This is a genomic window from Endozoicomonas elysicola, assembly GCF_000710775.1.
Taxonomy (GTDB): domain Bacteria; phylum Pseudomonadota; class Gammaproteobacteria; order Pseudomonadales; family Endozoicomonadaceae; genus Endozoicomonas; species Endozoicomonas elysicola.
The window spans coordinates 1-57,671 of the sequence record NZ_JOJP01000001.1; the positions used below are offsets into that span (position 1 = coordinate 1).

At 46.9% G+C, this 57,671-nt stretch carries 50 protein-coding genes and 3 tRNA genes (1 of these 53 running past the window's edge); 22 read left to right on the plus strand and 31 right to left on the minus strand.

The window, feature by feature from the left end; translation table 11 throughout:
• A partial coding sequence (locus GV64_RS26050) for a beta strand repeat-containing protein (protein WP_034843827.1) occupies nucleotides 1-5,834 on the minus strand: 5,834 nt, incomplete at its 3' end.
• 270 nt (nucleotides 5,835-6,104) lie between these two features.
• On the opposite strand from GV64_RS26050, the gene GV64_RS00010 reads away from it, so the two are divergent.
• Nucleotides 6,105-7,220, plus strand: a complete 1,116-nt coding sequence (locus GV64_RS00010; RefSeq protein ID WP_020583218.1) for a 2OG-Fe(II) oxygenase family protein — start codon at nucleotides 6,105-6,107, stop codon at nucleotides 7,218-7,220.
• A 120-nt stretch (nucleotides 7,221-7,340) separates the two neighbouring features.
• On the opposite strand, the gene GV64_RS00015 is transcribed toward GV64_RS00010, so the two are convergent.
• The 4 genes from GV64_RS00015 to GV64_RS00030 form a co-directional block, all read right to left on the minus strand.
• Nucleotides 7,341-7,416: transfer RNA gene (locus GV64_RS00015), tRNA-Thr, on the minus strand.
• A 94-nt stretch (nucleotides 7,417-7,510) separates the two neighbouring features.
• On the minus strand, nucleotides 7,511-9,169 hold the full coding sequence (locus tag GV64_RS00020; protein ID WP_020583219.1) for a sulfatase-like hydrolase/transferase: 1,659 nt from the start codon (nucleotides 9,167-9,169) through the stop codon (nucleotides 7,511-7,513).
• Nucleotide 9,170: 1 nt separating this feature from the next.
• Nucleotides 9,171-10,685: an FAD-binding protein gene (locus tag GV64_RS00025; RefSeq protein ID WP_020583220.1), complete on the minus strand. Its 1,515-nt coding sequence runs from the start codon at nucleotides 10,683-10,685 to the stop codon at nucleotides 9,171-9,173.
• 9 nt (nucleotides 10,686-10,694) lie between these two features.
• Nucleotides 10,695-11,228 (minus strand): VOC family protein, encoded by a 534-nt coding sequence (locus GV64_RS00030; protein ID WP_020583221.1) that lies wholly within the window; start codon nucleotides 11,226-11,228, stop codon nucleotides 10,695-10,697.
• A 148-nt stretch (nucleotides 11,229-11,376) separates the two neighbouring features.
• On the opposite strand from GV64_RS00030, the gene GV64_RS23470 reads away from it, so the two are divergent.
• Nucleotides 11,377-11,961, plus strand: a complete 585-nt coding sequence (locus GV64_RS23470; RefSeq protein WP_020583222.1) for a TetR/AcrR family transcriptional regulator — start codon at nucleotides 11,377-11,379, stop codon at nucleotides 11,959-11,961.
• A 43-nt stretch (nucleotides 11,962-12,004) separates the two neighbouring features.
• On the opposite strand, the gene GV64_RS00040 is transcribed toward GV64_RS23470, so the two are convergent.
• The 6 genes from GV64_RS00040 to GV64_RS00065 all read right to left on the minus strand — a co-directional run bounded on the left by GV64_RS00040 (nucleotide 12,005) and on the right by GV64_RS00065 (nucleotide 14,899).
• A complete protein-coding gene (locus GV64_RS00040) occupies nucleotides 12,005-12,457 on the minus strand; it encodes a hypothetical protein (protein WP_020583223.1) in 453 nt (150 codons plus the stop codon).
• A gap of 752 nt (nucleotides 12,458-13,209) precedes the next feature.
• Nucleotides 13,210-13,296 (minus strand) — tRNA-Leu (locus tag GV64_RS00045).
• Between the two features lie 50 nt (nucleotides 13,297-13,346).
• Nucleotides 13,347-13,433: transfer RNA gene (locus tag GV64_RS00050), tRNA-Leu, on the minus strand.
• A gap of 242 nt (nucleotides 13,434-13,675) precedes the next feature.
• The gene (locus GV64_RS00055) at nucleotides 13,676-14,035 is read right to left on the minus strand and encodes a hypothetical protein (protein ID WP_026258263.1); all 360 of its coding nucleotides are present in this window, start codon (nucleotides 14,033-14,035) and stop codon (nucleotides 13,676-13,678) included.
• A gap of 221 nt (nucleotides 14,036-14,256) precedes the next feature.
• A complete protein-coding gene (locus GV64_RS00060) occupies nucleotides 14,257-14,529 on the minus strand; it encodes an HU family DNA-binding protein (RefSeq protein WP_020582599.1) in 273 nt (90 codons plus the stop codon).
• A gap of 202 nt (nucleotides 14,530-14,731) precedes the next feature.
• Nucleotides 14,732-14,899 carry a rubredoxin gene (locus GV64_RS00065; RefSeq protein ID WP_026258262.1) on the minus strand — a complete coding sequence of 56 codons (168 nt, stop codon included), beginning with the start codon at nucleotides 14,897-14,899 and terminating at the stop codon, nucleotides 14,732-14,734.
• A 380-nt stretch (nucleotides 14,900-15,279) separates the two neighbouring features.
• On the opposite strand from GV64_RS00065, the gene GV64_RS00070 reads away from it, so the two are divergent.
• The 5 genes from GV64_RS00070 to GV64_RS00090 all read left to right on the plus strand — a co-directional run bounded on the left by GV64_RS00070 (nucleotide 15,280) and on the right by GV64_RS00090 (nucleotide 20,782).
• Nucleotides 15,280-16,974, plus strand: a complete 1,695-nt coding sequence (locus tag GV64_RS00070; RefSeq protein WP_152553873.1) for an ABC transporter ATP-binding protein — start codon at nucleotides 15,280-15,282, stop codon at nucleotides 16,972-16,974.
• Nucleotides 16,974-18,080 (plus strand): ABC transporter permease, encoded by a 1,107-nt coding sequence (locus tag GV64_RS00075; RefSeq protein WP_020582596.1) that lies wholly within the window; start codon nucleotides 16,974-16,976, stop codon nucleotides 18,078-18,080. Before GV64_RS00070 ends, GV64_RS00075 begins: the two co-directional genes overlap by 1 nt.
• Nucleotides 18,080-19,006, plus strand: coding sequence for an ABC transporter permease (locus GV64_RS00080; RefSeq protein WP_020582595.1), 927 nt, complete (start codon nucleotides 18,080-18,082; stop codon nucleotides 19,004-19,006). Before GV64_RS00075 ends, GV64_RS00080 begins: the two co-directional genes overlap by 1 nt.
• A gap of 89 nt (nucleotides 19,007-19,095) precedes the next feature.
• Complete coding sequence (locus GV64_RS00085) at nucleotides 19,096-20,181, plus strand: BMP family ABC transporter substrate-binding protein (protein ID WP_020582594.1); 1,086 nt, start codon at nucleotides 19,096-19,098, stop codon at nucleotides 20,179-20,181.
• 61 nt (nucleotides 20,182-20,242) lie between these two features.
• A complete protein-coding gene (locus tag GV64_RS00090) occupies nucleotides 20,243-20,782 on the plus strand; it encodes a chorismate--pyruvate lyase family protein (protein ID WP_020582593.1) in 540 nt (179 codons plus the stop codon).
• Here the strand turns inward: GV64_RS00090 and GV64_RS00095 are convergent.
• Nucleotides 20,779-21,588 (minus strand): DUF3050 domain-containing protein, encoded by an 810-nt coding sequence (locus GV64_RS00095; protein WP_020582592.1) that lies wholly within the window; start codon nucleotides 21,586-21,588, stop codon nucleotides 20,779-20,781. The genes GV64_RS00090 and GV64_RS00095 overlap by 4 nt on opposite strands.
• A 164-nt stretch (nucleotides 21,589-21,752) precedes the next feature.
• Here GV64_RS00095 and ubiA point away from each other — a divergent pair, with 164 nt between their 5' ends.
• From ubiA to phoR, 5 genes are all read left to right on the plus strand, one after another.
• The gene (ubiA, locus tag GV64_RS00100; RefSeq protein WP_152553874.1) at nucleotides 21,753-22,658 is read left to right on the plus strand and encodes a 4-hydroxybenzoate octaprenyltransferase; all 906 of its coding nucleotides are present in this window, start codon (nucleotides 21,753-21,755) and stop codon (nucleotides 22,656-22,658) included.
• A gap of 345 nt (nucleotides 22,659-23,003) precedes the next feature.
• Nucleotides 23,004-23,276 (plus strand): hypothetical protein, encoded by a 273-nt coding sequence (locus tag GV64_RS00105; RefSeq protein WP_020582590.1) that lies wholly within the window; start codon nucleotides 23,004-23,006, stop codon nucleotides 23,274-23,276.
• Between the two features lie 294 nt (nucleotides 23,277-23,570).
• A complete protein-coding gene (locus tag GV64_RS00110) occupies nucleotides 23,571-24,149 on the plus strand; it encodes a hypothetical protein (RefSeq protein ID WP_020582589.1) in 579 nt (192 codons plus the stop codon).
• Between the two features lie 245 nt (nucleotides 24,150-24,394).
• Nucleotides 24,395-25,084, plus strand: coding sequence for a phosphate regulon transcriptional regulator PhoB (gene phoB, locus GV64_RS00115; protein ID WP_020582588.1), 690 nt, complete (start codon nucleotides 24,395-24,397; stop codon nucleotides 25,082-25,084).
• 200 nt (nucleotides 25,085-25,284) lie between these two features.
• A complete protein-coding gene (phoR, locus tag GV64_RS00120) occupies nucleotides 25,285-26,613 on the plus strand; it encodes a phosphate regulon sensor histidine kinase PhoR (RefSeq protein WP_236632899.1) in 1,329 nt (442 codons plus the stop codon).
• 164 nt (nucleotides 26,614-26,777) lie between these two features.
• Here the strand turns inward: phoR and GV64_RS00125 are convergent, their stop codons facing one another.
• The 8 genes from GV64_RS00125 to GV64_RS00160 form a co-directional block, all read right to left on the minus strand.
• On the minus strand, nucleotides 26,778-27,218 hold the full coding sequence (locus GV64_RS00125; RefSeq protein WP_034843840.1) for an H-NS family histone-like protein: 441 nt from the start codon (nucleotides 27,216-27,218) through the stop codon (nucleotides 26,778-26,780).
• 450 nt (nucleotides 27,219-27,668) lie between these two features.
• Nucleotides 27,669-29,171: a SpoVR family protein gene (locus GV64_RS00130; RefSeq protein WP_020582585.1), complete on the minus strand. Its 1,503-nt coding sequence runs from the start codon at nucleotides 29,169-29,171 to the stop codon at nucleotides 27,669-27,671.
• Nucleotides 29,168-30,445: a YeaH/YhbH family protein gene (locus tag GV64_RS00135; RefSeq protein WP_020582584.1), complete on the minus strand. Its 1,278-nt coding sequence runs from the start codon at nucleotides 30,443-30,445 to the stop codon at nucleotides 29,168-29,170. The genes GV64_RS00130 and GV64_RS00135 overlap by 4 nt, the downstream gene beginning before the upstream one ends.
• A gap of 102 nt (nucleotides 30,446-30,547) precedes the next feature.
• Nucleotides 30,548-32,470: a PrkA family serine protein kinase gene (locus tag GV64_RS00140; RefSeq protein ID WP_020582583.1), complete on the minus strand. Its 1,923-nt coding sequence runs from the start codon at nucleotides 32,468-32,470 to the stop codon at nucleotides 30,548-30,550.
• 500 nt (nucleotides 32,471-32,970) lie between these two features.
• The gene (locus GV64_RS00145; protein ID WP_020582582.1) at nucleotides 32,971-34,068 is read right to left on the minus strand and encodes a dihydrolipoamide acetyltransferase family protein; all 1,098 of its coding nucleotides are present in this window, start codon (nucleotides 34,066-34,068) and stop codon (nucleotides 32,971-32,973) included.
• A gap of 103 nt (nucleotides 34,069-34,171) precedes the next feature.
• A complete protein-coding gene (locus GV64_RS00150; protein ID WP_026258258.1) occupies nucleotides 34,172-35,155 on the minus strand; it encodes an alpha-ketoacid dehydrogenase subunit beta in 984 nt (327 codons plus the stop codon).
• The gene (pdhA, locus tag GV64_RS00155) at nucleotides 35,148-36,272 is read right to left on the minus strand and encodes a pyruvate dehydrogenase (acetyl-transferring) E1 component subunit alpha (RefSeq protein ID WP_020582580.1); all 1,125 of its coding nucleotides are present in this window, start codon (nucleotides 36,270-36,272) and stop codon (nucleotides 35,148-35,150) included. The genes GV64_RS00150 and pdhA overlap by 8 nt, the downstream gene beginning before the upstream one ends.
• Nucleotides 36,273-36,286: 14 nt before the next feature.
• Nucleotides 36,287-37,333 carry a Leu/Phe/Val dehydrogenase gene (locus GV64_RS00160; RefSeq protein WP_020582579.1) on the minus strand — a complete coding sequence of 349 codons (1,047 nt, stop codon included), beginning with the start codon at nucleotides 37,331-37,333 and terminating at the stop codon, nucleotides 36,287-36,289.
• Between the two features lie 413 nt (nucleotides 37,334-37,746).
• Between GV64_RS00160 and GV64_RS00165 the strand changes: the two genes are divergently transcribed.
• Entirely contained in the window at nucleotides 37,747-38,118 is a 372-nt protein-coding gene (locus GV64_RS00165) for a PilZ domain-containing protein (protein WP_020582578.1), read from the plus strand.
• A gap of 48 nt (nucleotides 38,119-38,166) precedes the next feature.
• On the opposite strand, the gene lrp is transcribed toward GV64_RS00165, so the two are convergent.
• Nucleotides 38,167-38,655 (minus strand): leucine-responsive transcriptional regulator Lrp, encoded by a 489-nt coding sequence (gene lrp / locus GV64_RS00170; protein ID WP_020582577.1) that lies wholly within the window; start codon nucleotides 38,653-38,655, stop codon nucleotides 38,167-38,169.
• 436 nt (nucleotides 38,656-39,091) lie between these two features.
• On the opposite strand from lrp, the gene potA reads away from it, so the two are divergent.
• The 3 genes from potA to GV64_RS00185 all read left to right on the plus strand — a co-directional run bounded on the left by potA (nucleotide 39,092) and on the right by GV64_RS00185 (nucleotide 42,251).
• Nucleotides 39,092-40,252: a polyamine ABC transporter ATP-binding protein gene (gene potA / locus GV64_RS00175; protein WP_020582576.1), complete on the plus strand. Its 1,161-nt coding sequence runs from the start codon at nucleotides 39,092-39,094 to the stop codon at nucleotides 40,250-40,252.
• A gap of 179 nt (nucleotides 40,253-40,431) precedes the next feature.
• Nucleotides 40,432-41,382, plus strand: coding sequence for an ABC transporter permease subunit (locus GV64_RS00180; RefSeq protein ID WP_020582575.1), 951 nt, complete (start codon nucleotides 40,432-40,434; stop codon nucleotides 41,380-41,382).
• A gap of 65 nt (nucleotides 41,383-41,447) precedes the next feature.
• The gene (locus GV64_RS00185) at nucleotides 41,448-42,251 is read left to right on the plus strand and encodes an ABC transporter permease subunit (protein ID WP_020582574.1); all 804 of its coding nucleotides are present in this window, start codon (nucleotides 41,448-41,450) and stop codon (nucleotides 42,249-42,251) included.
• 50 nt (nucleotides 42,252-42,301) lie between these two features.
• Here the strand turns inward: GV64_RS00185 and alr are convergent, their stop codons facing one another.
• From alr to GV64_RS00210, 5 genes are all read right to left on the minus strand, one after another.
• On the minus strand, nucleotides 42,302-43,420 hold the full coding sequence (gene alr / locus GV64_RS00190) for an alanine racemase (RefSeq protein WP_020582573.1): 1,119 nt from the start codon (nucleotides 43,418-43,420) through the stop codon (nucleotides 42,302-42,304).
• Nucleotides 43,421-43,829: 409 nt separating this feature from the next.
• A complete protein-coding gene (locus GV64_RS00195; protein WP_020582572.1) occupies nucleotides 43,830-44,825 on the minus strand; it encodes a TIGR01620 family protein in 996 nt (331 codons plus the stop codon).
• Complete coding sequence (locus GV64_RS00200) at nucleotides 44,822-46,270, minus strand: YcjX family protein (RefSeq protein WP_020582571.1); 1,449 nt, start codon at nucleotides 46,268-46,270, stop codon at nucleotides 44,822-44,824. The genes GV64_RS00195 and GV64_RS00200 overlap by 4 nt, the downstream gene beginning before the upstream one ends.
• A 21-nt stretch (nucleotides 46,271-46,291) precedes the next feature.
• The gene (pdxY, locus tag GV64_RS00205; protein WP_026258254.1) at nucleotides 46,292-47,140 is read right to left on the minus strand and encodes a pyridoxal kinase PdxY; all 849 of its coding nucleotides are present in this window, start codon (nucleotides 47,138-47,140) and stop codon (nucleotides 46,292-46,294) included.
• Between the two features lie 50 nt (nucleotides 47,141-47,190).
• Nucleotides 47,191-48,042 (minus strand): hypothetical protein, encoded by an 852-nt coding sequence (locus GV64_RS00210; protein ID WP_152553875.1) that lies wholly within the window; start codon nucleotides 48,040-48,042, stop codon nucleotides 47,191-47,193.
• A gap of 401 nt (nucleotides 48,043-48,443) precedes the next feature.
• On the opposite strand from GV64_RS00210, the gene GV64_RS00215 reads away from it, so the two are divergent.
• Nucleotides 48,444-49,196 carry an outer membrane protein OmpK gene (locus GV64_RS00215; RefSeq protein WP_020582568.1) on the plus strand — a complete coding sequence of 251 codons (753 nt, stop codon included), beginning with the start codon at nucleotides 48,444-48,446 and terminating at the stop codon, nucleotides 49,194-49,196.
• A 510-nt stretch (nucleotides 49,197-49,706) separates the two neighbouring features.
• Entirely contained in the window at nucleotides 49,707-50,156 is a 450-nt protein-coding gene (locus tag GV64_RS00220; RefSeq protein ID WP_152553876.1) for a hypothetical protein, read from the plus strand.
• 187 nt (nucleotides 50,157-50,343) lie between these two features.
• On the opposite strand, the gene GV64_RS00225 is transcribed toward GV64_RS00220, so the two are convergent.
• Together GV64_RS00225 and GV64_RS00230 are read right to left on the minus strand one after the other, a co-directional pair.
• Nucleotides 50,344-50,895, minus strand: coding sequence for a BPSL1445 family SYLF domain-containing lipoprotein (locus GV64_RS00225; protein WP_020582566.1), 552 nt, complete (start codon nucleotides 50,893-50,895; stop codon nucleotides 50,344-50,346).
• 79 nt (nucleotides 50,896-50,974) lie between these two features.
• Nucleotides 50,975-51,427 carry an Lrp/AsnC family transcriptional regulator gene (locus GV64_RS00230; RefSeq protein ID WP_020582565.1) on the minus strand — a complete coding sequence of 151 codons (453 nt, stop codon included), beginning with the start codon at nucleotides 51,425-51,427 and terminating at the stop codon, nucleotides 50,975-50,977.
• A 112-nt stretch (nucleotides 51,428-51,539) separates the two neighbouring features.
• Here GV64_RS00230 and GV64_RS00235 point away from each other — a divergent pair, with 112 nt between their 5' ends.
• Entirely contained in the window at nucleotides 51,540-52,118 is a 579-nt protein-coding gene (locus tag GV64_RS00235; RefSeq protein ID WP_020582564.1) for a hypothetical protein, read from the plus strand.
• 87 nt (nucleotides 52,119-52,205) lie between these two features.
• Here the strand turns inward: GV64_RS00235 and GV64_RS00240 are convergent, their stop codons facing one another.
• Nucleotides 52,206-53,141 carry an SIS domain-containing protein gene (locus GV64_RS00240; protein WP_020582563.1) on the minus strand — a complete coding sequence of 312 codons (936 nt, stop codon included), beginning with the start codon at nucleotides 53,139-53,141 and terminating at the stop codon, nucleotides 52,206-52,208.
• A gap of 108 nt (nucleotides 53,142-53,249) precedes the next feature.
• Complete coding sequence (locus GV64_RS00245) at nucleotides 53,250-53,564, minus strand: Rieske (2Fe-2S) protein (protein ID WP_020582562.1); 315 nt, start codon at nucleotides 53,562-53,564, stop codon at nucleotides 53,250-53,252.
• Between the two features lie 76 nt (nucleotides 53,565-53,640).
• On the opposite strand from GV64_RS00245, the gene GV64_RS00250 reads away from it, so the two are divergent.
• Nucleotides 53,641-54,348 carry a hypothetical protein gene (locus GV64_RS00250; RefSeq protein WP_020582561.1) on the plus strand — a complete coding sequence of 236 codons (708 nt, stop codon included), beginning with the start codon at nucleotides 53,641-53,643 and terminating at the stop codon, nucleotides 54,346-54,348.
• 2 nt (nucleotides 54,349-54,350) lie between these two features.
• Here the strand turns inward: GV64_RS00250 and GV64_RS00255 are convergent, their stop codons facing one another.
• Nucleotides 54,351-54,533: a type II toxin-antitoxin system RelB/DinJ family antitoxin gene (locus tag GV64_RS00255; protein ID WP_020582560.1), complete on the minus strand. Its 183-nt coding sequence runs from the start codon at nucleotides 54,531-54,533 to the stop codon at nucleotides 54,351-54,353.
• Nucleotides 54,534-54,977: 444 nt separating this feature from the next.
• On the opposite strand from GV64_RS00255, the gene GV64_RS00260 reads away from it, so the two are divergent.
• Together GV64_RS00260 and ispG are read left to right on the plus strand one after the other, a co-directional pair.
• A complete protein-coding gene (locus GV64_RS00260; RefSeq protein WP_169393520.1) occupies nucleotides 54,978-56,903 on the plus strand; it encodes a transglycosylase SLT domain-containing protein in 1,926 nt (641 codons plus the stop codon).
• An 89-nt stretch (nucleotides 56,904-56,992) separates the two neighbouring features.
• A protein-coding gene (gene ispG, locus GV64_RS00265) for a flavodoxin-dependent (E)-4-hydroxy-3-methylbut-2-enyl-diphosphate synthase (RefSeq protein ID WP_020582558.1) crosses the window boundary here: on the plus strand, nucleotides 56,993-57,671 show its 5' portion. The gene runs 557 nt beyond the window's last position; the window shows 679 of its 1,236 coding nt (coding positions 1-679); the start codon lies at nucleotides 56,993-56,995; its stop codon lies beyond the right edge, outside the window.

Below are 57,671 nucleotides of genomic sequence, written 5' to 3' on the forward strand. Positions count from 1 at the left end.
ATGTTCTGGAGAGTATCGGTTTCGCCGAACTGGTCGGTGGCAGTACCTGTGGACAAATCAATGACAAGGTCTTCGCCAACTGCAGCAGCACTGTAGTCCGCGGTATCACCATCGGTCTCACCGCCTTCACCACCGTTCAGAGTATCGGCACCGTCACCACCCACCAGGGTGTCATCACCGGCTTCACCCAGCAGTTCATTTATATTGGCATCACCGGTCAGGCTGTCATCACCCGTGGTCCCGGTCAGGTTCTCGATGTTCTGAAGGATGTCGCTGCCACCTTCACTGTCCGTTGCTGTTCCAGCGGACAGGTCGGCGGTTACACCATTGGTACCATCAATGAAGTCAACCGTATCACCACCAGGACCATGAGTTCCCCCGTCCAGAGTGTCATTACCCAAACCACCAATGAGAGTATCGTCACCGCCACCACCGGTGAGCTCATTGCCAATAGTGGTACTATCAGTTCCCGTTAAAGTGTCATCCCCGCTGCCACCAATAGCATTCTCGATACTGATGAGCGAGTCATTACCACCACTTCCATCATTTCCGGTGCCATTTTTCAGGTTCACCGTAACATCAAGGGAAACACCGTCATAAGTGACTGTGTCAATGTCAGCACCACCATTTATGGTATCGCTGCCAATTCCACCAGCAAGGATGTCGTTACCTGCATCCCCCTGTAGATTATCCGCCCCAGCACCACCGCTCAGCGTGTCATTACCACCATCCCCCGTCAGCACATTGTCAGCACTGTTACCGGTTAATGTGTCGCCATACCCTGAAGTACCGGTGAGATTTTCAATATTTCGAAGAGTATCGGTTTCAGTACCACCCGCATCCGTTGCGGTGCCATCACCTCCATCCACCAGTGTGGCAATCACACCTCGACCATAACCTAAATAGGTTGCAGTATCGGTATTGGCTCCCCCATCAAGAATGTCATCACCTGCAGCACCATAAAGCAGGTCATTCCCATCTCCGCCTTCCAATGTGTTGGCATCTGCAGAACCACGGATATCATCGTTACCCCGACTACCAGTGACATTTTCAATGCCAGTCAGGGTATCTTCACCACCATCACCATCATTTGAAGCACGACCTGCAGCCAGATCCACCGTAATCGCATTACTAGCATCACTGTAATCAGCATAATCACCAGTACCAGCGCCACCATCAAGGGTGTCGTCTCCTGCTCTGCCGGCAAGGATATCGTCGCCACCCTCCCCTCTGAGCTCGTTATCAAAAACATCACCGGTAATATCATCATTACCACTACCACCGGTAATATTTTCAATGCCATAGAGGAAGTCCCGATCCCCAAAACCATCATCACTGGCCAGCTGGCTCCCCAGGTCAACGGTTACATTGCCAGTGGCTTGAGAATATGTGACGGTATCACTACCTTGACTGGGAGGGTTGGTGCCTGCGGACTCGGTTTCACCATAGAAAGTATCATCACCAGCACCACCACTGATGGTGTCGTCACCGGTATTACCACTGAGAATATTGTTGTCCGCATTACCAATGAGAATATCGTTGTTACTACCACCGGTAGCGTTTTCAATGTCGATGAGTGTATCGATTCCAGAGTCGATACCATTTGTGTTTGTCAGTGAACCATCAAGAGCGACTGTAACAACACCAGTACTGCCAGAATAATCAACCGTATCTCCCCGGGTCTCGTTACCTTCTCCTCCATTGAGCGTGTTACTCCCGCCAAGTCCACGGAGGGTATCGTCACCAGACCCACCAAGCAGCTGGTTATCGGCACTGTTACCATAGAGAGTGTCATTACCACTGCCTGCGGTGACGTTCTCGATACTGGTTAATGTATCACTGCCACTGAGCAGGCTGCTTGCAGTCCCTGCAGCAAGGTCTGCAGCAAGGTCTGTAGAGTCGGAACTATAAATGGCCGTATCACCATTGGTTTCGCCGGTAGTTCCGCCATTTAAAGTATCGTTACCACTTCCCCCAGTCAGCTGGTCATCTCCTGATCCACCCAACAGTGAATCAGCACCATCTGCACCAATGAGGACATCATTACCATCATTACCGGTCAGGGTATTGTTGTCGGCATTACCCGTCAGCTGGTCTCCCGCAGAGCCACCAATAACATTCTCGATTCCGGAAATCGTGTCCTGCGTACCAAAACCATCATTGGCAACATTACCGCTGGTCAGATCGACCTGCAGTGAAATGGATGCGGAGCTGTAATCTGCAGTATCACCATTGGTTTCATCACCTTCCCCACCAAAAAGCTGATCTGCTCCAGCACCACCAATGAGAGTGTCGTCACCATCATCACCATACAGAGCATCAACACCACCACCACCGGACAGCTGATCATCTCCAGCATTGCCCCGTAAGACATTGCCTTCTGAACCGGTATCTGCGGCGGTAATCACATCATCACCGGAACCACCGGTTACATTCTCAATACTGGTCAGGGTATCGGTATTGTTAAACCCATCATTGGTTGCTGTGTCATTTTCAAGGTCAACAGCAATGGCTCCTGAAACTCCCGAATAATCGACGGTATCGCTTTCAGCGCCTGCTCCACCATTGATGATGTCACTGCCATCACCACCGATAAATGTGTCAGTTCCATCTCCACCCTGAAGGATGTTATTTGAAGCATTTCCTATCAGAACATCATTACCTGTAGAACCTGTTGCATGCTCAAGATTCTGAAGACTATCTGTGCCTCCCTCACCGTCCAGCGCGGTATTGGCACCAATACCGTAAGAAGCGGTGTAGTCTGTTCCAGAAAGGTTGACCTTTACATCAGAAGTCGCGTTGCTGTAATCAACTGTATCTCCAGAGGAACCATCATTACCGCCATCAAGGGTGTCATTCCCTCCACGCCCTTCAATAACATCATCACCATCCCCACCTCTGATGACATTGTCTGCCGCGGTACCCCGAAGTTCATCATTGCCGAAACCACCGGATACATTTTCAATGGAAACCAGTGTGTCCTGACCAGTTGCTGTGATTACAGGGTTAGAAGTGTCATTGAGATCAACTGTGATATCTCCGGTTTCACCGGCATAGCTCACAGTATCACTGCCCGTACCACCATCCAGGGTATTTGTACCGCCACCACCACCGAGGACATCATCACCATCAAGGCCGAAAATCTCGTTATCGGAAGCATCCCCCAGCAGAGTATCCCCCTGGGCAGAGAGGTTTGTACCTTCCAGGTTTTCTATAGAGCTGATGGTATCGGTTCCACCAAGGCCATCATTGGAAATACGCCCATCGCTTAGATCAACACTGACCGCATTACTCAGAGCAGCAAAGCTGACGGTATCAACTCCATCACCACCCCGGAGGTCATCATTACCGGCACCTCCATCGAGAGTATCGTCACCATCTCCGCCTTCAAGGATGTCGTTTCCGGCACCACCAGACAAAGTGTCATTTTCGGTTCCGCCCTGAAGTGTATCCTGCCCCTCACCACCACTGAGCGTGTCGTTACCTCGGCCACTGATCAGAACATTATTGAGGTCGTTACCGATCAAAGTATCATTGCCATGATCAGTAGTAATATTCTCAAAACCGGTAACCGTATCTGTACCAGTAAAAAGCCCCCCTCCGTAACTTTTATTGACTGTTACTGGGCCAGAGCCATCAGGAGAAGCACTCAAGTCAACAGTAATATCATCAGGCGTATCATTTGGACCGGTAACATTCCCTACCATGTCCAACGTATCAATACCGGCTCCACCATTCAGAGTATCATTACCAAAGCCACCGTGAATGGTGTCGTTATCTGCACCACCATTAATAACATCGTCGCCCTGATTACCATTAAGCTCATCGTTACCAGCACCGCCGTTGATGGTATCAATTCCATCTCCACCAAAGATGTCGTCATCGCCACCCAGACCATTTAAGACATTAGCGCCAAGGTCTCCAAAAATCTGGTCGTCACCCTCAGTTCCGGTTGCATTTTCGATGTTACTGAGAGTGTCTACATCACCAGTACTTGTGGTAGCGCTGCCAGTGGTAAGATTGAGGATGACAAAACCACTTTCATCACTGTAATCAATTGTGTCCGTATCAGCGCCACCATCAATATCGTCGGAGCCAGTCCCACCTTTCAGGGTATCTGTTCCAGCGCCACCAGATAGTGTATCCGCATCATCGCCACCATCCAGGAGGTCATTACCATCTCCTCCATTGAGCGTATCAAGGCCAACGCCCCCTAAAAGCTGATCATCACCACTCAACCCAGTCAGTGTGTCATCACCCGTTAAGCCTGTGAGTGTATTGGCACCAGTATCGCTTGTATCTACATATTCACTGCCGATGATAGTGTCGTCATGGGAAGTCCCTACAACATTCTCAAAATTACTGATCGTATCAGCAGTACCATAACCATCATTTGCAACAGTACCTGCTCTGAGATCAACGGAAACTCCACTGTCAGGGCTATAAGTAGTGCCTTGATACTCAAAGCTGTACTGAATGGTGTCTGAGCCAGCCCCACCATCAAGCTGATCGTTACCTGAACCACCGGAAACAAAGTCATCCCCTCCAGCAGCATTAACAATGTCATCACCGACACCTGCGTGGATAGTATCTCCCTGATCTCCGGTAATAATCTGATCATCCGTAGGGCTGGTGTCGAGAACCAGTGGATTCAGTCCTGTTGAGGTCAGTACAAGTTCATCAGGGGTATCAGCATCCCTACGAACAACTGGTATTCCATAGTCATTTGAGGTTCCATCGTTGAAAACAACTTTGAAAGAAAGGTCAACAATCTGACTGTCAGACTGTGAGGGAAAGGTAAGAACAAAATTGGTCAAACTGGGCAGTAACCAGCTGCCTTCGCCCTGATCAGCACCACCAGCTACGCTCCAGCCATCGGGTATATTTTCAACATAAATCGCTGCAATATCGGTGATATTGGCATCATTTTGAAGAACAAGTTCTTTACTGTTTAAAGAGTTACTGAAAAGTGCCGGATCATCCCCATATATCTCCAAGCCATTGTTTTTATTAAGAGAATTATCTGGATCTTCGCCGTTTTCACCTTCACCAGCACCACCAAAATATTCGGCACCCAAGTGAATTTCCGGATCAGCCTGAGTCACAGAGGGACTATTACCACCACCACCAACAACAAGCTGTCCAGCTACTTTAGAGCCTACATTGGTAACAGAAACGGAAAACGAAATATCAATATTAGAGTCAGCAAGAGAAGGTGCGACATCCTCTTCATTTGAAGAGGCTGATGAGGTGCTTGTCGATACTTGCACCTCTTCTGCATCACCATCTCTGGGCTCAACTTCTTCTACAGGCTTTTGCTTAAATTCTTCTTCGTTTTTCTTTATTTCTTTTGTGGACTTTGATTGTTTTTTGGAATCGCCTTCGCTGTAAGCCTGCTTTTGCTGCTCGGTTGAATCCTCTTCAGATTCTTCTGATTCTCCCTCCTCCCCTTTGAGCGTATTTACCGGAACCCCTTCAGACTCAGCAAAGTTAGCCTTTGCAATAAAATCATCACCACTAACAACGGTTCCATCAGCAAATTTAAACTCAATAGCTTTCTCTGTTGCAGTCATTACGCCTGCAAGTAGCAGCGTTACTTCAATTCCACCAGGAAAAACAAGGACAAAGTCAGGCCCTCTGACCTCCATTTGAATGTCATCTGGATTGACATCAAGCAGATACTGAGTATCACCTGAGGCAGTCTTAACTACCGATTTTGATAATGCGTCATAACTAACTTTTTCTACTTTTTTGTTATTATTTTCAGTACTTTCCTCTGAACTTCCAGCGGCTTGCGACTGCTGATCACCACTGGCGCCGTTCTCTTCGGCCATGGCAACTTCCCTGTATATTCTTTTTCACTAATTGCAAAGAAAAGGAATAACCTATCAATATTGATTAATTATTGATCTTTTAATTATCGATAATTCCCGCCGGCACTATTAAATAGAAAAACTCCCTTTTAAACTACAGGCATCTTAATAAGGTATAGTTATTCAAGGCCATTAATTCAAAGAATAAAAATAAGTGCATTCTCCAAAACATGATTCATAATTAAAAAATATTTTTAATAATTATTATTAATAAATTAGTGTAAAAAAATCATGCCCAATCGATCTCCTTCCTGGGGGGAGCCCGCTCCCTGGTTTCATGCTCACACGGTTTACAATCCTCGTTTTGCCTTTTCAAGTGTTGCGGGACGCTTTGTTGGACTAGTTTTTCTGGGTAACTGTTCAGCACCGCCGACTATAAAATTCCAAGAAGCAATTAAAAATTCAAAATTAATTACTAATGATAATAAAAGTGTCCGCTTTGCTGTTTCACTGAACGACAAAGATCTTAATAATTCGCTCACACTATCCGCATTTCCGAAACAGCGCATATTTCACGATAAAGATGGCAGTATTTCCAGAGAATACGGAGCACTGGGTTATGATCATGCCTCACAGAAAGAAACCTTCTCCCCATACTGGCTAATCCTCGACCCAACCTTACGCGTTTATGCTAAAGGCGGCATTGACCAACCTGAAGCGTTTATCAAAGTCATGCAGAGCTTACCTGAGCCTGCACGCCATGTTTCTCCAAGTATCGACCTCTGGGCTCCAGTGCTACTGGTACCACGAGTACTGGAAACCGAACTCTGCGAGACCCTTATCCACTATTACCAGGAAGGACAGGCAGAACCCTCAGGTTTTATGCGTACGGTAGATGGGAAAACGCTTGAACTCAGAGATAATAAGGTTAAACGTCGTACCGATGTTAATATTGATGATGAAACGCTACAAATTGCACTACGACAAAGAATTAAGTCCCGGCTGGTTCCAGAAATTGCCAGAGCTTTCCAGTTTCAGGCTACACGCATAGAACGCTATATTGTGGCCTGCTATGACGAAAACAATGCGGGCTTCTTCAAGGAGCACAGAGACAACACGACTAAAGGCACTGCTCACCGCCGATTTGCAATAAGCATTAACTTGAACAGTGACGATTACGATGGTGGGGAGCTCTGGTTTCCCGAGTATGGAATTCGAAAATATAAACCACCCACGGGTGGTGCAATTGTTTTTTCCTGCTCATTGATGCATGCAGCAACCCCTGTGACCAGAGGAACGCGCTATGTGACTCTTCCTTTTCTCTATGATGATGCGGCAGCAAAAATACGGGAAGCCAATAACCGTTTTCTAGGGGATGGTGTCGAGCCTTACCAGTGTGATGAGTAAAACTATTTGTGTTGCTCATATCTATACGACATAAGAAGACTGAATAGCTAACTCCCAGACACAAAAAAGCCCCAGACAATGCTGAGGCTTTTTTGTGCCTGATTTCTCAGGACTTTCGTATGGTGCCGGCACCAAGAGTCGAACTCGGGACCCACTGATTACAAGTCAGTTGCTCTACCAACTGAGCTATACCGGCAAGGAACGTGGTGAATAATATTTATGCTGGATGTGTTTGTCAACTTCCATATGCAGCCTAATCCTTATTTTATGTCAGGTACTCTCGAAACCCGCTATTCTGACCTGCTATTACGCACACATAATCCAAATGACCACCAACGACTTTCGCAGTCGTAAACCAGCCTGCCTCGCTCCCCGTGCTGCATATCCAGCAGTTTCAAGGCATATTCCGGAGGCATACCTGGAGCAGCTTTGGCCTGTAGTTTCTCTAAAGGTACCGGGTAATCTGCCCAGTCCAGAGGCGCACGCCAACCTGGAGGGGGCACCAGCTGGGAGCGACGCCCATTGACAGGATAAAGCGACTGCCACTGGCGCATCTGACTGGAAAGTTCAGCTACTATCTCAGGATGCTGATCTGCCAGATTATTGTATTCATAGGGGTCTTCAGAGATTTTGAACAGATGATTTATGACGGTCGTTGTGATCTGCTCCTGATCAACCACCTGAACCAGCTTCCATTCATCATTAAAGAGGGTCAGGTTGAAGTGACCGTATATCGGCGTCTCAGAAGCGAAAAATACATACTCATCCCTGGGAGCTTCTTCACCTTCGATAATGGATGGCCATAAGCTGCGGCCATCCAGCGCTCTTGTATTTCCGGTTTTAATCCCGGCAGCTTCAGCCAATGTTGGAAAAACATCCATTATCGTCATGATCTGATCCATCTTCTTTCCGGATGGAATCTTTTCTGGCCAGCGAATCACTGAAACAACACGAATACCACCTTCAAATGCATCCCCCTTACCACCCCGCAGAGGCGCATTATTGGCACCACCAACACTATAAGCGGCTCCCCCATTATCGCTGAAAAACATCACAATGGTGTTATCAGCAATGTCCTCGTCTTCAAGGCTCTTCAGTACTTTTCCTATAGCCTGATCCATTCCGTCAACAACAGCGGCATACATGGGTCGAGCACTGGGCTGAAGCAGCAGCTTTGAGATCGTCCGGGTATTATCGGTATCCGGACTTCGTGCTGGCGGTAGATCGGTATTGATGTCTTTGTATTTGTCCTGCAGTGCTTGCGGTGCACTCAATGGGGTATGAGGAGCAATAAATGGCATATAAACAAAGAAAGGCTTCTCCTTATCTCTTTCTTTAATGTAGCGCGACACCTCATCCGCCAGAAGGAAAGTCTCATAGTTCTCCTCACCAAGGGCATCATCTGGAATGGACTGACCATTAACCTGAAAGTCTCGCCCATTTTGACTCGCAAACGGTGGATAGTAGCCAACCTCACTGTGCAGGTGGCCATAGAAGTGCTCGAACCCCCGATCATTGGGATGGTAACTCTGCTGAGCATGACCAAGATGCCACTTGCCAACCATTGCCGTTTGATAACCGGCATTCAGAAAACTCTCCGGGAGAAAATGCTCATCAGGATGAATGCCTGCCGTATCCCAGGGCATGAAGACCCCGTAAGCCACACCCAAACGCATGGGGTTTCGGCCAGTCATCAGCGCGGCACGAGTTGGCGAACAGATAGGTGTCGTATAAAAACGACTTAACTCCATACCTTCTTCAGCCAGGCTATCCAGCGAGGGCGTATCAATGTCACCACCATGAAAGCCAACATCTGCCCAGCCAAGATCATCCGCCACCATAACGATGACATTGGGTCTTTCATCGGCGATGGATGATAATGAGAGCAGTGATGACATAAGCAATGGAAGCCATCTGTTGGCATGATTCTTTGATGTTTTTCTTTTCATATCAGACTTCCGCTGCCGTTTTTATAGCAACTTTCTTATGCTTTTCTTGTTTATTCTTTTCTGACAAAGCAGCACCGTGCTTCCCGGCTCTTCGGCCAAAGAAGCTTGCCTCACCGAGGCAGGTACCACTTGAGTAACCCGCACCATCCTGAGCAATATTTGAGGCACAGGCTCCTGCCGCATAAAGCCCGGGAACAGGCTGGCTATTTTCATCCAGCACCTGACCATCAATAGAAACCTTTAAGCCCCCAAGGGTAAAGCCTACATAGATGGACTGATTGAAACTGCACTGAATGGCAGCAAAAGGAGGCTCAACAATGGGCTGAAGCCAGTCTGAGTGTTTGTGAAACTCAGGATCTTCACCCTGTTTCGCAAAGTCATTATAACTGGTCAGGGTTTTCTGCAGTTCCCCTCTGGGGAGTTTGAGATCTTGCTCCATCTCTTCGACCGTTTCCCAAGCATCGACTAGCTCCTGCATACCAAACAATGGTCGGCCAAAAATAGCATTATCACAAATCAGCCAGGCCTTTCCCTCTGCCTGCTTTAAACAGGCATCTGTCGTACGTGAGTGATAGCAATCTTCATTGATGAATCGATTGCCATGCTTATTGACGAGAATACCTTTGATTAAACTTTCCGGAGGATAAAAGGGAGAAGTAATCAGAGCTCCATCCATATGGGCAGTAACACCGCCTACCGATACTCCTAACTGGATACCCGTACCATCATCATTAGGGTTACCCTGTTTCATTACCCCTTCTTCAGCCAGCCGGGGACAATGCTCTCTGAGCATTTCAGAGCTCATGGTAAATCCGCCGGCAGCAAGAATGACCGCCTTATTCGCTCTGACGAAGTAAGACTGTCCAAATTGAGAATAGTGGACGCCGACCACTCGACCGCTAAGGTTGATAACAAGCTGCTTCACTGCTGCATTATATTGAAAGCGCACACCTGACTTTTCAGCGGTCTCAAGCAGCTTTTTCATGGCAAGGTTGCCACCACCACTCCCTTCTATAGCCACCTTATGACCACGAGGTGCCGGCCTGGCCTTTTCACTGACAGGCCAGGCTTTTTCATTGCCCGACCATATCAGGCACTCATCCGTCGGCTGCTCAACATGCTTCTGTTGATAGAAACCATCATTAAAGGGGACGCCCTGCTTCTCCAGCCAGGTAAAGTGATCAACGCTTTGTTCACAATAGAGTCGGATTTTCTCAACATCCGGATCTGGTGTATTGGCCATAAGATAATTGAACATATCTTCAATACTGTCTTCTATATCATTAGCTAACTGTGGTCGCGTACCTCCACCAAGATAGAAATGACCAGCTGCGATTGTCGTTGTGCCATTTATACCGCTCCCCTTCTCCAGCACCAGCACACTGGCGCCGGACTCACAACCACCCAATGCTGTAGAAGCCCCTGCTATACCAAAACCAACAATGACAAGGTCAGCACTATCCTGCCATTCAGAAACCTCTGGCTCTCGAATAGGAGAAAACTCTTTACCATCCATGTCTATTCCTTATAGCGAGATGAGTCGATATGGGTTGCTACCATCCCAACTTGCAGCCTCTCTGGCACAAAACTCATAGCCAGAAACAAAACTGTCATTAACCTCCATCAGTTCAATAACCGTATTACCCAGCCAGGGAGCATTCAGATAGTAAAATCGTTGCAGTGGTGTCTTGCATAAGCCGACTTCAACAAGCCCTGCATTTCTGGCCTTTTCCAAAGCCAGTTCTATATCAGGCGCAAAAAAAGCAATTTGGTGAAAAACCTGTTTCTCATCGGAATGAAGAAAAAAGTCACTATAGGGAGAGGGTACGTTATTAGTTTGCTGAATAAGCTCTATCTGCACACCATTCTGGAAAGCAAGCCCAACATCCATTCGAACTTCATAGGCCTTTCCATTGACTTCAGTTTCAAGAGGAACATTGCGATAGCCCCACCAAGGCCCGACACCCATCACGTCATGCCACTGACTCATGGCATGGTCGAGATCCTTCACCAAAAAGCCCCACTGTCGTACTGGGCCAAACAGATTTTCTGCAATCATTGTGAGCCTATTATTATTGTTTAACCAACTGGCCGATCGAAATTACGAGCAAAAAATGTCTCAATTCGTGATTAGTGTGACATCACAATGACACAATTTGCAAATAATGTGACAATAAAGGCAATAACCCCATGGGAAGACGTTATTGATGGCAAACAAAACACCCGAGCGTATTCTGAATGCAGCCAAACGCTGCTATCAACAAACAGGCATACTGAAAACATCCATGGAGGAAATTGCACTAGAAGCTGAAATCAGTCGAAGAACTCTATACAGGCACTTCTCCAGCCACCATGAAATACTCAGTTATGTGATTCAAGAGGCTGCGAGAGAGTTTCTGGATGACATGTCTCAAGCGCTCAGACAGACCCAGAGTTTTGATGACTTCTTTATTGAGGCACTACTGTATAGCATTGAAAGAGGCCCTGAAGTCTCATCCCACTCATTTCTATTCGGGCAAGACATTCTTCCCATTATGAATGATCTGTACCTTTGTTCTGAAAATTTCAGGGTATTTTCCATCAGATTCTGGGAAAAAGAGTTTTTAAAGCGTTACAGTCAGAATCCAGCTCATCTGGATATGGAGATAACCTCTGAGCTGTTTAACAGGATAGTCCTTAGCTATCTTGCAACACCAAGCCCTTTGTATAAAAGTAGAACTGAGTTACAAAAGCTATTCTCGGCAACAGTAAAACCTGTTTTGGGCAATCAAATATCAGGCCATATTAAATAATGATGGAAAGGCCAACCGATACATCTATAAGGAATACTGCAAACTACACAACAGAGTTATTTTCCTGGAAGTTTCGGGAATTCAATCCATAAAACAGCGCATTACCAGCAACACTACTGGTAAATATATTAAGTAAAACAACCAGAATATTTACATAATTATCGACCATCACAGGGTCAGAGATAACCGTTCGTAAGCCTTCCACTTCAAGTGCAGCAAGATCAGCAATAATCGCCTCTTTTGATACCACAATATCCAAAGATACAACGGCTCCAAAGAGAATTAATGTGCCACTGATTGCAATGTAGTGCCATTTTAGGCAGGCCCTGGACAGGGTTGTCAGCAATAACAACAACAGAATCGAGTAACCTATAAAACCAAAAGCTGGAAACCAACGGTAAATTTCAAACTGCAGGGACAGAACACCCAAAATAAAAAACAATGACACAGAGATTAGCCATAAAAACAAAAAGCTGCGATTTAAGGCCGATTCCATAACAATATATCCCCACCCGATAACTTTTCGTGATATATCGGCTAATGATGGGACAAGCTTAAAATCGTTTTGATTCAATTATTTGTAGCGCTCAGCCACTGAAAAAAAACTGTTACGGCCTATTCACTAGCACATCAAGAAGGGGAATATGACAAAATATTAAACGACAGTTACAAACTGGATATACAAGTACTCAGGCAACTAAATATTCCAAACCCATTTAGAGCATTGTGTACTGCACAGAGATACAAGGGATCTGACAAATTATTGTATGACGGGGAGGTGAAAGGCAGCGCAAACAAATGTATAGGACTTAACCGTCAATACAAACAAAAACAGACCCTCCCTGGATCTGTCCTTATGACTCCCTGTAGATAACTTCATCCTGAAGTTTAGGCATCCTGCCCGAAGAGTCTCCCTGCTTTCCCTTTATCCATCATCCCGAATGGTCTAGGACATCCTGCCCACTGGCTCCCTGCCAAAATACATCCCTGATGTGCCAGCCGTTTGCCTCCATGGCTTCGTTTGACTTCCTGTCTCAGCTGACGATTACCATGTTGCGGTTTTTACGTATTCTTTGCAGTCGGGAAAAAACCATTGTTCGTGTGAGATATTCGCCATAGATGACACTCGCCTTTTAAATGACGACTTGATAAAAGCACAAAAGAATTAAGAAAGAAGCATCAGAAGTTGAGGAGAAAATGACACATACAAAAAAGCCAGACTATAAAGTCTGGCTTTTTTGTGAGAATTGGTGCCCAGGAGAAGACTCGAACTTCCACGCCCTTTCGGACACTAGCACCTGAAGCTAGCGCGTCTACCAATTCCGCCACCTGGGCATAGCTGAAAGCATTGTTGATTTTAATGACAAGACAGAAATCATTTGATTTGGTGCCCAGGAGAAGACTCGAACTTCCACGCCCTTTCGGACACTAGCACCTGAAGCTAGCGCGTCTACCAATTCCGCCACCTGGGCCTTGTCACCGCCGTCCAACAACTCAGCGATGCGGCGCATAATAGAGATCAGCCGATAGACTGTCAACCTCTTAAAATAAGTTTAACTAAGGTTCAGGGAATACACTGATACTTGATTCGGTTATTCACATAGCCAAAGAAACCATGGATATTAACAAACCCAATCCATGGCCATTATTTTGTACTTTCCAGAAGTGAAACAATAGAAATGATTACCCTGAATAATTATCTCGCAAGGAAGCATCAGCCTTTCATAGCGGAAGTCATGGTTTGAAACCACATCATTTTGCTGAGATCACCTGTCGCGACGATATTCTGCTCCTGAACACCTCGCATAAATGCTTCCTGTGAATTCTTAGCCGTTAAAATCTCAAAACCTTTGGAAGCAGAAGCAAAGGATAGTTCGAATGTTGGGTCTGTAATGGCACCGGATACCGGATACACTTGCTCATCTTTCACAATATAATGACGTGCAACACCATCCTTACTGCTCAACTGAAAAGTCAGATCCTGACCTTCGAGTGTTTTTCGGAAAGTCTGGCTCTTCCGGCTGGCTCGTTTCATCATGAAACCAAGTGCCCATAACAACAATCTGAACTTCAAAATACAGCCCCCTCTGGTTTGCAGGTTTATCTAAAAAATCAGTCTAAGAACATAAAAAGAAAACATCTTCCCAGCGCACTGCCTTAATCAGGCTGAACAATAGGAAAATGTTTTCTGGGAAGTGTGTGCAAGCAATACATAAATACGCAGAGATAGCCTGAGTCAGGCTATCCACAAATAGACATCTGTAGTCAAATTGCTACAGAAGGCCGAGCATGAACTTAGTTAACAGCGTCTTTTAACGCTTTACCAGGCTTGAAAGCGACCGTTTTACTGGCCTTAATTTGAATAGTTTCACCGGTTTGAGGGTTTTTACCGGTACGAGCTGCCCGGCTCCGCTGCTCAAAAGTACCAAAGCCTACCAGGTTTACCGTGTCTTCTGATTGCAAAGCACCAGTAATCGCTTCCAGTACAGCATTCAGAGCTTGTGTTGCTTTGTCTTTGGTGATGTCCGCTTCATCAGCAATAACATTGACCAGATCAGGTTTACGCATAGTGAATACACTCCGTTTTGTTTTTCTTGTTTCTTCCCTTGAATCAAGGGTTTTTTCCCTTCCTGAGCAAGGACAACACAAGCTCTTGGCTTCAGGCGTATGGCTCACAGACAAAAACAGACTAAAACACCACCGCCTTCAGGGCAATAGTCTGGAACAATAGATTCAGGTATTTTTCCCTGAAACCGACTATTTTTCCCAGTTAGCTGACCTCCAGCATTTCAAAATCAGCCTTGCCTGTACCACAGTCAGGGCAAAGCCAATCCTCTGGGACATCCTCCCAGGCAGTTCCGGCGGGTATGCCATCTTCAGGCCATCCGGCAGACTCATCATAAACAAAACCACAGATAATACACTGCCATTTTTTCATCATTCTCTCCGGCTCATACCTTCTGAAAACTGTTTATTTCTGGTATGTCTTGTGCTTAAAAAGATGTCTCAGGAGCTCAACAGGTAAGCATACAAAAAAAGATTCACACCAAGGACTGCCAGCATAAGTCTTTTTTGGGTAGTAAAAAACCGTGATCTTCTGGCAAAATGCCCACCCTGAGTTTTGCATCATTGGCTTTCCAGTAGCATTTCAGCTCTTAACATGAAAAGAGCACTGCATACAGGGGATTAGACTATGCAAGCAGTTAGATGCAACAGCATTACGTTTAGCAAAAATAACAAAAAAAGCGCTGTATTGAGCAGACTCCAGTGATGAATGGAATCATCAAGAAGAATAAAGATAAGTCATCAGAGATTATAATGCCCGCAAGTCATGAGCCAGAATCCAGCCGGTCACTCCGCCTGGAAAGCACAGGCGCTGTTTTTGAAAACAGCAGAAGTGACAACCACTTCTACCGTATTCGCTGTGAAGGAATCACCAAAGTCTATCCGGGTGTGGTTGCCAATGATCAGGTAAGCCTTGCCATCCAGCCCGGCGAAATCCATGCCCTGCTGGGTGAAAATGGTGCAGGAAAAAGCACCTTGATGAAAATCCTCTACGGTGTGACCCAGCCAGACAGTGGACATATCTGGTTTGATGGCCAGCCGCAGCCCCTTAAATCTCCAGCCCATGCCAGGCGCCTTGGAATCGGCATGGTGTTCCAGCACTTCTCACTGTTTGAAACATTAACCGTGGTAGAAAACATCGCCCTGTCCATGGACAAAAGGGAAGCAGGCTCACTCAAGGATCTTGCCCGGCGAATCGAGGAAATCTCCAGCCATTACGGTATGCCTATTGACCCTCACCGTCATGTGCACAGCTTATCTACTGGAGAACGCCAGAGGGTTGAGATCATTCGCTGCCTGGTACAAGACATCAGCCTTTTGATTCTGGATGAGCCCACCTCTGTGCTGACACCGCAGGAAGTCAGCAGCTTGTTTGCAACACTAAGAAAGCTAGCAGCAGAAGGCTGCAGCCTGCTTTTTATCAGTCATAAGCTTCAGGAAGTGAAAGCCCTGTGTGATAGAGCCACTGTACTGAGACATGGAAAGATTGCTGGAACCTGTGATCCTAAAACCACCAGCACTGAGGACATGGCCAGTATGATGGTGGGCAGTCAAACTACACTGGGGCAGCGCTACAGCTTTTCATCGAATAAAGTGGAAGATAAGCGTCTTGCCGTCCAAGGGCTGACGGAAGCCGCACTGGGTGACTTTGGAACAGCATTGCAAGACATCCATTTTTCCGTAAAGCCTGGGGAAATTCTTGGCATCGCCGGTGTTGCCGGAAATGGCCAGAAAGAATTGATTCAACTGCTCAGTGGAGAAAGGCTGGCTACCTCACCGGATTTTATCACTCTGGATGACCAAGCCATTGGAAAGTTAACGCCCGGCAAACGAAGACGCCTGGGAATGGCTGTAGTGCCAGAAGAGCGCCTTGGCCGGGGAGCTGTGCCGGATATGTCGCTTTCCGAAAACGGCCTTCTCACCGGCTTTTTACAAAACCTGGTATCCAGAGGGTTCTTAAGACAGCGACGAATTCACGGATTTGCCAACGACGTAATCAGCAACTTTAGGGTAAAAGCTCACGGGAACTTAGCTGATGCCAAAAGCCTTTCCGGCGGTAACCTGCAAAAGTTCATCATTGGCCGTGAAATACTGCAAAACCCCAAATTGCTGATCTGTGCCAGCCCAACATGGGGCGTTGATGTTGGGGCTGCGAACCTCATCCATCAATCTCTGATTGACCTCCGAGACAAAGGTACAGCCATCGTCGTGCTTTCTGAGGATCTGGACGAGCTTTTTCAGGTTTCTGATCGTATTGGCGCTCTCTGCCACGGCAAACTGTCACCAGTAAAACCGGTAACGGAAACATCCATTAATGAAGTGGGTCAGTGGATGGCAGGAGTGTTTACTAATCCGGAATCGGAAGCGTCAGAACAAGCCTATGCTCTCCCAAGAGGAGTCGAACCGGAAATGGAACAAAACATACAGGAAAAGGAGTTTACCCCCTGATGAAGATTTCCATTGAACGAAGGCCTCAAGACTCAAATTTGATGAAATACCTGTCTCCCCTTCTGGCAGTGTTGCTCACCCTGATGGCAGGTGGTGTGATTTTTACCTTGCAGGGACAGGATCCATGGACAGGCCTGTATACGTTCTTCATTCTGCCCATAAGCGATAGCTATGGCCTTTCCGAGCTGGGTGTCAAAGCAGCCCCAATACTGCTCTGTGCCATGGGGCTGGCGGTGTGTTTTAGAGCCAATATCTGGAACATCGGAGCAGAAGGGCAGTTACTGATGGGGGCTCTGATGGGCAGTTGGGCAGCCCTGAGTTGGATGGACCTGGAGGGTATCTGGGTACTCCCCGCTGTACTGATGTCTGGTGCTGTTGCCGGTTTACTCTGGGCCTTGATCCCTGCGTTGCTGAGGAATCATTTCAATACCAATGAAATCCTCACCACCATCATGTTGAACTATATTGCCCTGAACCTTCTGCTGTATGCGGTGCATGGTCCTCTAAAAGATCCCCATGGCTTTAACTTTCCGGAATCTGCGCTGTTTACGGAGGCTGTCACACTGCCACTGTTGCTGGAAGGAACCCGACTTCATATTGGCCTGGCATTCGGGCTGTTTGCCGGGGTGTGCATCTGGGTCTTGATGACAAAAACCTTTCTGGGTTTTCAACTGAAGGTTATTGGTCTGGATGTCAGTGCTGGACACTTTGCCGGTTTCCGTGAGCGACGCCTTGTTTATTTCAGTCTGCTGCTGTGCGGTGCCCTGGCCGGGCTTGCAGGCATCTCTGAGGTCAGCGGCCCCATTGGCCAGCTGGTTCCATCTGTCTCCCCCGGTTACGGTTATGCTGCCATTATTGTTGCCTTTCTTGGCCGCCTGCACCCAATCGGTATTTTACTGGCCAGTCTGCTGATGGCGCTGGTTTATATGGGTGGCGAGATGGGCCAGATTGATCTTGGCCTGCCGCTGGCAATGGGCAGCCTGTTCCAGGGGATGCTGCTGTTCTTCCTGCTGGCCTGTGATTTTTTGATCAGTTACCGCTTTCGAATTAGAACAATGTCCAATCAACCCCCAGCTCATGGACGTAATGCGGGAGTCAACTGCTAATGGATATGGACCTGATCACCAACATTCTTTTTGCTATGGTTCGAACCGGCACCCCACTGCTGCTGGTTGCCCTCGGGGAACTGGTCTGTGAAAAAAGTGGCGTGCTTAACCTGGGACAGGAAGGCATGATGCTTATGGGCGCTGTAATAGGCTTTATTGCAGCAATCACCACAGGAAGCCTAATATTCGGGGTAATAATGAGCCTGATAGTTGGTATGGCCATGGCGCTTCTGTTTGGCCTGCTGGTTATCCAGCTGCGGGCTAACCAGGTCGCCACAGGTCTGGCTCTGACCATTTTTGGTGCGGGCCTGAGTGCTTATGTAGGCACTGACTACATTGGTCAGGCACTGGCAGGATTCCAGCCCGTTTTGATTCCGCTTTTATCGGACATACCGGTTCTGGGCAAAGCCCTGTTCAGTCAGGATATTCTGGTTTACTGCTCGCTGGGTATCGCGCTGGCTATCTGGCTATTCTTCCGCTTCAGCCGCCCCGGCCTTGTAGTGAAAGCCATCGGAGAAAGCCCACACTCAGCCACTGCCGTAGGCTTACCGGTCATACTGACGCGCTGGCTGGCACTCCTGTTTGGCGGTGCCATGGCCGGCCTCGGGGGAGCTTATCTGTCATTGGCCTATACGCCGCTGTGGGCGGAAGGCATGACCGCAGGACGCGGGTGGATTGCACTGGCACTTGTCGTATTTGCCAGCTGGAAAGTAGAACGGGTATTGCTGGGGGCCTGGTTGTTTGGCTTGGCAAGCATTATGCATCTGGTACTTCAGGGCATGGGAGCCTCCATCTCCTCCAACCTGCTGGCAACCTTGCCTTACCTGGCAACAATTATTGTTCTGGTGCTTCTATCAAGTAACCAGTCCAGAAGCCGGCTGCTGGCCCCCATGTCACTTGGCAAACCCTACCATCCGACGGGGTAGTCTCTAATTAATGATTCCACTCTGGCTTGATACGGAATTCAGGCCATTATTCTAATGATAAAACAGACCTCTAAGGAGCTGATCATCCCATGAAATCCCTTATCAAAAAGGCCATCGTCTCCGTAATAACGGCAGGATTGATGACCCTGTCCACACTCTCTTCGGCTGTAGAAAAGCCTCTAAAGGTTGGCTTTGTCTATGTCGGCCCTGTCGGTGATGCCGGCTGGACCTATGGCCATGATGAAGGCCGACTGGAGATGGTTGAGAAGCTGGGTAAGAATATCGAAACCACTTATGTTGAGAGTGTTTCTGAAGGTGCGGATGCAGAGCGGGTCATCCGTAAACTGGCACAGCAGGGACACGACCTGATCTTCACCACCTCATTTGGTTACATGAACCCAACGCTGAAAGTAGCCAAGCAGTTTCCCAACGTTAAATTCCAGCACGCGACTGGTTACAAGCGAGGGAAGAATGTTGGCACCTACTCTGCCCGTTTCTATGAAGGACGCTACCTGACTGGCGTTATTGCCGGACACATGACCAAGAACAATGTGATTGGCTATGTTGGTTCATTCCCGATTCCTGAAGTGGTCCAGGGGATCAATGCCTTTACGCTTGGCCTTCGCAGTGTAAACCCTGACGCAACGGTAAAAGTGGTCTGGATCAATAGCTGGTACGACCCAGCCAAAGAGCGTGAAGCGGCTGAGTCACTGATTGCCCAGGGTGCCGACATCATCAATCAGCATACCGATTCACCTGCTCCGGTTCAGGCCGCCCAGGACAAAGGAGTGTATGCATTTGGCTATGACACGGACATGACCCGCTTTGGCCCCGATGCTCACCTGACCGGCAGCATGGTTCACTGGGGTGGTTTCTATACCGACACAGCCAAAGCGGTACTGGATAAGCAATGGAAGCCAGAAGATGTATGGGGTGGCTTCTCTGCAGGCATGGTTGAAATGGCGCCTTATAACAAAGCCATTCCCGAAAAAGTCATTGCCCAGGTCGAAACCTTCAAGGAACAGATCGCAGATGGAACATTTACTATTTTTGAAGGTCCCATCAAAACGCAGGATGGTTCCATCAAAGTTTCAGAGGGTACAAAGCTGAACGATGGTGATATTCTTTCCATGAACTGGTATGTGGAGGGTGTTGAAGGCTCATTGCCTAATTAATCCCCACTTGATTGACAGGTCCTGGAGTCGTTGGTTCGACTTCAGGCAGGATGTACTGCCGATGCCCCTTGCTGATTTTGCTGATATGAACTGGCAACCCGCTCAAGAAGCCAAAACGATTCCCGATGCACTTCGTGAAATGATTCTGGATCAACACTCGCTTACCCGGCGGCTGAAGCAAGTACACAACAACGAATTTTTTGTACGAGTTATCACCCATGACTGGCAGGAACCTGATGCATCAGAGAAGGCCTTTCTTCATTGTGATGATCAGCGAGCCAGCATAAGAGAAGTCCTACTATTTGGCTCAGGTCAACCAGTTGTTTTTGCCCGCAGTGTTTTACCTGAATCAAGTCTGTCTGGTGAGAATAAAGTACTTCTGGAACTGGGAGAGAAGCCATTAGGTGAATACATCTTTAGTCAGCCCGGCCTGCGCCGCGGCCCGATAGAAGTTACCAACATGAAAGCCAGTCAATTTAACTCACATCTCGATTTCGATTTTGAAACAGAAATCGCCTGGGCCAGGCGATCCCTGTTTTATTTGAGAGAGAAACCTATCTCAGTTTGCGAGGTTTTTCTACCTGAGCGTGAACAACGCTAAGCGTTACCCTCATCAATAGTCTCAGCTTTGGCAGCCCCCTGCTGCTCTTCAGCTGTAACTCTGTCCATTTGCTCCTCAAGACCATCCCAAAATCGTACCCGGGATGAGATGGCCGCTTTAGCTTTATCAACTGCAGCCTTCTCTGCAGTTTTGTCTCCATTAATACACTGTCTCAGCAGGCTCTCAGCAGCAGGGCCATGCTCATTCCCGTCAAGGTCGATATGTCTCTCCAGATAGTAGGTCATGGAAGGAACTGACTTCGGAGGGATCTCCCAATGATTCAACAGGGAAGAAAACATCTCCGGAATGGCATCTTCACGCCCAAAAAGAAAATAACTGGCCACTTCCGGTAGCGAACCATATTGGGCTACCTTCAGCGTATCCGAAACAAATGCCTGAATGTATTCTGGCACTTCAGCAGCAACCAGGGCCTGCTGCCAGGGAACACCAGTCTTAATGCTATAAATAACCTGCTCAATTTTGCTGGTGTCTGCTGACACTTCACGCATGGCAGCAAGATACATTTCCAGATGGCTCATTGGCGTGCCATGCAGATCCTTATCCGTCTCTTCATAGAGAATAATTTCATTTATAAAGCGGGCAGACCGGGCGTCTGGCACAGGCACCCAGGGCAACTGCATGGAAGTAAACTCAAGCTGCAATCTTTTCGCCAGCGACATAAAATCCCATACAGCAAATACATGAGCTTCCATAAAGACAGACAACTTTTCCACACTGTCAATTTTCTGGTAGAGGGAGTGATTGAAAAGTTGTTCTCGAAGAGGGCGTAAGTCTTTTGTAAACATGATAGTCTCCTGCTGTAAGCGATTGGCTCTGGCAGGCCGACAAAACAAAGACTACATAGACATTGGACACATGGCAGCCTGGCTGCACATCTATTGATATCGGCAAAAAAATAATCGACTGGAAGGTCGTGCCTATTACTCATAGACAGTTTTTACGAGAGCAGATGAAATTTCTACAATCTATAACAGGCTCTAATAAGTGCGCAGAGCTACTGCATCAGCATCTGCCACGCTGGAAAGACTTTATTCAACTGGCTCGTCTGGATCGCCCCATTGGCATCTACCTTTTACTGTGGCCAACGCTCTGGGCTCTCTGGCTGGCAGCAGATGGCGTACCAACAACCCATAACCTTGTGGTATTCATTGCTGGCGTTATCCTCACCCGAAGTGCAGGTTGTGTTGTTAATGACTATGCGGATCGACATTTTGATGGTCATGTTAAACGAACCCACCAGCGCCCCTTGGTTACCGGGAAAATTACGCCCAGAGAAGCACTGATTTACGCAAGCAGCCTTTTTCTGATTGCCTTCTTGTTGGTACTGACAACCAATGAACTGACCATCACTCTCTCCTTCGCTGCTTTATTTCTGGCATCAGCCTATCCTTTTGCCAAGCGTCATACCTATCTCCCCCAGGTGGTGCTAGGTGCTGCCTTTGGCTGGTCCATACCCATGGCATTTGCTGCAGAGGCAGGAGTGCTGACAACTCAGGCATGGCTATTGTTCACTGCTAACCTTTTGTGGACTGTCGCCTATGATACGCAGTACGCCATGGTCGACAGAGACGACGACCTGAAAGTAGGTATCAAATCCACAGCAATTCTATTCGGTGAAATGGACAACCTGATTATTGGCTGCTTCCAAGCCATAACTCTGATTGCTATGGTGATGCTTGGGTTGCAACTGGAATTAAACTGGCCATTCTATTTAAGCCTTGTTGCTGCAGCTGCAGGTTTTACCCATCAGCAATGGTTGACCCGCCACCGTGAAAGAGATCCTTGCTTCAAAGCCTTTCTTTCTAACCATTGGGTTGGTGCTGTTATTTTCCTTGGTATTGCCTGCTCTTTATGATTACTGATGAGCCTTAGGTGGCGTTGACAATTAGACATGTGCCCAGCCATCAGAGCTTTTAGGGTTCTAAGGTTTGCCATAGCGCTGTATTGAAAACACACTTCAGGGAAAGCCAAAGCTATAAAAAACAAAAGGTTAAGTATAGTTTCAACATCAGTTGCCGTTATCCACAACAGTACAAACTGCTTTTATCAAGTTGCTCCCAGCGATTCGGGTGGGAGCAAAAATTTTGCCAGGGGTGTTATCAACACAGCTAAAACAAAGGCATCATCCTGCTCAAAAAATCTTTATCTAAGATCTGTATTATTGATTGAAACGTGCAGGCCATATATAAACTCGATATCCGTGAGCCTGATTGCCCTTAAAAACTACTCCATCCGGTTAGTTATCTGCTCAACCGCCATCGTCAAAGAAACCACCATTGGACTTGATTTGGGGCTTGCGGCAGGCACAGTCTCATTTTTTCTACTATCTCCATTTCCAGCAATAGTTGTTATTACACCATCCATAAAACTTGCAGCTACAGTTGTTGGCGGGATAGTGGGCTTCATATATGGCGTGGAAATAGCGAAAGATAAATGGGAAGAACGTATTGAGAAAGAAGGTTGTCAAAATTGACCTAGCCAGCTCAGGGCTTTCTATTTCACAGCAATAATTTAAATACTGTTTTCAAAAAACGAACGAATGTCATTTCATTGATTTTTTCTCTTCACCTCGTAATTTCAAGTATACAGAGCAACTATTATCAAACGCTTGTCTTTAGACCAACGTCAATGATGTCATTTAAGAATGATCAAGTTTCGATGTTAGTATCACTAACCGTCTTGTTATCAGCTTGTAAAACTATTTCAGCCTTCCAAAATCTAAAATATTAAAATGGCACATTTGTACCATTTAAAGTGGAGGTTGAGTATGGTCATCACGCCGAGTTATGCCATCTGCAACCAGGGAAGTTATTACCACCAAGACAGTCCCTGTTTTCTGGGTAGAGCAGTACGCTTGAGCAGGAATGTCGCCAAATCCATCAAATCAGCAGTTATTGACGCTGCAAGCCATATCAAGCAAAGAACAATTGAAATTGTTCGCGCTTGCAAACCCTACACTCAAAAGATATCGCATGCACTTTGGGTTCTAAAAAACTACGCCATTCGTGTCGTTATCTGCGCCACAGCACTTGTAAAAGAAACCACTATCGGACTGGGTCTTGGCCTTGCAGCCGGTACAGCATCATCTTTTTTGTTATCCGCACTTCCAGCAGTGCAGATAATTGTACCAACGATACAGATCGCAGCGACTGTCATCGGTGGCGTTGGAGGGTTCCTATATGGAATTGAAATTGCAAAAGAGAAATGGAATGAGCGCATTGAGAAAGAAAATAGAACCTTAAAAGAATGGGAGCACAAGAAAAGGATTAAGGCAGAGATGGAAAATTTGCATAAAAACAGTTTTACAGTGGATCAACTAACGCTTGCTCCCAGTCTGATGAAATAACTCGACTGAAGGCTGAGCCAAGAGCGCTCAGCCTTCATTTTTTACTCATCATCTAGCAAAGTATTTTCGTTCCCTTCCCACTGAACTACCTGAAAAACACCGGCTCAGGTCATGGCCAAAGAACAAAAATTCTGTCAAATTTTCTTGAACGTCATTTTTCTGTAACATTCCCTCGCTGTAATACCTGAAATATAGATCAATGGTTACCTAATAAATCTGCACTCATTCAATCTCGGGGTATTCTGATGTCTGGCAAAACAATTCTAATTGTGGATGATGAAGCACCTATCAGGGAAATGATCGCTATGGCCCTTGAAATGGCTGGTTACCAGTGCTTGGAAGCAGCTGATGCAAAGCAGGCCCATTCACTGGTGGTTGATAGCAGGCCAGACTTGATCTTACTGGATTGGATGTTGCCAGATATCTCAGGTATTGAGCTGGCCAGGCGGCTCAAGCGTGATCAGCTGACAGCAGAAATCCCTATCATAATGCTGACGGCCAAAGGAGAAGAAGACCATAAAATTCAGGGTCTTGAGACAGGTGCAGATGACTACATCACTAAACCATTCTCCCCCCGTGAGCTGGTAGCCAGACTGAAGGCCGTATTACGTAGAACTCAGGGTATGGATGAACAGTCACCTATTGTCGTCAAAGGTCTGGAGCTTGACCCTGTCAGCCACCGGGTCAGTATTGATGGCAACCCGGCAGAAATGGGTCCAACAGAATACCGCCTTCTGCAGTTCTTTCTGACCCATCAGGAGCGCGCGTATTCCCGTGGACAGCTGCTTGACCAAGTCTGGGGTGGCAATGTTTACGTTGAGGAAAGAACCGTTGACGTCCATATCCGTCGCCTGAGAAAAGCCTTGGGCATTGGTTATGAAAACTACATTCAGACAGTCAGAGGCACTGGCTACCGCTTTTCTACCAAAGCGTAGGATCTATTCACGATTTTATTTAAAGAATTGAAAACAGCAGAAGTCAGAGACGCTTTATCGACATTTTCAGCTCGTAATAGGATCATGAACAGGCTCTTAGATTCTATTGACATAAAATACGGCTTTACGAACAAGTGGACTTGGAATCTTATGTCAGCAGAACCTAATAGCCACCAGCTGAACAAACTCCGGAATTACATGTGACAACCTCTATACGATCCTGGTTTACCGGTCGAATGATGTCAGTTCTTGCAATAGGGCTGTTTGCAGGCTGGTTGGCCGACCAGGTTTTTCTGGGTCTTTTTATTGCCACTCTAATTTATCTGGTTTGGAGCCATCGCCAGCTTCACCGATTACTTGGCTGGCTTGATCAGGCAGCTCATAAAGAACAGGATCCCCCAGAGAGTTCAGGTATATGGGGTGAGATTTTTGACGGGATCTACCGGATACAACGCAGACATAATCGTTCAAAGCAGCGACTAGCTAACGTTATAGAACGAATTCAGGAATCTACTGCAGCATTAAACGACGGAATAATCATGGCAGACAAACATGGTTGTCTTGAGTGGTGGAACCGTGCTGCTGGAGAACTGCTTGGCCTGCAGATGCCTGATGATCAGGGTCAGCCTCTTACCAATCTTGTTAGAAATCCCAAGTTTGCCAGCTATATGGAACATAGCCGAGGAAAAGACCCTATTAAGATTGACTCTCCGGCTCATGAAAACCGGCAACTGCAAATAGCAATTACTGTTTATGGTCAGGGTAACCGGCTTCTTTTAGTACGAGATGTCAGTCGCTTACATCAGCTTGAAACCATGAGAACGGATTTTGTTGCCAATGTCTCTCATGAGTTAAGAACTCCTCTGACCGTTATTTCCGGGTACCTGGAGACATTGACTGATGGTCTGGAAATGAATCCGGATACACCGCCCGTCTTTAAGCGAGCCCTGAGCCAAATGCAAGAACAGGCATCAAGAATGCAGCGCCTGATCGAAGATCTTTTACTGCTGTCTCGTCTCGAAGCGACAGAGCCTGAAAGATTGAGTCAAGCTGTTGCACTCTATCCGCTGCTTTCTGGAATAGTGAACGATGCCAAAGCGCTGAGTGGCGAGAATCAGCACCAGCTCCAACTGGAGTGTGACGATGGCAGCTCAGTTACTGGTGATACAATGGAACTACGTAGCGCCTTTTCCAATCTGGTATATAACGCAGTGCGTTACACCCCAGCAGGAGGCAAAGTTCTTGTGAAGTGGTGGCAAGATCAGGAAGGTGGACATTTGATGGTTCAGGATAATGGCGTCGGCATAGACCCTGTTCATATCCCAAGACTAACAGAACGGTTCTATCGTGTGGACAAAAGCCGGAGTCATGTAACCGGAGGCACTGGTCTTGGTCTGGCGATAGTTAAGCACGTACTATTGCGGCACGAAGCCCGTATAAGCATTAGCAGTCATCCTGGTAAAGGTAGCCGGTTTATTTGTCACTTCCCATTATCAAGAATCAATCAGACCAAAACTATAAATGTTTAATAGCCAAGCATAGTTGAAGCTTGGCTTTTTATTCAAATAACTCAAGATATTAGTCAGTAAACAGCTGACATTGTCAGAACAAGTGAAAAGAGCATTAAAAAAGGGCCAGACAGGCCCTTTTTTATGAAAGACATTTACAGACATCTTTCTTCGTAAGATTAAACTTACTCTGCGATCTGCTCCAAAGCGCAATCCAGACGCTTCTTGCCGGTACGCTCCAGGTAAGCTTGGAAATCACGTGGCAGACGACCAGTAGTAGCACCTTCCCACTTAATACGCTCACCAGTTTCGTTCTCGTATTCAAAAGTGTACTTTTGAATATTTCTACGACGCTTAGGAGCTACTTCATCCAGGTCCAGATTACCCAGGCCCAAGTCATTCATGGAAACACCACGATCAGCCATAATCTGCTTGATGGCTTCAATGCTTTCCTGCTTCTTCTGACGCTTTTCGTCGTCTTTAGCACGCGCTTCCTGCTTCTCAACCAAAACGTCATTCAGTCGAGAAATAATGCGTTCCAGGTCTTCAGCATGTACATCTTTAAACAGGGAACGGATACGGGTTTTGCTGCTGAGACGATGCAGAACTTCTTCAAAAATATTCATTTACTTTACGACTCCTTGGTCTTGATAGAATTTCCCACTCAGGAATAAAGGCGTTCAATTCGATGATCTTTATACAGCAAGATTTTTTTAGATGGAAGTACCATTATATAAATATTAAAAATAATGTGAATGGATAATACTAAAAAATGAGGACCTATTAACCCTGACATAGACAACTAATCCTTTCAGTCAGGTTGTTTTTTTGAACAAGTCATTATTAGTTCTAATAGGAATAAGTTGTATAAATCAGAGGGATAGTTCAAATGAACTATTTTGACTCAAAAGCAGTAGATCCTGATAACCAAATTTATTGGCATACCATTTTCAAGCACAGCTAACAGTCGCACCGGGAAGTCACTTGCCATCGCTTTTACTGTTTATTCATATGACCATTCAGGATGACTAATATTTTTTATTCTCCCAAACAATGCAGTCCTAATAGACAAATGACTACTTACGCTTGGTATTTTCACTGCACTGCCAGCTCTGAGTAACTGCGTCATGCTCGAAAGATTCAATTTCCACATCAAACTGCCAGATTCTGTGTATGTGTTTGAGTAGTTCATCCGTTTCTTTACCCAACGGCCTTCCCTGATGTTGATAATGACGAAGCGTCAACGTTCTATCGCCTCGAACATTCACATTATAAACCTGAATATTGGGTTCACGGTTTCCCAGGTTGTATTGGGCAGCCAGAGACTCACGAATAGTTTTATAGCCTATTTCATCATGAATACTATCCACCTCCAGATAAGAGCGGGATTCATCATCCAGAATGGAAAACAACCTTAAATCTCTCATAATCTTAGGAGAAAGAAACTGCAGAATAAAACTTTCATCTTTAAAGTTTTTCATAGCAAAGTGCACAGTATCCAGCCAGTCACTCCCAGCTATATCCGGAAACCACTCTCGATCTTCATCAGTAGGATTCTCACAAATACGCCGAATATCCATGAACATACTGAAGCCAAGTGTGTATGGATTGATACCGCTGTAGTGCGGACTATCAAAAGGTGGTTGATAAATAACACTGGAATGAGAGTGAAGAAACTCCAACATGAAGCCATCAGACACTTTGCCTTCATTGTAAAGCTCATGAAGAAGGTGATAGTGCCAGAAGCATGCCCAGCCTTCATTCATCACCTGGGTTTGTTTCTGAGGATAATAGTATTGGGCAATTTTTCTGGCTATTCGTAAGAGCTCACGCTGCCAGGTCTCAAGGAGTGGGGCATTCTTTTCAAAGAAATAGAGCAAATTTTCTTCAGGATCTTTTGGGAACCGCTCTTCTTTTTCTTCTTCTGTTTTCTCAACTTTTGGAATGGTTGTCCATATATCGTTTAATGTTCGCTGTATGTATTCCGCCCTGTCTTCCTGCCTTGCTTTTTCCTGCTCAGCCGAAAGGGGGCTTGGTCTTTTATACCGGTTAACTCCCTGATTCATTAATGCATGGCAGGCATCCAATATTTCTTCAACTGCCTCGATGCCATATTTCTCTTCGCACTGGGCAATGTAGTTTTTCGCAAATAACAAATAATCAATGATGGACTCAGCATCTGTCCACGTCTGGAATAAATAGTTACCTTTGAAGAACGAGTTATGACCATAACTGGCATGAGCTAATACCAATGCCTGCATCGTGATCGTATTTTCTTCCATCAGATAGGCAATGCAGGGATTTGAGTTAATCACAATTTCATAAGCCAGCCCCATTCTACCCCTCTGATAATTCTGCTGGGTATGGAGAAAGTGCTTACCAAAGCTCCAGTGATTGTACATTAATGGCATACCTGTAGAAGCATAGGCATCCATCATCTGCTCTGAGCTGATAATCTCAATTTGATTTGGATAAGTATCCAACCGAAAACGATCCGCAAGACGAGCAAGCTCCTTATCGTATTGTTGAATCAGCTCAAAGGTCCACTCAAGACCCGTAGAGATCAACTTGCTACTCATGCATTTTCCTTCTTCTCAAACAGTTTTCGGAAAACCGGATAAATATCATTGGGTGATTTGATCTGCTGCATGGCAAAGTGATCTTTAAACTTCTCCGCAACACTCTGGTACTCACGCCATAAATTCTGATGGGCACGATCAGTGATTTCCACATAACAGTAGTACTGAACCTTTTGCATGATCTGCTCAGTCAGAATCTTGGTACAGACACTGGAGTCGCCTTCCCAGTTATCTCCATCAGATGCCTGGGCAACATAGATATTCCAGTCAGCTGGGCTGTAGCGTTTGTTAATAACATCACGCGTCATTTCCAGAGCACTGGAGACAATAGTTCCACCAGTTTCTCTTGAGTAGAAAAAGTCATCTTCATCTACCTCTTTTGCCGCTGTATGATGACGAATGAAAACCACTTCAATCTCTTTGTAATTACGCTGTAGAAACAGATAGAGCAAAATGAAGAACCGCTTCGCCATGTCTTTGATATCCTGAGTCATTGATCCAGACACATCCATCACACAGAACATAACGGCTTTATTACTTGGAGAAGGCACTTTGACCATGTTGTTGTATTTCAGGTCAAAATCATCAATAAAGGGTAGTTTTTTCAGCTTGGCATTAAGCTCTTTTATTCGTTCCCTTAACTCAATTACTCTCTGCTGATCCGTTTCATCAGGGCTTACTTCCATCTCTCTGAGCTCTTTTTTAAGTGCGCGTATTTCACGACGATCTCCGCCAGATAATGCAATACGGCGAGCATGCGCTGAACGCAGGGAACGTACTACATTCAAGCGATCTGGAGAACCTGCGGTCGTATACCCTGCCTGCCGGATCTTAAACTCCGTCATGTCCTCCAACTGTTTCCTGACTAGATTGGGCAGCTCCAGGTTGTCAAACATATGCTCCAGAAACTCGTCATGATTAATCTGGAAACTGAATTCGTCCATTCCTTCGCCGCTGTTGCCAGCTTTACCCTTACCACTACCAGAACCACTGCCACCGGATGGCCGTTTTATACGGTCACCACTGACAAACTCCTTGTTACCTGGATGGACCTGCTTATAACGTCCACCCTGACCATGATGGAAAGTCGGCTCGGATAGATCTTTGGTAGGAATGGTGACTTCACTTCCAGAAACAACATCAGTGATGGAGCGTTTATTCACAGCATCAGACACTGCTTTCTTGATGTGCTTCTTATATCTTTCAAGAAACCGCTGACGATTGACGGTACTTTTATTTTTTCCATTCAACCGTCGATCGATAATAATACTCATGAACACGCTCCTTGTGCACTTCATAGGTATAACAGGGCGGGCAGAGCAGGCAGGGTGGAAGTCCTTTCACCCTGGATAATCGCTCACTCTGCCAGAGCAACCTTACTGCGACTTGCGGACACGAATATACCATTCCGCCAGTAGTCGAACCTGCTTCTCGGTATATCCTCGCTCTACCATACGTTTAACAAACTCATTGTGTTTTTTCTGGTCGTCATTACTGCCTTTGGCATTAAAGGAGATAACCGGCAACAGATCTTCAGTATTTGAGAACATCTTCTTCTCAATCACTGAACGCATTTTTTCATAGCTGAGCCAGCTGGGATTCTTCCCGTTATGGTTAGCCCTGGCCCTCAAGACAAAGTTGACCACTTCATTACGAAAATCCTTTGGATTGGCGATACTGGCAGCCTTCTCTATTTTCTCCAACTCATCATTAATCGCTGAACGATCAAGAATGTCGCCAGTTTCAGGATCCCGATACTCCTGATCCTGAATCCAGAAATCTGCATAGGTAATGTATCGGTCAAAAATGTTCTGACCATACTCTGAATATGACTCAAGATAAGCAGTCTGTATTTCCTTACCCAGAGACTCAATGTACTTAGGCGCCAGAAACTCCTTTACATACCGCAGATAGCGTTCATGCACTTCTTTGGGATATTGCTGCTGCTCTATCTGTTGTTCCAGTACATACAGCATGTGAACCGGATTGGCAGCAACTTCTGTAGGATCAAAGTTGAAGACCTTTGAGAGAATTTTGAAGGCAAAACGGGTTGAAAGGCCTTCCATCCCTTCATCAACACCCGCTGAATCCTTGTACTCCTGCAGCGGCTTGGCATTAGGATCCGTATCTTTCAGGTTTTCACCGTCATAAATCCGCATCTTGGAATAAACGTTGGAATTTTCCGGCTCTTTAATTCGCGATAAAACTGTAAACTTTGCCAACATTTTCAACGTATCAGGCGCACAAGGCGAGTCCTTCAGTGAGCTGTGAGCAAGAAGCTTCTCATAGATATGGATTTCTTCCGTAACCCGGGTGCAGTAGGGCACTTTGACGATATTCACCCGGTCAATAAAGGCCTCATTGGTTTTATTATTCCTGAACGTTTGCCACTCTGATTCGTTGGAGTGGGCCAGAATAATCCCATTATAAGGAATAGCCCCCATACCTTCGGTACTGTTGTAGTTACCTTCCTGAGTAGCGGTCAGCAACGGATGAAGCACCTTGATTGGTGCCTTGAACATTTCCACAAACTCCATCATGCCCTGGTTGGCACGACAGAGCGCACCTGAGAAGCTATAGGCATCCGGATCATCCTGGGAATATTCTTCAAGCTGACGTATATCGACTTTACCGACCAGGCTGGAAATATCCTGGTTGTTCTCATCACCAGGCTCCGTCTTGGCAATCGCTACCTGATTGAGAATACTGGGGTGGAGCTTAACCACCTTGAACTTGGTAATGTCGCCACCAAACTCATTCAAGCGTTTCACCGCCCAGGGCGACATAATCCCACCCAGATAACGGTTAGGAATGCCGTACTCTTTTTCCAAAATATCGGCATCTTCTCCGGGGTTAAACAGGTTCAAAGGAGATTCAAAAACTGGCGACCCCTTGATGGCATAAAGCGGTACTTTTTCCATCAAAGCCTTGAGTCGTTCTGCCAGAGAGGATTTACCCCCACCCACTGGACCGAGCAAATAGAGAATCTGCTTCTTTTCCTCAAGCCCCTGAGCCGCGTGCTTAAAATAAGAAACAATCTGATCTACAGCATCTTCCATTCCATAAAACTCACGGAAAGCCGGGTAACGTTTGATCAGTTTGTTGGAAAATATTCGACTGAGTCTTGAGTCCCTGGAGGTATCAACCATCTCAGGTTCACCAATGGCCATCAACATGCGCTCGGCCGCACTAGCATATGCAGAAGGATCCTGCTTACATAATGCCAGATATTCCTGAATGGTCAGCTCTTCCTGCTGTGTAGATTGAAATCTCTGCTGATAGTTATTGAAGATATCCATGCCTTCACCCGCCTTTGTCTGCTTGATTTCCTGAAACAGTTACCAGGAACGTTTGACCGATAGCCATACTGGAAGCCCACCCCTCTCAGCATTAGGTATCGGCAGAGTCAGAACTTTGACCACATTTTTTTATAACTTTTATCAATCACTCTCAAATGACAAAAAAGCAATTGAAACCGATTCTAAAAGCTATAGAAAAACATGACATAAAATACCTGCCAGACAATCCAGAGTGTCGTGACCGGCAAAAGCGGGATACAAAATTCAGTCTAAAAAATCTGACCTACATCCATGCATTTTTTCAAATAACTGGCTTCAATTCAGCATGCTGGCAGAGATATTATTCTTCATTGCTCGCAACTTCTGATGGTCTGGCACTCAGCTCTCTCATCCTGAAAAAGCTGCCTGACAAGTACCGCCCAGCCAAACACCCATTATTTACAACAGTGATTTGGCAGTGCAGTTTTTCTTGCCCCAGATTTTATAATGTGGATTTTTCCTTACTTCTGCAACTGTTGAATCATTGCATGGAGAAAACGTGTTGCTTCACCGCCCGTCGCAGCCCGGTGATCAAACGACAGTGACAGCGGTAACATTCGGTGACTTTCAGGTTTACCCGAAATACTGACAATTTCATTTCTTAAGCGCCCAACACCGATAATGCAAACCATTGGGGGCACAACAACCGGCGTTGCATACTTTCCAGCAAAAACGCCAAAATTACTCAAAGTAATAGTGGCTCCCTGAAGCTCTGAGTTTGGAAGACTTCTGTCTTTCACACCCTCTCTAAGTTCATTGATCCTTGTGCGCACCTCCTCTTTTTCCATACGAGCAGCATCACGTATAACCGGCACAAATAAGCCTTCCTCACTATCCACAGCCAAGCCAAGATTAACCATTCCATGAAGCTGTCGACTCAATGTTGAGCCGTCAAACCAGGCATTGAGGGCTGGTTCCACCTCACAGGCAGCAGCAATTGCCTGTATGAGCCGAACCGTAATATCTTCTTTATCCTGCCAATGGTCGATATCCACATCGTCAAACAGTGTCACCGGAACCACGGCTGCATGTGACTCTGCCATGGTTCGGGCCATATGCTTTCGAACCCCCTTTAGGGGCTCAGGGTTCTCTAAGGAATAGGAGACAGGGCTTTCTATAGACACGGCATTACGACGACTGGCAGCAGAGCCCAGATCGACACTGAATTGCTCAGCGAGTGCCTGAAGGTTTTGTTGAGCCTTACTGGGTGAAGATGCCTGTTGCTCCTGCCCCTCTGATGGTGATCCAATAATAAAGGATTCATCACTATTGGCTCTGGAATCATCACTGGCCAGCTTACCAACAACAGTGCCACTATCTTCCTGATCCGAAACAAACTCCACTAGAGGAGCCCCTGTCAGGATGGTATCTCCAGGCTGACCATATAAACGGGCAATGACGCCTGTACATGGAGCCGGAACCTCCACTATTGCTTTGGCCGTCTCTACCGAAACCATTGGCTGATCTTCTTTAACACTGTCACCTTCGTAGACATGCCACTCAACGATATCAGCCTCAGGAATGCCTTCCCCTAAATCAGGTAAATTAAAAAAACGCATGACTATACCTTTTTATTCTGAAAATGGTTCCACTATTACTCTCTTCAAAGTTGCCAGCATTTTGCCGCTCAGGGCTGCTTAAAATAATTGTTCTGTTAACCTTTTAATGTCTGGCCAAAGTCCGGATGGCAGCTCTCACAATATCATCAGCCTGCGGCAGGTAATGATCCTCCATCCGATAGTAAGGCATCGTAGTGTCAAACCCAGTGACTCGTTCCACAGGTGATTTAAGTTCATCAAATGCTTTTTCCATCAGACCTGCGGCAATCTCTGCCCCTACTCCGAAGCTTCGACAAGCTTCATGCACCACCACACATCGACCAGTCTTCCTGACCGATTTCAGAATGGTTTCCATATCCAATGGCTTAATAGTGGCAACATCAATTACTTCCGCAGCAATTCCATGGTTTTCCAGAATATTGGCTGCCTCCGTAGTTTCTCTGATGGAAGCGCCCCAGCTCACCAGTGTGACATCCTGCCCTACTTTCAATGTAAAACAGGTGTCCAGGGGTAAGGGATCACTGGATATATCTATGCTCTGTTTGCTGGCCCTGTATATACGTTTTGGTTCAAGGAAAATCACCGGATCCGGTTCACTAATGGCTGAGCGCAGCAAACCATAGGCTCTGACAGGGGAAGAAGGGATAACTACTCGTAGCCCGGGGATATGAGCAAAGAGTGCTTCTGTACTCTCGGAGTGATGCTCCGGTGCATGAATGCCGCCACCAAACGGTGCTCGTAACACCATCGGACAGGCCAGACGTCCACGGGTCCGGTTCCTCATGCGTGCTGCATGGCAGATCAGCTGCTCCATGGCAGGAAAGATAAACCCCATAAACTGTATTTCAGCTACCGGCTTCATCCCCTGGGCAGCCATACCAACACTGATTCCGGCAATCAGGGTCTCAGCCAGCGGAGTATCCATTACTCGTTTTAAGCCATATTTATCCCGTAACCCCTGAGTCGCCCGAAAAACGCCTCCATTGACGCCTATATCTTCTCCCAGAAGTACTACATCAGGGTCTGATGCCATCGCGTGATCAAGTGCCAGATTAACAGCCTCAACCATGGTCAGTTTATTATCCATTATGATGACCTCCGGAAGCATTCAGTTTTTCCTGACGTATCTGCTCTCTTGCCAGTGCCTCTTGCTTCTGATGAGCCAGCTGGGCCGGCATGTTTGCATAGTGATAATCAAACAGATCTTCAATTTTAGGGAGAGGAGTATTCAAATACGTTTGGACAGCTGCATCAATCAAGCGATCAGCTTCTTCTTTTAAAGCCTGCTCTTTACGCTCATCCCATAAACCACGATGGTGTAAAAAGTTACGCAGTCGTTTGATGGGTTCTTTTTTCCAGGCATCTTTGAGTTCCTCACTCCCCCGGTAGCGACTGGCATCATCCGCAGTAGTGTGATCACAAAGGCGGTAGCTGATGGCTTCAATAACGGTCGCGCCCTTACCCTGCCGAGCCCGTTCGATTGCCGCACTGATCACATCATGAAGAGCAATAACGTCATTACCGTCCACCTGAAAAGAGGGTAAGCCTGCAGCCACCCCCTTCTGAGCCAACGTTGGTGCACCTGACTGTATCTTCCGTGGAACCGAAATGGCCCATTGATTGTTGTTAATGATATAGACCACCGGTAGCTGCCATGCACCCGCCAGATTAAGCGCTTCACCAAAATCGCCTTTCGATGTTGCACCATCACCCAAGGCACACAATGCGACCCCCAGAGGATCACCCGCCTCATGTCGGATTTTAATAGCTGTAGCGATACCAGCGGCATGGCCCGCCTGAGTTGCGATGGGGACACAATTAGGTAGGTCCTGTCCCCAGGCAGGACTGGCACTACCTCGCTCATCCCCTCCCCAATAGAGCATGACATCACTCAAAGGGATACCTCTTCTCATCAACCCTGGGAGGTCTCGATAATAAGGTATCAGCACATCATCTTTTTCAAGCAGTGCAGCACAGACAGTACTGATGGCTTCCTGACCAAGGCAGGAAGGGTAAGTCCCCATCTTTCCTGTTCGTTGCAGAGCCACCGCTTTCTGATCCCCCTGCCGGGCAATCACCATAGTACGATAGTAATCAATGAGAATATCTTCGTTGTTCACCCATGCCGGAAGATTTTTGAGAACTTCTCCTTCGGCATCAAGAAACTGTTCCATAGGAAGCATGTTATTTTCGGTAGAATCCATTATTGCCCCCTCCTTTATGCCGTCAGCTGTGAAGCGTCATCACCATAAACAATGGCTTCGGCCATTTGGTCAGCGATAACACTGGCTGGTAAACCAGTCTGGTTCTGGCGACTGAAAATCTGCAACAGCGTATCGTGAATGCCTTTAAGTCTTCTTTGCATATCACTCTGACTACTCTGCAAATACGTCATGGCAACAAAAATCAGCCCACCAGAATTAATCAGGTAGTCAGGCGCAAAGAGAATCTCTCGATCGAAAAGAGCAAGCCCATCCTGCTCAGTTAACAGCTGATTATTGGCTGAGCCTGCAACAGCTGCACATTGAAGCTGACCAATCGTTTGGCTATTCAGCACACCACCAAGTCCACAGGGACAGAACAGGTCGCAGGCAACTCCGTATATCTCATCCGGTGCCACTGCTATGGCACCAAATTCTCTGACACACTGATCAACACGCTGTTGATTGATATCAGCCACAATCAGTTGAACGCCATCGTTGTACAACCGTTCACAAAGTGCGTATCCCACATTACCCAACCCCTGCACGGCGACTCTCAATCCTTTCAAGTTATCGGGCAGTGCGGGGTGGGCTTTCAGGCAGGCAAGCACACCGAAGTAAACACCTTCAGCAGTAAACGGAGCGGGGCTTCCACAGGAAGATGTGCAGGTTACATGGGGAGACTGGGTAGCAATGGTGTCCATATCTGCGACCGTTGTGCCACTATCCATAGCGGTGGCATAACGTCCCCCAAGTTCGTTGAGAAATCGCCCAAAAGCTTCAAAAAGGGCTTTTCGGTCATAGTCACCCTCAGGTTCCATAATGACTGCTTTACCTCCCCCGAGCTCAAGGCCAGCAAGGGCAGACTTGTAGCTCATTCCACGGGCAAGACGAATGGCGTCAGTAATAGCTTCGTTTGAAGAAGAGTAAGGAATAATTCGACAGCCACCGAGGGCAGGTCCCCTGCGGGTACTGTGAATGGCGATGACGGATTTGAGGCCGGATGCTTCATCAAATTTGCAATGCAGGTCATTGATGCGCGCCTCAGTAATCTGTCTGAACATGACGGGATCCCTCCGTATGTTGCAGAGCAGTAGGCTCTGGTTCAATGCCTTATCTATCGGCCTTCCCGGGGTGAGGGTAAGCTAACAAACAGGGCTATTTATTTTTATTCTATACGGTAGAGCTTTAATCACGATCAGCTTATAAAGCTCAATTAACCACCAGGCTTTTTTATAATGCCTTATTCGATTACAGAGGAAATTCTGTACGGTTGTCAACAGCCAAGAAGTTATAAAAAACTTTACCCCCTCCCCTCATTGGCCGCTATTTAAATTCAGTAATTATCCTCATAGTTCCCGGTTCTGACAGTATAGTTTCACTGGAACTGGTTACCGGAAAGTTATGTAAAAGATGCATTTTGAAAACAAAAAGTGATAACGTAGTTCTTCCTTCCCGCTAATGCACGGAGGCTAAAATGTCGCAAAATACGCAGGAAAAGCGCCGATTTCCGAGAAAAGCACTGGAAAAAACCGCTGAAGTTCTCGATAACGACACCGGTCTATCCATTGGCATTCTTGAAGATGTCTCAAAGGGAGGCTTCAGCATTCTGACAGATCAGGGTGTACGTCCTTCAGAAACCAGAAATGTAACCCTGGTACTCCCTGGCCCGCAAGACAGCGCCTATCGAGTATCGCTGACAGCAGAATGTGTCTGGTGCCAAACCATCAGTGAACGAGCCGATTTTGCTGCTGGCTTTGTGTTACGGACGATTGAAGATCAGGACGAAGTCGCTCTGAATTATTATATTCGGGACTATCAGGTAGCAGGTGAGCCTCAGGAAGCTTGATAAGCCTTTCTGGGGACACCCAAAGTTAGCGCCAACTAACTATAAAGGTTAATCTGCAATAGGGAGACTCAGCGTTTCCTTAAGCTCTTCCATTACGATATAACTCTTCGACTCTCGAACACCCGGCAACTTTAAAAGAATATCGCCTAACAGCTCTCGATAAGAGGCCATTTCCGAAATCCTCGCCTTAACCAGATAATCAAAATGGCCTGAGACCAAATGACACTCCAACACGTTAGGCAGCTTGATCACAGCCTTGCGGAAGTCATCAAAGATATCTGCTGACTTAGTGTACAGGCTGATTTCAACAAAAACGAGAAGCCCTGCCTGAAGGTACTTCGGGTTCAAGCGCGCGGAATAGCCCTGAATAATACCTTCCCTCTCCAGGCGCTTGACTCGCTCCATACAGGGCGTGGTACTCAACCCGACCTTATCCGCCAGCTCTACATACGATATACGCCCCTGCTCCTGCAAGGTACGGAGAATATTGCGATCGATACGATCCAACTGGCGGACAACTTCTTTTCGGCTTCTCATGATTTCAGTCGTTTTTTGACAATGCGTGATCAGGCACTAATAAAAGTGGAACACGATAGAATAAGGGATTGGTGAGGTTTGTATTCATCTTTTTTAAGACAGCCCTGATAAGACAACCGTTCTTCTAATGTCAATGGGCAAATCACCTCCAGCTGAGGGAGGTTAGGGCACGAATGATGAATCTGCAAGTGAGCATTACTAATATCTTCTATCAGGGTTTATCGCAAAACCATTTTCAATCTTTGCATTTTTATGGACAATGCGCGGGCTTTTCACTTCCTTGAGGGTTTGAAGGCTCTTTTCATAAGACCAAAACGCATTATCGCTACAAGCGATCCCGTGTTTCTGACGATAAACTTATGTCAGCTGAGCCTATTAAAGCACAATCACTGGGTTCTACCCTGTTCTTTATATTCCGGGCTGGAGAAAATTTTAGATGAGTACAGCATCTGTCTCCCCGAAACATTCCCCAATGCCATCGACTCCACAGACAAAGGGTCGCTCAGGCAATGAGATACTGGTCAGAATTGACCAGGTCACCAAAAAGTTTGATGACGTTATCGCTGTTGATAATGTCAGTCTAAACATTAGAAAGGGTGAGATTTTTGCGCTGCTGGGTGGCTCGGGATCTGGAAAATCTACATTACTGAGGATGCTGGCGGGTTTCGAAACACCGTCAGAGGGTAACATTTACCTCGATGGGCAGAACATTACCCATCTGCCTCCGTATCTGCGTCCAATCAATATGATGTTTCAGTCCTATGCACTCTTTCCTCACATGACCGTGGAGCAGAATGTTGCTTTCGGGTTAAGACAGGATCGCTTGCCGAAGGATCTTATTGCCGAGCGCGTTGAAGTGATGCTGAAACTGGTGCATATGGAAAAATATGCCCGTCGCAAGCCACACCAGCTCTCAGGCGGTCAGCGTCAGCGTGTAGCCCTGGCGAGAAGCCTGGCAAAACGCCCCAAGCTGCTGCTGCTGGACGAACCTATGGGTGCGCTGGATAAAAAGCTGCGCAGCCGCATGCAGCTCGAGGTGGTGGATATCATCGAAGAGGTGGGCGTAACCTGCATCATGGTGACTCATGATCAGGAAGAAGCCATGACCATGGCTGAACGTATTGGCATCATGGATGCAGGCTGGATTGTGCAGGTGGGTACGCCCATCGATATCTATGAAAACCCAAATAGCCGCATGACTGCCGAGTTCATTGGCTCCGTCAACATGTTCGAAGGTGAGATCACGGAAGAAGAGGCCGGATACGTCATTATTCAATCGCACCAGATCCAACAGCCTATCTATATTGGCCACGGCATCATGGCACCACTGGAAGACCGCAAGGTCTGGATTGCAGTGCGCCCTGAAAAAACCATGGTGACCAGAGAGCAACCGGAAGGCAACTACAACTGGAGCCGAGGTGTTGTTCATGACATTGCCTATCTGGGAGGCCACTCGGTTTATCATATCCGGCTACCATCCGGCATGATGGTTCAGTCAAATATGGCCAACGTTATTCGTACCGCCGATAACCCCACCTGGGGTGATGATGTATTTATCAGCTGGGATGATGACAGTGGTGTCGTCCTGAATAGCTGATCAATCAGCGCTACCCTTATTCAGTAGTTTCTAAAAAGCTGTCTGAAAGCTTTCCATTCGCTAATGGCTTCTTATCAGCTATGAGCGTCTCCAAGCTGAAGGCTTTCGACTTCGCAGGCATTTACGGCTAAGCACATATTACTTTCAGCCGCTTGTAACTGATATTTGTGGAACCTGTCATGTTCAACTTGTTAACAAAAGGTCTCTCAGCTTCTGCGCTGGGACCAGAGAGGCTAAACGCCTTAAGGGAGCTTTGGGGACGTCGCCTCGTTCTTGGCGTCCCCTACCTCTGGCTGGTGCTGTTTTTTCTTGTCCCATTTCTGATTGTGGTCAAGATCAGCTTTTCATCGGCAGAAATTGCCATCCCACCCTATTCGGCCATTGTTGAGTACTTTGACGAGGTACTTACCTTTAACCTGAACCTGGGTAACTACCTGTTCCTGGCCGAAGATGAAATGTACCTGCAAGCCTACCTGACCTCCATCAGGCTCGCTCTGGTTGCAACCCTCTTCTGCCTTATGCTGGGCTACCCAATGGCCTACGCCATGTCTCAAGCGCCCGGAAGAAAACAAAGTTTCCTGCTCATGCTGGTGCTACTGCCATCATGGACTTCTTTCCTGATCCGCATCTACGCATGGATGGGAATACTGAAAAATAACGGTCTGCTGAATAACCTGCTGATATGGTGCGGGATTATTGACCAGCCTCTGCAAATACTGAATACCAATATTGCCGTTTACATAGGCATCGTTTATGCCTATCTGCCATTTATGGTGCTCCCCATTTATGCCAACCTGACCCAATTAGATAAGTCTCTGCTGGAAGCTTCTAACGATCTCGGTTGCCGCCCCTGGGAAACCTTTTTCAGAGTCACACTACCACTGTCAAAAGGTGGCATCATTGCTGGCTGCATGCTGGTCTTTATCCCGGCCGTTGGCGAATACGTGATCCCAGAGCTGCTGGGCGGGCCTGAGAGCCTGATGATTGGTAAGGTACTCTGGCAGGAGTTCTTCAACAACCGTGACTGGCCACTGGCGAGTTCTCTGGCCATGATCATGCTGCTAATACTCTGTCTGCCCATCGCCTTCTTTAATCGCCAACAAGCGAAGCAGTTGGAGGCAAGCCTGTAATGACTACCTCAACCGAGCACACTTCATCTTTCAGGCGACTAAAAAAGCCAGGGTTTTCCACCATCATGCTTATCATTGGGCTGATATTTCTTTATCTGCCCATGTTCATTCTTGTCCTGTATTCCTTTAATGCTTCGCGACTGGTTACCGTCTGGGCAGGCTTTTCTACCAAGTGGTATGTGGAACTGTTTCGGGATGAACAGCTAATGGGCGCAGTCTGGACAAGCTTGAGAATTGCTTTCTATAGCGCCTCCATGGCCGTGATTCTGGGTACGGTATCCGCCTTTGCTCTTGACCGTTTTGGCAAATTCCGAGGCAGAATGGCTTTCAACAGCATGCTGACTGCACCCCTGGTTATGCCAGATGTCATCACCGGTCTGTCACTGCTGCTATTGTTCGTTACTATGGCCGATCTGATTGGCTGGCCCATGGAGCGGGGCATGCTGACCATCTGGATTGCCCACGTCACCTTCTCAACCGCATATGTGGCCGTTGTGGTGGGGGCAAGATTGAGAGAAGTAGACCGCTCCATTGAAGAGGCAGCAATGGATCTGGGTGCTACGCCATTGCGGACATTTTTCCTGATTACCATTCCCACCATTGCCCCGTCTCTGGCGGCGGGCTGGTTGCTGGCGTTTACGCTGTCGCTGGATGATCTGGTAATTGCCAGTTTTGTCTCAGGCCCGGGCTCAACCACTCTGCCAATGGTGGTGTTCTCATCCGTTCGACTGGGGATCTCACCCAAAATCAACGCCATGGCAACACTGATTATTTTGGTGGTGTCTCTGGCAGCCCTGTTTGGATGGTGGTTTATGCGCCGCTCAGAAAGGGAAAGAAGGGCCAGTCTGGAAAGGTTTGGTACCAGTTAAATAAAAACCGGGCTTAGCCCGGTTTTTATTTATGCATTAAAAAGAAATTTTCAGGCGCTAATATATTCAGCGGTTTCCATTACAGCCACACTGTTTTTGTGGTACTCAACGGGCACCCTATTCAAATTACACAGCAGCTGATAGGGAATAGTATTGGCAAACCCTGCAACCTCAGCAACCGATAGGTCTTTACCCCACAAAATCGCACGATCACCAATCTGAACATTGGGTATCTCGGTTAGGTCCACAGTCAGCATATCCATCGAAACCCTGCCCACCAGAGGAACCCGGTAGCCATTGATGCTAATTGGTGTGCCATTAACGGCATGCCGGGGATAGCCATCCGCATAACCGATGGCAACAACACCAATTCGAGTTGGACTCTCGGCCGTCCATTGACTGCCGTAACCGACAGAGCTTCCAGCAGGAATATCTTTGATGCTGATAATGGCTGAACTCAGTTCCATCACAGGCTGAATCTTGGACTCAAAACCATGAGCTTCAGTAAACGGGGATACGCCATAAAGCAATAATCCTGGGCGATTCCAGTCTCCCCGGGCGTCTTTCAAAGCAAGCAGCCCCGCAGAATTACAAAAACTGCGCTCACCTGGTAAACCTTGGGTGTAAGCATTGAAGGTCGCCAGCTGCTGCTGTGCATGCTCACTGTCCGCTTCATCCGCACAGGCAAAATGGCTCATTAGAACAATATCTTTAACGCAGGACAAAGCACAGAGCTGTTCCCAGGCTGCCCGATAGGTGTCTGGGGCAAAGCCAACTCTGCCCATGCCAGAATCCATCTTTAACCAAATACGTACCGGATGATCCAGAGGCTCCGCAACTAACGCATCGATCTGATATTGATGGTGGATAACCGTATCCAGACGATACCGGTCGATCATGGCAAGCTCGGAAGGTTCAAAAAAACCTTCCAGTAAAAGGATTGGCTGTTTGATGCCTGCAGCACGGAGTTCCAGGGCTTCCTCAATACAGGCAACTGCAAACCCTCTGGCAACATCGGCAAGTGCGGTTGCGCAGGCGGTTGCACCATGGCTATAGGCATCTGCCTTAACCACAGCCATCACCTGGCCACTACCAGACAATTGTTGGGTAATACGATAGTTATGACGCAGCGCATCAAGGTTTATCGTTGCTGTTGCTGGACGACCCATGCCTTTAGAGATTCCCCCGGAAAATGCCAGTTAAAAGCAGCATCCTAACAGCTAATAACTATCGGCTCTTTATGTGTTTATCGAAATCTTTATATTGAATAAATAATACCCTTTGGTCGTATTTATCCATAGCCTTGATTGCTTTTTATTCTTAAATGTGTGGAGAAACCAGCTGATTGGAGTGGCTTTTTAAGTACTGCGAAAGGGTTCTAACCAACGGACATTAAGTTGCTACGCGAATGCCAGTATACGAAGCCCCAAGAGCTTGAATTTTTATATGGCAGGGCTTGTCTCGCACACCAGTGAGAGCACAAAGCCACACTTTCCAGCTCGAAGGGTCTGGCAAGACGCGAGAAGATAGAGAGCTACGTCCTGATGTATGCGCTCTTTGTAAGGGAAGGGATGATCATTACTCGGTCGTCGTGCTGGTTTTCTGAAACTGGGCTTCCAGTGACGACAAAATATTTCTTGCGAGGCGTCCAACCCCTGGCCTCTGGTCGTCTGCAAAAGGGATTGGACGACACAATACCATAGCTCTGAGCCCAATACGGGCAGAATAAATACCAACCCCCACACCACTGGCGACTTGACTACTGACTACTCCAAGCAGACGATTGGAGGTGAAATCCGCCAGTTGGTCTGATAAAAGCTCAGTAGCTCCGGCAAGTGTCATCTGCTCCAGAATCAGTCTTAATAAATGGGTGCGCGCAGGCAGAGAAGGCCGGACTCCATAGATCTGACAAATTTCATCCAGCATCCGAACACTACGCCAAACGGACAGCAACATATCTATAGCGGCAAAAGGGCTGAGAGCGACCATTAGAGCCACCTGTTGACTGTGTTGTGAAATACGACCCAGTGCCTGCTGATCCAGCTTCTGGAAGAAATGTGCATCCAGATGAGCCAATACCTCACTGTCATCACTGTAGTCAGGCATCACAGCCAGTGATTGCTCCAACATCGCTTGCTGAGGCTTCCCGTGATAGAGCGTCTGCAGTTGACAGACCCACTGAGTTTTCAGAGTAGTCGCTCTCTGATCCCGAAACTGCACTGCCTGCTCTTGCAACTCAGCAATCTTTCTAAAGTCACGCTGATACAGAAAGAATTCAACCAGTGCCTTACCAACAACAACGGTCAACATCAGCAAGAGTGCAGAAAATATCAAGACCAGGGACCAGTGCAACTGATAAAGGAAGAACCCCAGCTCTGCCGTTTGCCAAAGTACAAGCACCAGCACCAGTATCAAAAGCCCGGCAAAAGCCTTCCCCAAAAAACGCAGGGGTTTTGTCGTCAGCTCTGTTCCTGCCAGCAACTGCTCCTGAAAATCACCACTGATAGAATCCGGTGTATCCAGAGTCTTCTCTGTTGCCAGAGGAATAAAATAAGGGTCATGATGCCTGCTCATGAAAATCGGTCTCCCAGCAGATCATTGAGGATACTATCAAGGCGAATATGGGGTAACCGGCCACCAGCAGCCAGCTGCAAGCCTTCTGGAGGTATCAACCGACGCAACTGCCACTGCCCCAGCCCCTGCCAGTCTTCTGAGTTCGGAATCTGTTCCGGAATTGCCGGATGCAGCAGCATACCTGGCCCAGACTCAGTCATCCCCTGCAATGCCTGTCTTCCCTGATAATCGACATAGGTCGTAGAGCGAACGGCGGCAACCGCCTCACAGCGGATATCAACCGCATTAAATGCCGCCCTGCGCCTTGCGTCCTGAACCAGGTTTGCAGTCAGCCCTCTGACCGCTTCATGCTGGTCTGGCAATACCTGATCAATTTTGCTGGCAGCAAAAACGACTCGATCAATCCGTGGCTGTATCAACCTCCTCAACAGGCTGTTACGTCCATAGTCAAAGCTTTGCAGTACCTGAGCCAGGGAGAGGCGAAGATCATCAAATGCTTCCTGGCCACCATTGAGTGACTTAAGCACATCAATCAGCACCAGCTGTCGATCAACCTTCTGAAAGGTATTTCGATAAAAGGGTTTGACCCATTTATCCTTATAACGCTGATAATGTCTCTCGCACACTTTAAACAAAGCGTTCTCAGGTGCATTCTTCAGCTGATCTTCTGAAAGGTTGGTTCTCAAAAGCAGGGGGAGAAAAGGCAGTTGGCTCTCAGCCCCGGAAGGCACGGCATGAAGCCACCTTCCCGGCTGAATCATGGTAAGACCAGAGCGCTGACAATCCTGAAGAAAAACCAGCAATTCCTGCCACAGTGCCTGTAAAGCAAGGTCTGACATAGGCTCCATCGGGTCAACTGCTTTCAGCTTTTCCATCAGCTTCCTGCCAATGGATAAACGCAGATCACTGTTAATCAGCGAATTAAACTGGCGGCACCAGGCAAGGTAGTTCATATCCAGCAAAGGAAGATCCAGCAGCCACTCCCCGGGATAATCACGGATTTCCAGAAAAAGACGACTAACGCTCGATTTTCCCCGACGTAGCAAGCCAGGCTGATTGCGAAATTTGATTTCCAGCAAACCCCCAGACTCGTGACGTGTCGCTTCTGGCCACCGCCCTCTTGATAATGACTCAATCCCTTCTTGATAAGGAAACAGTGGCAAACCATTCAGCGTGGACAGTTGTACGCCCAGCAACCGATCCTGAAGTACTGGCGGGAATGCAGCCAGAAGTGCTTCTGGATAGTGCTGCAATTGATGAATCAGGCTGGTAATAAACGTGGTTTTACCACTGCCACTGAAGCCAGTAACACCAAGGGCAATTCGTCTATTCAGAAGCCGGTCAACACTGCCCTCTATTGAGCTGGCGGTTGATCTTGCAAGGTCCAGAGCTTTATCCTGCCCTCGCTGTAGAGACTGCTGAACCTGATGTTTTATAGGTTTCATAGCATGATTATTTATCGTCGATTATTCCGACAGGCGTTGCGCATTGAATTGTGGAGGATTCATCAATTTATCCTGAGCCTCAATAAGCAACAGATCTCGACTGCCTTGCTGACAGGCATATTCAAACAATGCGAACATAACTCCGGCAGTATATTCAAGTGCCAGCTTTAGATCTTTACTCAACAAGTACCTTGCAAGAAACACCGCGGTAGCCACATCGCCTGAACCACCGATCGCCCCTGGCTTCTCAAAGAAAGGGGTCTGCACATACCAGGTATCATGTTCGGTGAGGGCTATCATGCCAATGACATCGCTATCCATATCACTGACAGCAACACTGGTCACCAGCACAACCTCAGGACCAGCTGCCAGCAATTTCCGGCCGGCCTCCAAAATGCTCTTGAGATTAGAAATCGAGCAGCCGGTTAGCAGCTCCAGCTCAAACTGGTTAGGTGTCACCATATCTGCTAGGGGAATCAGTGTATTTAAAAATAGTGCCGGTAAATCTTCATCAACATAGACCCTGCCATCATCCCCCATCACTGGATCACAGCAATACAGCAGATCAGGGTGTTGCTGCTTCATACTGCTCACCGCATCAGCCAGCGCGTCTGCAGTGCCAGGCTCCCCAAGATAACCCGATAAAATGGCATTACATTGCGCCATAACACCAAGGGCATCAACGCCAGCCAGAATCTCTTTCACCCACCCAGCCGATACGGTCGAACCTTTGCGGCTTGCACCTGAGTTAGAGAAAAGGACTGTATATACTGGCCAGACATTAATTCCCATTCTCTGGAGAGGGAATACTGCTGAAGCGTTACCGGCATGCCCCACTGAAACATGGGACTGTACAGACAATATATTCATATCCGAACCATAGCAGAGCACAACTGCGCTCAATGTAGATCACTGACACGTTATCTCAGCTGCCACTTCTCTGAAGAGGCGAGATAGCCATTGGTGTAGACCGTCGTTTCTATCTGCAGAGCTCGCCCCTTAATCACCAAATGACGAACCACCTCGTTCAGAACACCGCCAGGACTGTACACAACCTCTTCCTCCTGCTCATCTTCCGCAGGTCGGGTGTTTCGCTTACGACCGTCTCTGGGCTGAGAAGGGCCTATAGGTAAGGTCGTCACTTCATCCACAGGCTGAATGGAAGGCAATGGATTAATGGGTATTGCAGGCAGTGGTTGAATGGATACCGGTGGAACAGGTTTGACCGGCTTATCTTCTTCGGGTTTGGCGGGCTTGAGCTTTCTGACAAAATACCGCTGCAGGAATATCAGCTCATTGGTAGCAATACGCATAATTTCTATATCACCATCCGGCCCACGGCTATCCATCCGCAGAAAATCATCGATCAGATAAAGGCTGAATTTTTCTGAGTAGCGAGTCTTTCTTTCAGGGTTATAAATCTCGGAACGAAACGTCATATCTCTTCGATAATCGCCGTCTGCTTCCATTGAGATATTGGTTTTTCTTTTTACCTGACGAGCATTCAGCTCACTGCCGACACAGGTCACCCGATTTGCAGAACCCTGCCATTGACGGTCAATCTTCTTAAAAAAAGACTGGAGCGTTCTTTGTTCGGATAGAGAGAGGGTCTCTGCTTTTTTATATTCAAAAATGTTATCCCCTGCCACCACAGAAGGCGATGGCTCATAACAGGCAATAGCAAAGGCTGGTAAAGGGATCATCAGCAAGTAAACAAAAGCAGTCATCAGAAACGGCGACACACAGCCTTTGCCATAAAGAAACTTGCTCACAAATACTCCCCCAAATAGCCAGCAGACACTTCTCATATAAGGATTTTCACCCAGCCATATGGGCAGCCGGTATTTTCATAATTAAGACGACCATCGAACTGTACTTTCCAGCCAGCCTTCGGGCAAGCATGAATAAAGAGACAGTGGTCGTATAAATGCAGTCACGGACACTATGGCTTGAGCCCGAAGGGTGGCACGTAAAGCCTCCTTCCAGCTTCGTTGAGGCGATTCAATGTAGAACCACTACACCTTCACCACCTCGCCTCGTGAAAGGAGGCTTTACGTGCCACTGAGCGCGACAACCTTATGTCAACAGAGCCTAGTACGTATTGTCCAACATGCACATTATATGTACAGTCGGTCAACATTTTTCATGCCAACCCAACATACCGAGATGTTCTATGGGCTTCCTGCGTAAATCTACCCTTGCTGCAGCCATGATTGCTGCGGGTTTCTCTACTGCCGCCAGCGCTGACTATCAATACGGTTTTGGTAATATCAGCATTAACTACCTTGACTGGTCCAGCGGCACTGAAAGTCGCGCCAAAAAGAAAGACTTCATGTTCCTGGAACTGGAAGGTGGCGCAGGGTTTGACTGGGGTGAAGTTTACGGCTTTTTCGATCTGGAAAACCCTCATAAAAACAATGAAGAGTCTGATGGTAATGGCCGTCGAACTGCCATGAAAGGCACTATGCGTTATTACCTGGGAAATACTGGTTTTAACCTCTATGGTCACATCTATGATGTTGACACAGCCGATTTCAGCGAACAAAACCGTCTGGTTGGTGTTGGGTTTAATTATCAGAATGCTAACTTCTTCTGGAAGCCATTCTTAGCGATCAACAATACCAACAAAACTGGCAACTTTGGTCATTTCAGCGGCTACAACGGTCTGGTTGCAGGCTGGGTAATGGGCTATGGATTCAAACTGGCAGGTCAGGACTTTATGTTCAGTAACTGGCATGAGTATGAGTTTGACCGCGACAAGCAATACCATCAGGGTAAGAAAGATGGTAACAACGGTGCAGCTGCCCTGTGGTGGAATGCCAACGAGAAAATCACTGCTGGCATCCAGTACCGCTATGCCGACGACAAGCTGGGTTCCAACAGCTTCCAGAACGGCCTAGTTTACACTCTGAAGTACAACTTCTGATTATCAGTGTAGACTGCTCTCCTGTCAGTTCGCTTTCATGGTGAACTGACAGTCTGAAGTAAATTTATTACTAGAAGCCACGAATAAAAAAACAAGTACCCTCTTTATCGTCTACTGTTCCTTACGGCGCTCCTGCCGCAGCATCAACATTTATTTAGAAAATCAATTTAAGAAAATAATACTAAGGGGCGTTCCCAATTAGCCATGAGACCAGTTGATAACACAAGATCTCAGGCAAGGCGAACGACGCAGGGCATGGTGGTTCCATGTTCAAGTTGTTCAACACAGCATGAGTGCTTGTGTTATCAACCCGAAGGGCCGCCCACGGTTTGCGCCATTCTGCGTTGCTAACTGCTTATGTGGAATAACCACACCGCGCAGTTCACGCCTTGTCTGACGAAAACCGTGGGTGGCTGGTCACATGTCTAATTGAGAACGCCCCCCAGGTTCTAGTTACAGCTGTGGTTACGACCGCTAATTCAATTTCATTTAATGAATGGTCCGATACCCATGAAACGATTCTCCTCTTTACTCAAGCCCATAGTGCCAATGTCATTGTGCTCACTTGCACTGCATTCTATGGCAACGCCCTATTTCGATATGCCTCCAAGTTATGAGGATGCCACAGCAAACACCTACACGATTTATTTAAAGCCCGGAGATGACAAAGAGATCAATATGAATGAATTCTTTCGTCTTTCCAGTGAAGGTTACACTTCTATAAGAATCAAAGTTGCCGGTACCAGCAACAAGGGAAGAACAAAACCAGCCAGACTGTATCCGGTTCTTCATGACTACGCTGCTGAGCGAACACCTCATTGCCGGTTATTAAGGCAGCATGACTACGATGATCATTACCGGGTATTACTGGACAACACCATTTATGAGTCCAATCTCAGTTATGATGATGCAATGTTACTGATTGGCAAGCTTGTATCTGTGAACTCGTGTACGTTTTGATAGGTCCAGGCTACACAATAGGGGAGCCATAGCAAGGCTCCCTGCTCAGGCACTCAACTACGTTGAAGCTCGAGTTTTTTCATTACAGCGAAGCTCCCTATGTTTAACCTTGTAAAGCATCTGCTCAAGTAGCCAGAAAAATAAGATTTCATATGACCAATTACTTAACTGGTGTCACCAGATTCCTCTACTTATTAATCCTGCTGATTTTCGAGCCTTCCAGAGTCAGGTTATACATTAACCCTTTATTATCCAGAATAAAGCCAATGATAGGTGCTTTTGCCGTTTCAGTAGTGATTGTGCCACCGGCACCAAATTCAGCGATAGCCACACTTCCATCAACACCTGCTTCCCAGCCATCACTATTCTGGAAGTTCTTTAACGCGCTACTGGTCATAAACATAATGACCTGTGATCGTGCCTGAGCACCAAGCTGAAAACCTATGGATGCAGAAATAGTTCGGTAATAAGCGTTTACTCGATTATTCACCAGGAGTGCCCCATCACCAAACTCACCGCCAATACCGATTCCTCCTTTTACTACTGTAGGAAACACCAGAATACCTTTGGCTTTTCTACCCAGTTCCTTCGCTGCCGGCCTTTCCTGATACAGTTTTTTCAGGGTTGCCCTGACTTCTGCATCCAGCTCCTCCTTTGAGGCGGCTTGCGCACTCATCATGGGGAATGCTAAAGCCGTAACCAGAAAAGCAGTCAGTATTGATCTTATCTTGAGTTTCATGACGAGTTTCTTTTTCTGAGATGAAAGATGCTGAGCATTAAACGCCTCATCTCAGAAATTATCAATCTTCCATAACCTCTCAAAGAGGTAACGCTGTTGTGTATTTCATCTGTTCCATCGCAAAACTGGAGGTAACATCTGTTAGGCCATCCACTTTATTGACCAGCTCTTTATAGAACTGGTCAAATGACTCAATATCTTTCACGACAACCCTGAGCAGGTAGTCATATTCACCACTCATTCGATAACACTCAGCAATTTCAGGATAACTACTCACCGCCTTACCAAAAGACTCCAACCACTCACTGTTATGATGCCGGGTTTTGATATGTACAAAAACAGAGACCCCCAGCCCGACTTTAGCAGGGTTCACAAGAGCAACGCGCCCTGTGATATAACCTTCGGCCTCCAGACGCTTAATCCGCTTCCAGCAAGGAGTAGGTGACAAGCTCACTTTCTCGGCCAGTTCCGCCAGAGAAGGCGTCGTATCTTCTTGTAACTCCCGAAGTATATTGCGGTCAGTCTTATCCATTAAATTCCCATTGATGTGCATTCAAATAGCAGAATAGGCCGATTAATATGGACACTGCAGAGTCGATATACAACCACCAAGCCACTATTACAAAGATAAATGGATACAATGTATGAAATCAGCCGCCACTCTTTTTGCCATTTTATTTTCAATTACCACCTTCCAAACAGCCCTGGCTAAGTCTCTTACTGCTGAAGAAAAAAAGGGCATCCAGAGAACAATAATAAACAACATAAAGATCAAGACAAAAGCCAGAGTGCTGGAAAACAGCTCAATACAAAAAACATTCTCTGCAAAATTTTATGATGTAACGATTACACAGCACGATATCGCGGAGGGCTCTTCCTCAGCCCACAATAGAACGCTAGTAAAGCAGGGAAATAAATTTATTTATCTTGAGTCACCTACCACTGATGAGCCTCTGCCAAAACTATTCAGCATGCTGAACAAGCAGTTTATGCTCAAGAACCAAAAGGATGCACAAATTCTTGAAGAGGCGCTGGACACTATCTACCCCATTAGCACATCTTTTGGTACAGAGGACCTCGATAAAAAGGCAATCAGGCAAGAGGGGAACCAATGGATTTTTATCAGGGGTGGGTTCTTCGACAAACTTATGGGATTTGTATTTCAAACAGACTCAGGTGGTCGAATCCAATCAGTATCCTATTCATTAAACATTGATGGATAAATTAATAAGCAGAATAATCATGATACATGGATGAAGGATCATAACGAGCGTGGGTATAGGTCCAACCTATACCCGGATAAATCAGGCTCAAACACTATCAATCGTCAAAAGCCCTACCACGTTCTGGTCACGGTCTTTCACCACCAGCGTATGAATCCCCTGTTCTTTCATCAAGAGTCGAGCTTCCTCAGCGCTGATATTTTCCTGAACGCAGATAGGCGTACCGTTCATGATATTTCTTGCGTGAATCCCCTGAAGGCTCTCTGCCCCGGCCAGATTTCGCCGTAAATCACCATCCGTAATAATGCCACACAACAAGTCACCTTCCATTACCAGACACAAATTAGTCCGATGACTGGTCATGGTCTGCATCACTTTACGAAGACTGCAATCAGGCGAAACCACTGCAAGATCTCCCCGCTGAACAACATCCCGAACCCATACCATTTTCTGGTCGCTCTGCTGAGCTTCGGGTGAACTGAACATCCGTCGACGAATCAATGTTTCAGCCAGCAAGTCACCAATGGCCAGCAGAACGGTGGTATAAGTAGTCGGAGCCTGCTCACGGTCTTCCCTGCTCTCAATTACGCTGGCATCAAGCACAATATCGGCCTGCCCAGCAACCGGTCCCGCAGGGTCTCCAGTAATGGCAATAACTTTATTACCCATTTGCCGAATTGCCGGATAAAGACGCAGCAACTCTTCTGTTCTGCCACTGTATGACAGCATGATAATGACATCACCGGGACCAATCATGCTCAAGTTGTCTTCCCAGGTTTCTGCCGCGTTCAAAATGTGGGTCGACAGGCCGGTAGCATAAAGCGTTGCAGCGATTTTCTGTCCAACCAACCCAGACTGCTTCATGCCAAACATGATGGCTCGCCCACGGCACTCGGCCAGCAACTCCAGCGCAGCACTGAAGCTTCCGTTTATTCTCGCCTCCAGCGACCGGAGAGCCTCAATCTGACCGGCAACGCTATTACGCATCACTTCGGAAACCAGCTGATTTTGGTCTAAGTTCATAGTCCATCTCTTCTAATCATTTCCCGTCAGTTTGACACAGAGGGCCTGATAGATAATTGATCAGGAGCATGGATCCTGGACCTGTACCCGTTGAATTTTCAATAGCCTCTATTTCAGGTAGACAACACCTTCACTAACTTCGCAATCCAGCACAGTAAGCATATCTCCAGGACAAGGTCCTGCTATACATTCACCTGTCTCAATCAGAAACTGCGCTCCATGAGTTGCACACTGAATCAGCCGCTTTTCAGAATCCAGAAACTGGTCCGGCTGCCACTCAAGGTTAATCCCGAAATGGGGACAGCTATTTTCGTAAACGTACACTTGGTCTCCCTTGCGCACCGCAAAGACATGTCCACGCTCATTATGGAATCCTTTACTGCCAGGATCTTGAAGTTCATCAATAGAACATAAACGAATCATTATTTTCCCATGAGTTACGGGTTTGCCGAAAAAGTCGATACAAATATGATAATACCATTCATGAATACAATACCCGATGCAAACCCTGAAGCTTCTGACCAATGAGCAAGTTGTAAAAGTTATAAACCAGATCGATACACTCTCTGATCAGTGGGAACAACGCAATGCACTACTGCCGTTCTTTACCCTGGGAGCTGCCAGTTATCTGGATAGCTCCAAAGTGAGCAATAGACGATATTACGAGAAGGCAGCTCGACTGAACCCAGCCCTGATGAACCAGTTTGGCTGGTTGTACGATCTTGTTATTGATGGGCTGCAGCAAGCCACAGGTAAGCAATGCCAAATGGCTGATGGTCAGGCCCTGCCAGGATTTCATATTTTCAAGGCGCATCAACAGTTTCTGAATCCTGTTGCCAGCATGCACATCGACCTTCAACATAAAGCATTGCAATGGCAGGAGGCACAACAGGTTGACCTCGAAACCAACACCCTGTCCTTTACTCTGGCGCTGGAACTACCAAAAAGCGGAGCAGGACTTAACACCTGGCCCGAAAGCCATAAGGATCTTATGGCGATGCCGTTCTGGTCCAACCTGCTTGGTCATACTGAGGTTCAGAGTAAGTGTACCTTTATTAAGTATCAGGCTGGCCAGATGGTGATCCACTCCGGTGAGCTTTTGCATCAGATAGCTCCTCTCAGTGAGTTTAATCCTGAAGACCGGCGGATAACGTTACAGGGGCATGCTGTCCTGAGTCATGGGGATACTTATCTGCTCTACTGGTAATATTATTTATCCGGTGTCTCTTCCGGCAGGCACACCTCAAAAGGCATCCCACGATGTAAAACGATCTGACTGAAATAAAGATTTATAGCCTGAGAGGTTGTTAACCCCAGCTGACGAAGAATCTCTTCCGCCTCTTGTTTTAACGACTCATCTATTCTTGCCCGTACAGTCGTTTCTTTTGCCATAAACACTGCGCCTCATTTATAGAATTATTAAAGCAATTATTGAAATACTAAAAAAATATAAGAATTTTCCACCAGCAACTTAGCTACCGGCTCTCACTTGTCGCCCAAGAGCCCACGGCTTTTTCCCCACCTTTCATCTATTCCCTGATATCAATCTGCCGATTGACTGGTATCAGCCTGCAAAATATAACAATGTATAAAGAGTTACCATGAATCGTTCATCAAGCTTTCAGAATAAGCGGATGTCATAACGATAAAGGTGAGGCTTTTACCAAACATAAAGAGTAAAACAGGACGTTTTACGCAGTTATTAACAGGGACCATTGAGATTGAAGCGCTTTTATTATGTTAAAGAACTTATCTAATAGCTTAATCTGTTTTTCACTTGCCACATCACTTTTGCTCCCGCAATCCAGCTTGGGAAATGACCTCAACCGGCAGCAAATGCTCTTTAATCACGTTGAAAAAGCACTAAAAAAAGGCAATTATCAGCTGTATCAGAAATACCGATCCGAGCTGAATGATTATCCTCTAGCACCTTATCTGGAGTATCTCAGCCTCTCAGGCAACCTGAAAAACCTGAACCAGAGAGATATTGACCGGTTCTCCAATAAATACCCTGACCTTCCTCAGGCTGATCGCCTCCAGCACCAATGGCTTCGCTATCTGGCTGATCAAGAAAACTGGAAAGCCTATCTTCAGGCCTATCAACAGGATGACGGGAGTCGCTTTCAGTGTCTGAAAGGCATTGCTCTACAAAAACTGGGGTATAAAGAAAGATCCTGGAAGGAAGCCAAAGCCCTCTGGTTAAAAGGCAAATCCCAGAACAAGGCCTGTGACCCTTTATTTGCAAGTTGGAAGTCAGCAGGAGAGCTAACTCAGAGCCTTATTATTGCCCGCTTCTGGATGGCTGCAGAACAGAACAATCTTTCCCTTGCCCGCTATCTGGACAAGTCAATAAAAGACGCCGCCTTCAAAGTTTCTACTGAGCTGTTCTGGGAAGTACATAAAAATCCCGAATTACTGAATACTGCCCGCTTTAATGGCCAGCTGGAACACCAGCGGATCATCATGGTTCACGGCATTAAAAAACTGATTTCAAAAGACCTGAACCTCGCTGTCAGCACCTGGCTGCAACTACGTGACAGCCACCCTTTCTCTCTGGAACAAAGGTCCATTATTGACCAGAGGATAGGAATGAAAGCTGCCAAGAACTTTCTTGAGAATGCCGAAGATATCATTTCCCGCATTGATCCTGACTTTCACTACCATAAAGTAACCGAGTGGCGAATAAGAATGGCATTAGCCAAGCAGGACTGGGAAAAAGTCCTGACACTTATTGAGCGTCTTCCAAAGTCCTTCCAGAACCAGAGCCGTTGGCGCTATTGGGGTGAAGTTGCGCTGCTCAAGTATCAGGAGCAAAGCCAACTCATGCTGGGTATTCCATTCTCAAGAAAGCCTACCCTGTTAAAAACACCGACTCTCAGAGCTCTCAGTCAGGAAAGAAACTTCTACGCTTTTCTGGTAGCCGATCTTAAAAGCCAGCCTTTTCAACTAAACCACCAGCAAAGAGCAATCCGTCAGCAGGATCTACAAAGGCTCAAACAGTATTACCCGGGCTTTAAGCGTATTCGTGAATGGATACATCACAATCGCTTTTATAACGCTCAAATGGAGCTTAACCGAATTACCCCGAGTCTGGACGATTCGCAAAAGAAATTAATCCCCTATCTGGCCCAGCAATGGGAATGGCATCATCAGGCAATTATGGCTGCAGCCCAAGCAACCCTATGGGATGACCTGGATCTTCGCTTTCCTGCCCCAGAAGCTGATCTTTTCAGTGAGCACGCAGATAAACGTGAACTGGATTACCCATGGGTTCTGGCCATAGCTCGTCAGGAAAGTGCATTTCACCCAAGAGCTCGTTCACACTCGGGCGCTATGGGTCTAATGCAGCTGATGCCAGCGACTGCCAAACAGGCAGCAAAACAGGCAGGGATACCGTATCGCAAGAAATCAGAACTTTATAAGCCGGAAATCAATATCGCCCTGGGAACCACTCATCTGGCCTGGCTGTCAAAACGGTTTGAGGATAGCCGGATTCTGGCAACAGCGGCCTATAATGCTGGCAGTACCCCTGTCAAACGCTGGCTGAAACAGAGAGGCCATTTGCCACTGGATATCTGGATTGAAACCATTCCCTATGACGAAACTCGTAAATATGTACAGAATGTTATGGCTTTCCGTGTGATATACAGCCTTCTGGAAAACCAGCCTGCACGTATGTTCTCACCACAGGAAGTGGCTTCTCTAAGCCTGAACCAGCAAGAGTCTCCGGTGATTGCCCAGAGAGAGCAGGGGAAACCATGATAGAATCCTTCGGTTTATCGCTCAGGACAAATTATCAGGTTCTGATAAACTGATTTGTTCGAATTTTAATTAACTGGAGAACAACGTTTATGGACAGGCGTCATAAAACCCATGCTGTTCAGGTTGGACACGTCACCATTGGCGGTGATGCTCCCGTAGTGGTTCAGTCAATGACTGACACGGATACCGCTGACGTCCAGAGAACCATTGATCAGATTCGCCTGCTGGCAGATGCCGGCTCTGAAATCGTTCGTGTTACCGTGAATAGTGAGGAAGCGGCAGCGGCCATTCCTGCTATTTATGAAGGCCTGGCCAAACATAACTGCAATGTACCGATTGTTGGGGACTTCCACTACAACGGGCATCTGCTACTGACAAAGTACGATGAAACCGCCAGGCTACTTCACAAATATCGTATCAACCCAGGCAATGTTGGTTTCGGCAACAAAAAGGATGATCGTTTTAATGCAATGATTGATGTTGCCATTAAATATGATAAACCCGTACGTATTGGGGTTAACTGGGGTAGTCTTGATAAAGAACTCTCCACCCAGCTAATGGATGAAAATGCCAAATCTGAAAACCCAAGGCCATCCCAGGAAATACTCCATGAAGCCCTGGTACTGTCCTCTCTGACCAGTGCAGATGCTGCAGTTGAGCGAGGACTTGGAGCGAATAAAATCGTTATCTCCTGCAAGGTTTCCCGAGTACAGGACCTGATCAGTGTCTACCAGATGCTGGCTGCTCGTTGTGAGTACGCCCTGCACC

Bases quoted from the DNA above. Each gene is read 5' to 3' on its own strand.
- GV64_RS00150 (WP_026258258.1), bottom strand. From the start codon at position 35,155: ATGGATAATAAACTGACCATGGTTGAGGCTGTTAATCTGGCACTTGAT.
- GV64_RS00215 (WP_020582568.1), top strand. From the start codon at position 48,444: ATGGGCTTCCTGCGTAAATCTACCCTTGCTGCAGCCATGATTGCTGCG.
- GV64_RS00020 (WP_020583219.1), bottom strand. From the start codon at position 9,169: ATGAAAAGAAAAACATCAAAGAATCATGCCAACAGATGGCTTCCATTG.
- GV64_RS00125 (WP_034843840.1), bottom strand. From the start codon at position 27,218: ATGAATATTTTTGAAGAAGTTCTGCATCGTCTCAGCAGCAAAACCCGT.
- GV64_RS00195 (WP_020582572.1), bottom strand. From the start codon at position 44,825: ATGAGCAGGCATCATGACCCTTATTTTATTCCTCTGGCAACAGAGAAG.
- GV64_RS00165 (WP_020582578.1), top strand. From the start codon at position 37,747: ATGTCGCAAAATACGCAGGAAAAGCGCCGATTTCCGAGAAAAGCACTG.
- GV64_RS00145 (WP_020582582.1), bottom strand. From the start codon at position 34,068: ATGCGTTTTTTTAATTTACCTGATTTAGGGGAAGGCATTCCTGAGGCT.
- lrp (WP_020582577.1), bottom strand. From the start codon at position 38,655: ATGAGAAGCCGAAAAGAAGTTGTCCGCCAGTTGGATCGTATCGATCGC.
- GV64_RS00025 (WP_020583220.1), bottom strand. From the start codon at position 10,685: ATGGATGGTAAAGAGTTTTCTCCTATTCGAGAGCCAGAGGTTTCTGAA.
- phoB (WP_020582588.1), top strand. From the start codon at position 24,395: ATGTCTGGCAAAACAATTCTAATTGTGGATGATGAAGCACCTATCAGG.
- GV64_RS00220 (WP_152553876.1), top strand. From the start codon at position 49,707: ATGAAACGATTCTCCTCTTTACTCAAGCCCATAGTGCCAATGTCATTG.
- GV64_RS00095 (WP_020582592.1), bottom strand. From the start codon at position 21,588: ATGTTTACAAAAGACTTACGCCCTCTTCGAGAACAACTTTTCAATCAC.
- GV64_RS00180 (WP_020582575.1), top strand. From the start codon at position 40,432: ATGTTCAACTTGTTAACAAAAGGTCTCTCAGCTTCTGCGCTGGGACCA.
- GV64_RS00040 (WP_020583223.1), bottom strand. From the start codon at position 12,457: ATGGAATCGGCCTTAAATCGCAGCTTTTTGTTTTTATGGCTAATCTCT.
- pdhA (WP_020582580.1), bottom strand. From the start codon at position 36,272: ATGGATTCTACCGAAAATAACATGCTTCCTATGGAACAGTTTCTTGAT.
- GV64_RS00230 (WP_020582565.1), bottom strand. From the start codon at position 51,427: ATGGATAAGACTGACCGCAATATACTTCGGGAGTTACAAGAAGATACG.
- GV64_RS00200 (WP_020582571.1), bottom strand. From the start codon at position 46,270: ATGAAACCTATAAAACATCAGGTTCAGCAGTCTCTACAGCGAGGGCAG.
- GV64_RS00130 (WP_020582585.1), bottom strand. From the start codon at position 29,171: ATGAGTAGCAAGTTGATCTCTACGGGTCTTGAGTGGACCTTTGAGCTG.
- GV64_RS00110 (WP_020582589.1), top strand. From the start codon at position 23,571: ATGGTCATCACGCCGAGTTATGCCATCTGCAACCAGGGAAGTTATTAC.
- GV64_RS00065 (WP_026258262.1), bottom strand. From the start codon at position 14,899: ATGAAAAAATGGCAGTGTATTATCTGTGGTTTTGTTTATGATGAGTCT.
- GV64_RS00090 (WP_020582593.1), top strand. From the start codon at position 20,243: ATGCCCCTTGCTGATTTTGCTGATATGAACTGGCAACCCGCTCAAGAA.
- ubiA (WP_152553874.1), top strand. From the start codon at position 21,753: ATGAAATTTCTACAATCTATAACAGGCTCTAATAAGTGCGCAGAGCTA.
- GV64_RS00250 (WP_020582561.1), top strand. From the start codon at position 53,641: ATGCAAACCCTGAAGCTTCTGACCAATGAGCAAGTTGTAAAAGTTATA.
- GV64_RS23470 (WP_020583222.1), top strand. From the start codon at position 11,377: ATGGCAAACAAAACACCCGAGCGTATTCTGAATGCAGCCAAACGCTGC.
- potA (WP_020582576.1), top strand. From the start codon at position 39,092: ATGAGTACAGCATCTGTCTCCCCGAAACATTCCCCAATGCCATCGACT.
- GV64_RS00160 (WP_020582579.1), bottom strand. From the start codon at position 37,333: ATGTTCAGACAGATTACTGAGGCGCGCATCAATGACCTGCATTGCAAA.
- GV64_RS00255 (WP_020582560.1), bottom strand. From the start codon at position 54,533: ATGGCAAAAGAAACGACTGTACGGGCAAGAATAGATGAGTCGTTAAAA.
- GV64_RS00010 (WP_020583218.1), top strand. From the start codon at position 6,105: ATGCCCAATCGATCTCCTTCCTGGGGGGAGCCCGCTCCCTGGTTTCAT.
- GV64_RS00235 (WP_020582564.1), top strand. From the start codon at position 51,540: ATGAAATCAGCCGCCACTCTTTTTGCCATTTTATTTTCAATTACCACC.
- pdxY (WP_026258254.1), bottom strand. From the start codon at position 47,140: ATGAATATATTGTCTGTACAGTCCCATGTTTCAGTGGGGCATGCCGGT.
- alr (WP_020582573.1), bottom strand. From the start codon at position 43,420: ATGGGTCGTCCAGCAACAGCAACGATAAACCTTGATGCGCTGCGTCAT.
- GV64_RS00240 (WP_020582563.1), bottom strand. From the start codon at position 53,141: ATGAACTTAGACCAAAATCAGCTGGTTTCCGAAGTGATGCGTAATAGC.
- GV64_RS00245 (WP_020582562.1), bottom strand. From the start codon at position 53,564: ATGATTCGTTTATGTTCTATTGATGAACTTCAAGATCCTGGCAGTAAA.
- GV64_RS00260 (WP_169393520.1), top strand. From the start codon at position 54,978: ATGCTCTTTAATCACGTTGAAAAAGCACTAAAAAAAGGCAATTATCAG.
- GV64_RS00070 (WP_152553873.1), top strand. From the start codon at position 15,280: ATGCCCGCAAGTCATGAGCCAGAATCCAGCCGGTCACTCCGCCTGGAA.
- GV64_RS00140 (WP_020582583.1), bottom strand. From the start codon at position 32,470: ATGGATATCTTCAATAACTATCAGCAGAGATTTCAATCTACACAGCAG.
- GV64_RS00135 (WP_020582584.1), bottom strand. From the start codon at position 30,445: ATGAGTATTATTATCGATCGACGGTTGAATGGAAAAAATAAAAGTACC.
- GV64_RS00185 (WP_020582574.1), top strand. From the start codon at position 41,448: ATGCTTATCATTGGGCTGATATTTCTTTATCTGCCCATGTTCATTCTT.
- GV64_RS00060 (WP_020582599.1), bottom strand. From the start codon at position 14,529: ATGCGTAAACCTGATCTGGTCAATGTTATTGCTGATGAAGCGGACATC.
- GV64_RS00085 (WP_020582594.1), top strand. From the start codon at position 19,096: ATGAAATCCCTTATCAAAAAGGCCATCGTCTCCGTAATAACGGCAGGA.
- GV64_RS00080 (WP_020582595.1), top strand. From the start codon at position 18,080: ATGGATATGGACCTGATCACCAACATTCTTTTTGCTATGGTTCGAACC.
- GV64_RS00075 (WP_020582596.1), top strand. From the start codon at position 16,974: ATGAAGATTTCCATTGAACGAAGGCCTCAAGACTCAAATTTGATGAAA.
- GV64_RS00030 (WP_020583221.1), bottom strand. From the start codon at position 11,228: ATGATTGCAGAAAATCTGTTTGGCCCAGTACGACAGTGGGGCTTTTTG.
- GV64_RS00225 (WP_020582566.1), bottom strand. From the start codon at position 50,895: ATGAAACTCAAGATAAGATCAATACTGACTGCTTTTCTGGTTACGGCT.